The sequence below is a fragment of the Paenibacillus terrigena DSM 21567 genome, from assembly GCF_000374845.1.
Classification (GTDB): domain Bacteria; phylum Bacillota; class Bacilli; order Paenibacillales; family Paenibacillaceae; genus Paenibacillus_K; species Paenibacillus_K terrigena.
Map to the genome: position 1 here is coordinate 403,188 of NZ_KB895415.1, position 57,671 is coordinate 460,858.

Annotated in this window: 35 protein-coding genes and 1 pseudogene (2 of these 36 cut by a window edge); 4 read left to right on the plus strand and 32 right to left on the minus strand. The window is 47.2% G+C overall.

Annotation, left to right across the window (positions count from 1 at the left end; all coding sequences use genetic code 11):
- The 5 genes and pseudogenes from C558_RS0113475 to C558_RS0113505 all read right to left on the minus strand — a co-directional run.
- A protein-coding gene (locus C558_RS0113475) for a M13-type metalloendopeptidase (RefSeq protein WP_018756808.1) crosses the window boundary here: on the minus strand, window positions 1-1,744 show its 5' portion. 608 nt of this gene lie to the left of the window's left edge; 1,744 of the gene's 2,352 nt are visible here — the first part of the coding sequence; the start codon lies at window positions 1,742-1,744; the stop codon falls past the left edge of the window.
- Window positions 1,745-1,964: 220 nt separating this feature from the next.
- Window positions 1,965-2,108: pseudogene (locus C558_RS0113485) on the minus strand (MFS transporter); the annotation flags it as partial.
- A 277-nt stretch (window positions 2,109-2,385) separates the two neighbouring features.
- Window positions 2,386-3,480, minus strand: a complete 1,095-nt coding sequence (locus tag C558_RS0113495) for an undecaprenyldiphospho-muramoylpentapeptide beta-N-acetylglucosaminyltransferase (protein WP_018756810.1) — start codon at window positions 3,478-3,480, stop codon at window positions 2,386-2,388.
- Complete coding sequence (locus C558_RS0113500) at window positions 3,477-4,463, minus strand: SDR family NAD(P)-dependent oxidoreductase (protein WP_018756811.1); 987 nt, start codon at window positions 4,461-4,463, stop codon at window positions 3,477-3,479. Before C558_RS0113500 ends, C558_RS0113495 begins: the two co-directional genes overlap by 4 nt.
- A gap of 228 nt (window positions 4,464-4,691) precedes the next feature.
- On the minus strand, window positions 4,692-5,528 hold the full coding sequence (locus C558_RS0113505; protein ID WP_018756812.1) for a phytanoyl-CoA dioxygenase family protein: 837 nt from the start codon (window positions 5,526-5,528) through the stop codon (window positions 4,692-4,694).
- A gap of 110 nt (window positions 5,529-5,638) precedes the next feature.
- Here C558_RS0113505 and C558_RS0113510 point away from each other — a divergent pair, with 110 nt between their 5' ends.
- Window positions 5,639-6,535 (plus strand): helix-turn-helix domain-containing protein, encoded by an 897-nt coding sequence (locus C558_RS0113510; protein WP_211220757.1) that lies wholly within the window; start codon window positions 5,639-5,641, stop codon window positions 6,533-6,535.
- A 157-nt stretch (window positions 6,536-6,692) separates the two neighbouring features.
- Here C558_RS0113510 and C558_RS0113515 read toward each other — a convergent pair whose 3' ends face one another.
- Complete coding sequence (locus C558_RS0113515) at window positions 6,693-8,978, minus strand: glycoside hydrolase family 3 protein (RefSeq protein ID WP_018756814.1); 2,286 nt, start codon at window positions 8,976-8,978, stop codon at window positions 6,693-6,695.
- A gap of 30 nt (window positions 8,979-9,008) precedes the next feature.
- The gene (locus C558_RS0113520) at window positions 9,009-10,310 is read right to left on the minus strand and encodes an MFS transporter (RefSeq protein ID WP_018756815.1); all 1,302 of its coding nucleotides are present in this window, start codon (window positions 10,308-10,310) and stop codon (window positions 9,009-9,011) included.
- Between the two features lie 280 nt (window positions 10,311-10,590).
- Between C558_RS0113520 and C558_RS30995 the strand changes: the two genes are divergently transcribed.
- Window positions 10,591-11,829: a helix-turn-helix domain-containing protein gene (locus tag C558_RS30995; RefSeq protein ID WP_018756816.1), complete on the plus strand. Its 1,239-nt coding sequence runs from the start codon at window positions 10,591-10,593 to the stop codon at window positions 11,827-11,829.
- Between the two features lie 225 nt (window positions 11,830-12,054).
- Here the strand turns inward: C558_RS30995 and C558_RS0113530 are convergent, their stop codons facing one another.
- From C558_RS0113530 to rihC, 14 genes are all read right to left on the minus strand, one after another.
- Window positions 12,055-12,315 carry an HPr family phosphocarrier protein gene (locus C558_RS0113530; protein ID WP_018756817.1) on the minus strand — a complete coding sequence of 87 codons (261 nt, stop codon included), beginning with the start codon at window positions 12,313-12,315 and terminating at the stop codon, window positions 12,055-12,057.
- A 23-nt stretch (window positions 12,316-12,338) separates the two neighbouring features.
- A complete protein-coding gene (locus tag C558_RS0113535) occupies window positions 12,339-13,676 on the minus strand; it encodes an MFS transporter (RefSeq protein WP_018756818.1) in 1,338 nt (445 codons plus the stop codon).
- A 26-nt stretch (window positions 13,677-13,702) separates the two neighbouring features.
- Window positions 13,703-15,997, minus strand: coding sequence for a beta-glucosidase (locus C558_RS0113540; RefSeq protein ID WP_018756819.1), 2,295 nt, complete (start codon window positions 15,995-15,997; stop codon window positions 13,703-13,705).
- Between the two features lie 713 nt (window positions 15,998-16,710).
- A complete protein-coding gene (lacZ, locus tag C558_RS0113550) occupies window positions 16,711-19,779 on the minus strand; it encodes a beta-galactosidase, LacZ type (RefSeq protein ID WP_026263905.1) in 3,069 nt (1,022 codons plus the stop codon).
- Between the two features lie 328 nt (window positions 19,780-20,107).
- On the minus strand, window positions 20,108-21,436 hold the full coding sequence (locus tag C558_RS0113555) for a glycoside hydrolase family 125 protein (protein ID WP_018756822.1): 1,329 nt from the start codon (window positions 21,434-21,436) through the stop codon (window positions 20,108-20,110).
- Between the two features lie 26 nt (window positions 21,437-21,462).
- Complete coding sequence (locus C558_RS0113560) at window positions 21,463-23,760, minus strand: glycoside hydrolase family 3 N-terminal domain-containing protein (protein ID WP_018756823.1); 2,298 nt, start codon at window positions 23,758-23,760, stop codon at window positions 21,463-21,465.
- A gap of 30 nt (window positions 23,761-23,790) precedes the next feature.
- Window positions 23,791-26,238 carry a glycoside hydrolase family 38 N-terminal domain-containing protein gene (locus C558_RS0113565; protein ID WP_018756824.1) on the minus strand — a complete coding sequence of 816 codons (2,448 nt, stop codon included), beginning with the start codon at window positions 26,236-26,238 and terminating at the stop codon, window positions 23,791-23,793.
- A 33-nt stretch (window positions 26,239-26,271) separates the two neighbouring features.
- Window positions 26,272-27,156: a carbohydrate ABC transporter permease gene (locus tag C558_RS0113570; protein ID WP_018756825.1), complete on the minus strand. Its 885-nt coding sequence runs from the start codon at window positions 27,154-27,156 to the stop codon at window positions 26,272-26,274.
- 18 nt (window positions 27,157-27,174) lie between these two features.
- Window positions 27,175-28,032: an ABC transporter permease gene (locus tag C558_RS0113575; protein ID WP_051106872.1), complete on the minus strand. Its 858-nt coding sequence runs from the start codon at window positions 28,030-28,032 to the stop codon at window positions 27,175-27,177.
- A 133-nt stretch (window positions 28,033-28,165) separates the two neighbouring features.
- Window positions 28,166-29,836 (minus strand): extracellular solute-binding protein, encoded by a 1,671-nt coding sequence (locus C558_RS0113580; protein ID WP_018756827.1) that lies wholly within the window; start codon window positions 29,834-29,836, stop codon window positions 28,166-28,168.
- Window positions 29,837-29,939: 103 nt separating this feature from the next.
- Window positions 29,940-31,595, minus strand: coding sequence for a response regulator transcription factor (locus C558_RS0113585; protein ID WP_018756828.1), 1,656 nt, complete (start codon window positions 31,593-31,595; stop codon window positions 29,940-29,942).
- A 2-nt stretch (window positions 31,596-31,597) separates the two neighbouring features.
- Complete coding sequence (locus C558_RS0113590; RefSeq protein WP_018756829.1) at window positions 31,598-33,337, minus strand: sensor histidine kinase; 1,740 nt, start codon at window positions 33,335-33,337, stop codon at window positions 31,598-31,600.
- A 168-nt stretch (window positions 33,338-33,505) separates the two neighbouring features.
- A complete protein-coding gene (gene rbsK / locus C558_RS0113595) occupies window positions 33,506-34,432 on the minus strand; it encodes a ribokinase (RefSeq protein ID WP_018756830.1) in 927 nt (308 codons plus the stop codon).
- Window positions 34,433-34,461: 29 nt separating this feature from the next.
- The gene (gene rihC, locus C558_RS0113600; RefSeq protein ID WP_018756831.1) at window positions 34,462-35,385 is read right to left on the minus strand and encodes a ribonucleoside hydrolase RihC; all 924 of its coding nucleotides are present in this window, start codon (window positions 35,383-35,385) and stop codon (window positions 34,462-34,464) included.
- Between the two features lie 252 nt (window positions 35,386-35,637).
- Here rihC and C558_RS0113605 point away from each other — a divergent pair, with 252 nt between their 5' ends.
- Window positions 35,638-36,621, plus strand: a complete 984-nt coding sequence (locus tag C558_RS0113605) for a LacI family DNA-binding transcriptional regulator (RefSeq protein ID WP_026263906.1) — start codon at window positions 35,638-35,640, stop codon at window positions 36,619-36,621.
- A 100-nt stretch (window positions 36,622-36,721) separates the two neighbouring features.
- Here the strand turns inward: C558_RS0113605 and C558_RS0113610 are convergent, their stop codons facing one another.
- Both C558_RS0113610 and C558_RS0113615 read right to left on the minus strand, forming a co-directional pair.
- Entirely contained in the window at window positions 36,722-37,948 is a 1,227-nt protein-coding gene (locus tag C558_RS0113610; protein ID WP_018756833.1) for an MFS transporter, read from the minus strand.
- Between the two features lie 17 nt (window positions 37,949-37,965).
- On the minus strand, window positions 37,966-38,991 hold the full coding sequence (locus tag C558_RS0113615; protein WP_026263907.1) for an ROK family transcriptional regulator: 1,026 nt from the start codon (window positions 38,989-38,991) through the stop codon (window positions 37,966-37,968).
- A gap of 320 nt (window positions 38,992-39,311) precedes the next feature.
- Between C558_RS0113615 and C558_RS0113620 the strand changes: the two genes are divergently transcribed.
- Window positions 39,312-41,681, plus strand: a complete 2,370-nt coding sequence (locus C558_RS0113620) for a cache domain-containing protein (protein WP_018756835.1) — start codon at window positions 39,312-39,314, stop codon at window positions 41,679-41,681.
- 48 nt (window positions 41,682-41,729) lie between these two features.
- Here the strand turns inward: C558_RS0113620 and C558_RS0113625 are convergent, their stop codons facing one another.
- From C558_RS0113625 to C558_RS0113665, 9 genes are all read right to left on the minus strand, one after another.
- A complete protein-coding gene (locus tag C558_RS0113625; protein WP_018756836.1) occupies window positions 41,730-43,319 on the minus strand; it encodes an ABC transporter substrate-binding protein in 1,590 nt (529 codons plus the stop codon).
- Window positions 43,320-43,378: 59 nt separating this feature from the next.
- The gene (locus tag C558_RS0113630) at window positions 43,379-44,248 is read right to left on the minus strand and encodes a carbohydrate ABC transporter permease (protein WP_018756837.1); all 870 of its coding nucleotides are present in this window, start codon (window positions 44,246-44,248) and stop codon (window positions 43,379-43,381) included.
- A gap of 12 nt (window positions 44,249-44,260) precedes the next feature.
- Window positions 44,261-45,235, minus strand: coding sequence for an ABC transporter permease (locus C558_RS0113635; RefSeq protein ID WP_018756838.1), 975 nt, complete (start codon window positions 45,233-45,235; stop codon window positions 44,261-44,263).
- A gap of 364 nt (window positions 45,236-45,599) precedes the next feature.
- On the minus strand, window positions 45,600-46,697 hold the full coding sequence (locus tag C558_RS0113640; RefSeq protein WP_018756839.1) for a Gfo/Idh/MocA family protein: 1,098 nt from the start codon (window positions 46,695-46,697) through the stop codon (window positions 45,600-45,602).
- A 24-nt stretch (window positions 46,698-46,721) separates the two neighbouring features.
- Window positions 46,722-47,351, minus strand: coding sequence for a ThuA domain-containing protein (locus tag C558_RS0113645; RefSeq protein ID WP_026263909.1), 630 nt, complete (start codon window positions 47,349-47,351; stop codon window positions 46,722-46,724).
- A gap of 60 nt (window positions 47,352-47,411) precedes the next feature.
- Entirely contained in the window at window positions 47,412-48,572 is a 1,161-nt protein-coding gene (locus C558_RS0113650) for a Gfo/Idh/MocA family protein (RefSeq protein ID WP_018756841.1), read from the minus strand.
- Window positions 48,573-48,972: 400 nt separating this feature from the next.
- Window positions 48,973-53,661: an Ig-like domain-containing protein gene (locus tag C558_RS0113655; RefSeq protein ID WP_018756842.1), complete on the minus strand. Its 4,689-nt coding sequence runs from the start codon at window positions 53,659-53,661 to the stop codon at window positions 48,973-48,975.
- Between the two features lie 56 nt (window positions 53,662-53,717).
- Window positions 53,718-55,301 carry an S-layer homology domain-containing protein gene (locus C558_RS31000; RefSeq protein ID WP_018756843.1) on the minus strand — a complete coding sequence of 528 codons (1,584 nt, stop codon included), beginning with the start codon at window positions 55,299-55,301 and terminating at the stop codon, window positions 53,718-53,720.
- 354 nt (window positions 55,302-55,655) lie between these two features.
- Window positions 55,656-57,671, minus strand: the 3' portion of a protein-coding gene (locus C558_RS0113665) for an AraC family transcriptional regulator (RefSeq protein WP_018756844.1). It continues 354 nt past the right edge of the window; only the last 2,016 of its 2,370 coding nucleotides appear in the window; the start codon falls outside the window, past its right edge — the gene reads right to left on this strand; it ends in the stop codon at window positions 55,656-55,658.

The window sequence follows — 57,671 nt, forward strand, 5'->3', positions numbered from 1 at the left end:
TCCATGCGCTCTTATCGACAGCTTTACCGAGAGAAGCTTTCATCATCGTGCTGTATGCTTTGGTAATGGCAACCGTGTTGGAGAACAGGGAACCACCATTGTCAGCCGTCTTAATCGAGACTGGATCTAACGCTTTGCTCCATTGATCCGGGTAACCGATCTTAACAGTCATTTTCTTCAGCTTCTGAATCGCTTTGGTCTTCGTCGTCTCCGACATCCAATCTAGCGTTTGAATACGTTTCTCGTACGTCGCGATAAACTGCCCTACCATCTTCTCAACATCCTGCTTCGCTTCCTTCGTGAAATATTGCTTCACGAATTCTTGTCCAAGGTAGTCGCTCATCATAGCTTTTGTTGTACTTACTGCAATTTGCTCGTTGGTTTTCTCACCTACAACACCATAAAGATCCGCGCTGAATTGATTGCTCGCTTGGATGAAATCATCCGACAACATGCCGCCTGTCTTCATGAGGAACATGGACTTCGCGTAAGATTTCAACGTGCTAAGATTCGCCTCTGTGAGTACCTCTGCCGACTTGTTCGCAAGTCCGACATCCGTCACAATAATTTTATCGGCTTGATCCAATTGAAGATCCTTCATCATTTGCGCCATATCAACGGTTTTGAATAGGGCCAGGAACTTCTCTTTTGTGTAAGGATTGTAGAATTTGTTCACATTGCCTTGATCTTGGATATCCATCGCTGCTGCGGCCAGATCTTTCTCGAATGCGAATACAGCTTCTGCTTGTGTTTTAGCAGATTGCTCTTTCTCACCGGACAAGACCAATAGCTTCGTTAAATAGTCTATGTATACCTTCTTCGTCTTCTCATCTCCGGAGACATAACTGTTCTTGTCGAGTCCCATGCCAAGGCCAGAGAAATAGAGTGCATTAACGGAGCTGTTCTTCGCATCAGCCATCACAGCAAATGACATAAGAGGGCCCATATTGGTCGCTTTGTTGATCTCATTATTTGCCTCGAACAATTCCTTGATCGTCGTCGCTTTATCAAGGGCTGCTAGGTAAGGCGCGATCGGCTTGATGCCTTCTTGGTTACGGCTCTTCATATCGAGGGCAGATTTGTAGAAATCCGCGATTTTCTGTTCTTTGGTGCCTGCTGCATTCTGCTGCTTCACTAGTTCATCGATAATGCCTTTTACTTTCTCTTCATTCGAAGTCATGAGTTCGTTAAATACGCCATTTCCCATTTCGCCCGCAGGAATCTTCGAAGCATTCAACCATTTCTTATTAATAAATTCATAATAATCATCACGTGGATTCGTTCCATTCAACGCAAAAATGCGGTTCGCGAGAGTACGCAATTGTTCCTTCGTCACGCGGTCCGATACGCCGAGACGACCATCCGGATAACCGCTCAGGATCCCTGCTGAAGCCAGCTTGGCAATATCATTTTGTGCCCACTTCGGCACATCCGTAAATGCTGCAGCCGTGTTCCCTACACGTAAATCATTACCTTGCGGCGCAGGTAGATTCGAGAACGCGCGGCTAAGCATAATCAATGCCTCAATGCGGGATACCGATTGATCCAGGTTCAAGTTCCCTTTGGCGTCGCCTTTCAAAATATCCTCTTTCTTCACGCCCGGATTGTAATCATCCGCTGCACCGAGTAGGTAATCCACGACTTCCCCACGTGTTGCATATGGTTCTGCTTCTTGTGCAAATGCCGATACCGGCACCATCAGCAGCATGCATGTGGAGAGCAGGATCGCTAATCTCCTTTTCATTCCGTAAAACCTCCTATAATTTGGTATAACTTCAATGCTGTTACCTTCATGATGAATTGCAGGCTTGTCAACATCGTCAATGCTATTTATTCTCCAAGTATACCCAGCAATCCTCTTATGGATTTGGATATTTTGTGAAAATTAGGGCTTAATCGACTTTCATTCCATTCGTCGGGACATCGAAATACCTGGTTTTGGAAGGCAGCAAAATGCACACGCTGAGTATATACAGTGCAGATATCGCAAGCGCGGATTGCGTAATATCCAGTACGATTAAATTCAGTGCAATAAAATAAATCCAGGCACCTACATTTGAAATTCCGATTCCGAATAACAAGATCATCGGGTACTTCCATGCTTCCATCTAAGTCTTCCGTTTCATTCGAGCAACTCCTATCCTCGATAACAAAAATCCATTATTCCCCTTACCAAGCCAATCATGGTTCTATCCAAATTACTTGTCTATGCATGCTTTGTCAATATAAATAGACCGGAGCCCCTTGCCTCGCAAGGAATCCCGGTCTTTCCTCATGATAGATGAATACTCGATTAAATCATCCAACGCCCATAGGCGAACAACACAGTTGTAAGAATCGCAAAACCAACGAATAACAATTTCACTAATTTCATCATAAACTCACCTACGCTTTATGTATCGCTCGATTCCATAGCCCGGATATTTCTCGTATGCATGCCATTATTTGATTCGCGCCCTCCCCATCCTGATGTAATCGCATTGCCTTTGCATAGGTCCTGCGGTTCTGATACAGTTCCATCATGGCCTCCATGAAGGCTTGCTCGGTCATGTCGTGTTCCAGCAGTAAACTGGCATACCCCTTCTTATGAAAATATTGCGCGTTCACCACCTGTCCCTTGACACTTCCCCCATACGCATGAGGAATTAATAGCATCGGTTTATGAAGGGTCAGCAGCTCCATCATGGAATTTGATCCTGCTCGAGATACCACAATATCAGCCATCGCGATCAGGTTTGGCAGTTCGTCTCCTACGAACTCAAAAGTCCGGTAACCCTGTATCGATGCAGTCTCATCCATTTTCCCTTTGCCGCAGATATGGACGATTTGGAACGACTTCGTAAGCTCTGATAATGTACTCCGCACCATCTGGTTAATCCGTTGCGCACCTTGGCTTCCCCCCATGATGAGAACAACAGGTCGATCCGCCGTAAATCCACACAACTTTAATCCTTGTAGCGTGTTGCCTGATCGAATCTCGGGTCGAATGATCGGTCCCGTATAAAGAGCATATCGTGAGGACTTAGCCTCCGCCGTCTCTGGAAATGTCGTACACATCTGATTAGCTAGAGGAAGTGCAATGCGATTAGCAAGCCCCATGTTCAGATCCGGCTCATGAATAATGATGGGGATCCGGCACAGCTTTGCTCCAAGCACCACAGGAACAGAGACGAAGCCACCCATGGAGAAAACGACGTCTGGCTTAATCTGCCGCATCAACCGATAAGATTGGAAGACCCCCTTCACAACCCTGAACACATCCTTCACATTATCCCATGAGAAATAGCGTCTGAGTTTCCCTGTTGATATGGGATGATAGTTGACTGCTTCGCTACGTTGTACCAATTCACGCTCAATCCCTTGTTCAGAACCGATATAATGGATATTCCAGTTCTCCTCCGCACATTTAGAGATTAATACCAGATTACCTGTGACATGGCCTGCAGAGCCGCCTCCCGTAAACACTATCGTCTGGCTCATGCCAGCATTCCCCCTCGATTTAACATCTCACGAATTTCCCGTTTACTCATCATGGCATGCTCTGAATCGTAATACTTTAAGGTCACAGCTGGACGGCTTGAATAATATTCCTGCAAACCTGCAATCTCAAAGGAAGGTAAGATCACGTAATAGTGTTCATCGAGATCAATCGCATAGCGGCTCTCAAACTCAGAGATCAGAATCTCATTCAGTCGTTCTCCAGGACGTGCTCCGGTCTCGCGAATCGATATCGTCGATGTAGCTAAATCTTCAATTAATACTTGAGCGAGATCTTTAATATGGCATGAAGGCATTTTGGTAACGAAAATCTCACCCCCCCTGCTGTCGACCGTTGCTTTAAGAAGGAGCTCTATTGCATCACTAACCGTCAGGAAAAACCGCGTCATCCTAACATCGGTCAGACCCACTTCCAAACCTTGCTCAATCCGCTGTCTGAAAATCGGAACAACACTTCCCACCGAACCAAGGACATTCCCGCTTCGTACACATACGAATTGCGTGTTCCCCTCTCTTACGTTCGCATGGATCATCAGCTTCTCCCCGAGCGCTTTGGTCATGCCATAAGTATTGGAGGGGTGCGATGCCTTGTCGGTCGACACATAAACCACTTTCTTCACTAGGTTCGTGATCGCAGCTTGGATGACATTCTGCGTACCAAGCACATTCGTCTTGAAGGCCTGATCGGGCTGCTGCTCACAGATGGGTACATGCTTCAAAGCGGCTAAGTGATAGACAATATCGACTTGATGGCATGCCTGCATCAGTTCATCTTGATCACGAATATCCCCGATGATAAATGTCAAAGCTGGGTGATGCTGAAATTGCTGCTTCATTTCCACTTGAAGTGATTCATTGCGAGAGAATATTCGGATCTCCTTCGGGGATTTATCGAGTAATTTACGAACAAGCTCTTGTCCCCATGAGCCTGTCCCTCCTGTAATTAGTATCGTGTGGTTCTTCATCGTTCAGTCCTCCATATATCTTAAAATCCATCTTGGTTACTCCAATACATCGTATAACGATGCAGATGAGTAAAAAAATATCTTGTCCAATCATGCTAAGAGGATAACACAATATACATCGTAATACAAGGTACTAAGTTATACATAGTATAACTTTCCAGCATAACAGCTGTTTCACCTTCATATAAAAAAGGCCTTGCCCCTAGCGGCAAAGCCCTCACTTTGATCTTATCTTTTATACATAACCGGGAAATAGTCATTCGCGAAAGGTTGCCCATTCACAGGACGCGGTCCAAGCAATCGGATGTTACTGTGGACTTGAATGCCATCACGGTAACCCGTTCCTCCCTTCATTACATGCGCAACGACGGACAGACGGGGATCATTCGTCATGTTCGGACCTGAACCGTGGAACGTCAGTCCATGATGGAAGCTTGCTTGACCTGCTTTGAGAATACAAGGCTCTTCGACCCAGTCACGGCCTCCCGCATATTTCTGCTTCAATTGATCCATGTCTTGATTGAAGAAAGAGTTGCTATCCGGGATAAGCCCCCACTTATGGGATCCCAAGATCGTCATCATGCCGCCGTTCGTTAAATCCGTGTCTTGAAGTGCGATCCACACTGTAATCATGTCAGGCGTGTCCGAGCACTGCCAGTAGGCATAGTCTTGGTGCCAGCCAACATTACCGGACGCAGTAGTCTTGTCCCCAGTACCCGGCTTATAAATAACTTGATCATGCCAAAGACGAATTTCATTCGCTTCAAGCAAGTCAGCGCAAAGCTCTCCAATGAAAGGATCTGTAACGACCTTGTGTACCTCGTCATTAATCCACCAGCCGTTATCAAATTTCCGTAACGCATCAGGATTGTCGCTGAGATAGAGTGGATGCATCGGCTCCCCATTTCCGTCGAACTGTCCAGACCAAATCCGTTCATGCGCCTGGCGCAGACGTTCGATTTGCTCGTCGTCGATCAGCTTCGGACTGATCCAGTACCCGTCCCGATTGAACGTTTCCTTATCCTCTGCCGTAATTGTATACTGACGTTCTGCTTGTAAAGTCAATGAAATCTCCTCCTCCAATGTGATTAACCTCATATTAACCGCTCATGACATCATTTGACGTTCACAAGATTACAAAGTAGGATGAGAAACAAATGAACATACACAGAAACATGATTAAAGGAGAGGATCGCTTGCTTCGCTGGGCCTACAATATCGAAATCAATCCCCCCATCCCGTTGGTACCTGAATTCGTCATGTTCGGAAGCGATGAAATTCGTAAAGCGCTGCCGCTCTTCGAGCATGAACACCCGGGATGTTACGAATTCGTCCTTATTGAGCGTGGAAAAGCCAGTTGGGAACTGGGGGATTGCATATACGAGACGCAAGCTGGTGACGTATTCCATACACGCCCTGGAGAGAAACATCGTGGCGGCTTCGACGTGATCGAGCCTTGCAAATTCTGGTGGTTCATTGTAACCGCCCCCCATCATCAAGGCTGGCTTCGACTCTCATCGGAGGAGAGCCGGATCATCGAACAATCGCTCGCACGATTGCCAAGAGTCGTTCAGGTCGGATTGAACCCTGTTGATTCGTTGAAGAGGTTCAAGAAAGCGCTGATGGATAGCAGTCCGATGCGAAGCATCTCGGTACGCCATGCACTGGTTGATTTGATGCTGACCATGACACAGCCCGTCACCGGCACCCGGACCGTCGCAGATGATCTATTGTGTCAATTCGATCGGCTTATCGCCAAAATCAATCAAGAACCAGAATGGCGGCCTTCCGTCGAAGAGTTGGCCGCGTCCACAGGCGTCAGCGCTTCCCACTTCTACCGTACCTTTCAGGAATATACCGGTGAACCGCCCATCACGTTCATCGAACGGCTTCGGGTGAAGGCCGCTTGCCGCCTACTTACGGAAACCCAAGATTCCGTTACGGAGATTACCTATCGGTTAGGTTATCAATCCAGTCAACATTTTGCTACGGTATTCAAGCGTTGGGTCGGCGTGACCCCCACCCAGTGGCGGAAGACCCGCAGCGGCAGCCAGCCGCCACAAACCAACTAACCGTGATGACGCATGGGAATTGTCTGACGCAAATTCGCATGCTGCGTGCCAAAGAATAGAACATGAAAAAGATCGCCCTGCACCTTGCAAAACAAGGGCGAGAGCGATCTTTAATTTCACTTTGTACAACTTTTCCTCAATGACAACATCGTAGCTATTAGCAGCGTACTTTCCGGTATTTCGCCGTTCGGGCATCCTCAATGATACCGCTCCAATTCAATCCGAAGCCGAAATCATATACATTGCCTTCCGTATCTACATGGCACGTCATATCGTGCGGTACGTCTTCGAATTGTTCCTCAACCGTCTCCATGTTCGCCGGCATCTGGAACGGCAGCAAGGCGGAAGGTTCGAAAGAACCTGTCAGAACTTCCATAATCGCTTGAATCTTCACGCCAAAGTTCGTGATGATGGCATCGGCCGCCGCTTCAAACTCCGCAACGATGGTCGGATTCGACTGCATGATGGACACAATGACCGGCTTGCCTTTCATCTTCTCCTTCGTTTCGAGAATCGCGTCCAAATCGTGCGCATTGTGTGTCGTGACCGTCTTGCCTTTATACGTGCGATTCAACACATCGTTTTCCCTCGGGTCGCCGGCTATGCTGCGTTCGCGGGCAAGGTCGGCGGTATACGGACGGTATTGCAGGCTGATCGGCACATAGCCATTCCCGCCTTGGTCTGCTTCTTTCTGGCTGTAGCCGATGCCCGAGTTCGGATTTTTGATGAATACGAGTCCGAAGTCGGCCTCTTCCGGCGTATCGGTCACATCAAAGTAATCGGCTACGACGCTCAGATCGACGGGATACTCTAATTTCTCCGGCGTAGGCATGCCAACCCAGTTTTCCCCGGCAGGTAAATACCGCTTTGGAATGTAGACTTTCTTGCGCTCTTTGATCGGAAGGAGCTGTCCCTTGTTTTTCAGAAGAACGATCGATTTCAGCTGCGCTTCAAAGCCTGCGTCTACGAACTCGGCACAACCAACGATCTTTTGGCTTTCCTCAGGCTGCAGGTAAGGATTCTCGAAAAGGCCTGGACGGAAGATGTTCAGCAGCAGCCGTACCGCCGACTTCTCAAAACGAGCTCGCATAAACGCTTTCCCGTGCTCTTTTACGCCCATTTGATAGGCTTCCAGTACCGGACCCGCATCGTTGTTACCGCCGAATTGGTCAACGCCTGCCATAATCAGCTTATAGTGCCGTTCCGCAACGGAAAGATGCTCAACCCCCCACGACTTGCCGCAAAGAACAGAGCCTTTGCGATCGCTTTCATCGTTCGTAATTCCCCAATCCGTACATACAACGCCATCATAACCATATTTTTCGCGAAGTAAATCAGTAATTAAATAACGGTTGTAAGAATTGCCGACGTTCTCTCCATTTGTCTTATCCTGTTCGTACGAGATGGTATAATAAGGCATTACGGCCGATGCAAGTCCTGTCTTGCCTTCCAGTTGGAAAGCGCCTTCAAGGAACGGTTTCAAATGCTCCTCGAAGTTGTTCCCCGGATATACGGCATACTTCCCGCAGCTGAAATGCGCATCTCTTCCGCCTTCACCTGAGCCTCCACCCGGCCAATGCTTCACCATCGCATTTACGCTATCATTCCCCCAACCGTCTGTCAGTTCGTGTTCTCCTTCGGTCGTCTGGAAGCCGTCTACATAAGCCCGAGCCATATCGGTGGACAATTTCGGGTCCTCACCGAACGTGCCGTTAAAACGGTGCCAGCGCGGATCGGTGGCGATATCGATTTGCGGCGACAATGCAGTCGCCATGCCGAGTGCACGGTATTCTTTCGATGCGATTTCTCCGAATTGACGGGTGATCGCCGGATCGAAAGTAGCCGCAAGTCCGAGCGTTTCTGGCCAGAATGACACACGGGACGTCGAAGCTGCACCGGCATTGAACTCGGAACTTGCGTCGAAGCCGTGACGCGGGTCGGAGCTGTTGTTCACCGGAATACCGAAGCCGCTCCCCTCCGCGACGGCCTGCAGCCGGTTGTTCCAGCGTGCCGACGATTCAGCGTTTTCTACCATCATGATCAGGAAATGACGAAGATGGGTCTGTACCAGGAATGCAAGCTGCTCGTCCGTCAAGTCCCAGGGCTTGGCGCCGCTCTCTTCATAAGTTTTACCAGCGTACGATCCTCCGAACCACCCGCCACTTCTTGCTGGAATGTTCTGATGGGTACTATACAGCATCAATCCTGCGATTTCTTCGATGGAGAGTCTGGATGCCAAATCCTTGGCACGCTCCTCAACTGGCAGCCGCCAGTCTTCGTACGGCTTCAAGACACCGTCTTTGCTTGTGTTCTTAAAATATAAGCCGTCCTTCTCGATGATCCGAACCCCAGATGCGGTCGAATACCCCAGCGTGGGTCCATTTTCATTGCGGATATATTGAATGGTCGGCTCGTAGTGTAAAGCAGTTTCGCGGTTTGACATGAATGAATCCTACCTTTCATTTTTCAAATGTTATATCCCTTTTGACTCTAGAGCGGCACTCAGATGCTGCTTCTCCGGCCCGAATGGTTCCCCAATTTCGGGCAGCGGCCTTGTTGCAAGGATGCCGGCAAGGAGGCAAGCAGCAAGTGCGATGTAGAAGAATGTCCATCCGCCTATGCCCAGCAGCAGAGGGGCAATCGCTGGTACAATCGATTGAGGAAGCGTATTCGCAACATTCATCAGTCCGAAATCTTTGGCAGAGTCTTCTTTGCGCGGCAATATTCGGGCAACTAACGCCATATCTACTGCCGAGAAGCATCCGGTGCCAAGACCCTTAATGACGGTAGCAATGACGAAGGCCGAGTAATTCGGGATGAACGCGAATATTAAGGCACCGATCATCACGATAACACCAGAACCGTAAAGGAACGGTTTTTGCTTCTTGGCTTTGTCGGATAGCATACCTCCGAGCACGCTCGTCAAAGCCATCGCGACGAGCGAAATCATTTGGAGCATGGCAACCCCTGACGTCGCCTTGGCTTCGGAATAGCCCAAGCGGTTCACAAGCATGACCGCTAAATAGACGCTGCCGCTTGACCCCATCATCAGCAGAAACTTGGACACGATAGCCCAGGTGAATTCCGGATATTTTCTCGGACTTGGATAGATGGTACCGAGCTTCTTGACGAACGGAATATGGGCTGACTTCACTTTTTCAACCGTGTGTTTCCCATCCTTAATTAAGAATGAACTGATAATCGGTCCGATGATGCCGATGATCGACAGCAGACCCCATTTCGTCATCGATGCTGAGTCTGTCATGGATGTCATCAACATCATTCCGAGAACAACCGCGATCGGTGTGACGAGTCCAAGAATGCCTGAGATGGTACCTTGTTTCTCAACCGGTACTTGGTCGGGAATGAGTGCAGTAAAGGCTGCCATACCGAAGTTAAAGAAAAGCTGCGCGATTGCCCATGCTGCAGCCACTTGCCAAATTTCTGTCGCCATACCGATCCACAATAAACATGCGCAGCCTATGAGCGGTCCGACGATGATCCAGGTTCGTCGGCGACCAAAGGCGACATTCGTCCGGTCGCTGATCATTCCTCCAATCGGATTGCCAATCAGCGCAAAAAATGCACCGATTCCAGCCACGATTCCAAAGGTGGACGTGTAGTCATTTGGACTGATTTCGATTATTTTGAAGGTTAACAGCAGCATTGCCGGCGTAATGAGCGCGATCATCATGCATGCGTAACCTAATATAATACCGAAAGTCAATCTTCTAAACGGTGTTACCACGGGTCCGTAGTTTATTTCACGGTCCATATTCTAGCCCCCTAGTTGATGAGTAAACGTTTTCATTTCCTTCAATACCCAATTGTGAAGAATTAAAGTCACTAACCATTCGGTCTGATAGAGCTTCACCTCCTTTGAAAGATTATCGCGACGAATATTCCGTTCAGCTATTTCGCTGTCTCCTCAAATCTTCGTCTATTGACTATAACGCATGCCGAGCAACTTTTATGGTACAATCAAAGCATAACTGGTATAAATTTAATGCATTAACAGATTAGCAAAATTGGTGGAAAAGAGGCGAGGTGTTTCTATGGAACGAACGATCGGAGATGACGAATTATGGTTATGTAAGCTGCTTCACGACAACCTTCAGCTTCCTGTCCGTCTGCTGAAGACTGATCGCACCGTTGAAGCTGTATTCGATTCGAGGCATGGTGCACCAGCGCATCCGCTCGATCCGGATAGCAATACGGTACCTGCAGGCATTTTCTCGGACGATTCGCCGTACGATATCCCGTGCTTTAGCAAATGGAACGGGTTCGATCAATACGTCTGGCTGCGCTTCGGCGAATTGTCCGGCCGAGAAGGGGCAATCGTGATCGGGCCGACGGTAAGCTCGAATGTGACGGACGAGATGCTAGAAGGTTTCCTGTACGATTACCGTATATCAGGGATCTACCTCGATTCGTTGCGGGACTACTATCGGCAATTGCCCATGGGCTACCAAAAATCGATGCTTCATGCTGGAACGTTGCTGTACTATTTGTTCTACCATAGGCCGCTCGACATAACAGAAGTAATCGACTGTAGCGTTCCATACCGCCGGCCTCATGCGTTAAACGACGAGTTGGAACAGCGTCTGATGGACAAGCGGTTAAGCTTGAGCTTCCATCATCATTTGAACCCGGAGAAGATGTTGATGCAATGTATAAAGGAAGGACGCAAAGAGGAGATCGTTCGGTATTACGACCTCATTCCGAGGGAGAATGCGGGCGTCTTGTCCCGCAGAAGCCAGCTCCGCAATGAGAAAAATTTGGCCATCTGCGTCGTGACGCACGCCATGCAGGCCGCGATCAACGGTGGCTTGTACCCAGAGGTGGCCTTCACCGCCAGCGACCTCTGGATTCAGCATATCGAGGAACTCCATGACGTGGAAGAGGTCGCCAAAGCCATCCAAGAGGTGTTGTTTGATTTTGCGGAACGTGTCAGCCGTCAGCGCTTTTCCCGCTGTTCCAAGCCGATCGCGGTCTGCCAGAACTATATTTTTAACCGAATCTATGAGCCAATCAAGCTGACCGAGCTTGCGGAAGTAGCCGGCGTCCATCCGGCGTACCTGTCGAAGCTGTTCAAGCAAGAAACGGGCGTGACCGTCTCCGAATATATCCAGCGGCAGAAAGTCGAAGAAGCTAAGAAACTATTAGCTTTCTCCGACGCTTCTCCGCTTCGCGCCGCCAGCCTGCTCAATTTCCATGACCAGAGCTATTTCACGAAAGTGTTCAAGAAATATGCCGGCGTGACGCCGAAGCAATACAAGGATCGTACCGTCTAATCGAAAGAAACGATTGAAGAAAGCTTTGCAGATGCAAACAACTCCATGGGATATCGCCATTTACGGGGGTTACAGAACATGAAAAAAGATCGCCAACACCTTGCAATGCAAGCGTGAGGGCGATCTTTAATTATTTCACTTTGACGGCATGGCGGAAGGTAATTTCCCTTGAACAACAGTCAAACAATCTATTTCATTTGATTCATTCAAAATTAACAGCTTCAGTTATGCATGCTTCTCGAACAATGATTCCAGAAGTTCCGCAGCTTGCTCCTCGTCTGGACCGTCGAACGTAAGCGTAAGTACTGTACCTTTTTTCGCTTCCATGCCCATAAGTCCCAAAATGCTCTTCACGTCGGCAATGATATTGCGTTCTTCCCATATGATTCGTATTTCAGACTGGGTGGAAGAGGCGGCACCGCTCACCTGTTTGGCAAATAGAACATGAAATCCATCGGTCGGCATTTCGATTTTGATTGCTTTCATTCAGCTTCCTCCTCAGGTGGTGACTAAACTTTTTTGGCGTTATTCAAATCTTCAACGATTTGCGGATACTCTTTGTCCAGCTTATATGGAATCAGAGTGACTAGAAGAACCAAGGTTAAGATGATAGGCAAATAAACATACATGAATTGAATGGCATTGGTTGCAGCCGCACTAATTGTCTCCTGACCACCCACATAACCGCCTAGAGCTAGCAACCATCCAACAATTGCTGCCCCTATGCCGCTGCCAGCCTTTGCTCCAAAGCTGCCCGCACTATAGACAAGCCCCTCCGAACGCATACCTGTTTTCCACTCTCCGTATTCGATCGTATCTGCCAGCATGGCAAAGCTCGAGGCAGCAATTGGAACAGCTCCAATAGATTTGATGATTGAGGCGATAATTAAAATCGTTAGATTCGTTGGATCGGTCATCAGGGTTATACTTCCTAACGCTGAGATAATTAATCCGGAAATCGCCGAGTTCCGTTTGCCGAACTTTTTAATAATGGGTGCTACAAATAGTAATCCGATCAATAGTGGAACAATGCTAATTATTCCCAGTAAACCTACCAAATCTTTGTTATGCAAAATATACTGGGCATAGAAAATGCCAACTGCATTTCCAACGGCGACGGATATATTAGATACAAGAATAAATAGGGCGATCATGATCCAGTATTTATTCCGAAACAATGCTTTGAAACCCCTTTTAAAGGGGATGTCCTTCTGTACGACTGAAGGCTTCACTCGTTCCTTCGTCGAACGGAATGTGATGAGGAACAAAACTGTAGCGATTGAGCCGTATACCACAAATGTTCCAAACCATCCACTTTTGCCCCCGCCAAACGAGTCAACTAAAGGTAAAGTCATTGTCGAAACAAGTAATGTTCCAATCATCGCACAGAGCGTCCTGAAAATATTGAGAAGCGAGCGTTGATACGAATCTTGTGTAATCATCGAGTTCAGAACACCATAGGGGACATTTACTGCCGAATAAATAATATTCACTAACAAGTAGGTTGCGTATGCGTAAATCAGAGTACCAACAGATCCGAGGTTCGGAGCTGAAAATAGTAGAACACCCGAAATACCAAATGGAATAGCGAGCCAAAGCAGCCATGGACGAGCTTTCCCGTGCTTGCTTTTTGTCTTGTCGACAATCGCACCAACTCCGATATCAATGAAGGCATCGAATACGCGCGCGACCAACAGGAGCGTACCGACAGCTGCGGCTGAGTTCCCTACAATATCGGTGTAGAAGAACGTTAAGAACATTCCAGCTGCTGTCCAAATAAAGTTACTAGCCAAGTCACCAACACCGTAACCAAGTTTCTCTCCAAACTTGATTTTTTCGGTTTCCATGAAGATTTCTCCCATCTTTTACTAAACTAATTATTATTCAATTGTTGAATAAGCCCGTCCAGCATTTCTTCGGTGAACATGCCTTGACTCATCATGGCCAACATACGTAGCGGCATATAATTTAACATTTCAGTTAAAATTTCTCCCGTGCCTTCTCCCAGGTTTTCCGCAGCTTCACTACCCTCTAGCATCAACCCCATACCCTTTTGAATCTGCATAATCAATCCTTGTGCGATTGGCGCTTTTTTCGGATCGCTCATTAGATCGATCATCATCGTATTTCGGTCGACTTTGAGTTTCAAAGCAACTGTCGACTGCACATGAATTGTATCGCTTAAGAGAATATCTTCACACGAGCGTCCAATCATAATTTCAAAGTTACCGGACTCCACATACCAATCCTTGATATCTACGTTGTAATAAGCAAATGAGCGATGATCCAGTTTAAATGTAACGGTTTTCTTCTCCCCAGGCTGAAGTTCAATTTTAGTGAAGCCCTTCAATTCTTTGAATGGGCGCATCACTGTACTCTGCACATCGCGGACATAAAGCTGAACAACTTCTTTACCAGTACGTGATCCTCTATTCTGTACAGTTAAGTGTACGTTTACGGTATCCGTATCTTTGATTCCTTTGTTATCCATGACTAGATTGGAATATTCAAAGGTCGTGTAGCTTAGGCCGTGACCGAACGGAAATAGTGGCTTCACTTGTTTCGTATCGTGATAGCGATAGCCAACGAAAATTCCCTCGCGATATTCGACCCGATTGCCTTCACCTGGGAAGAACAAGAACGAAGGGGTGTCGCTTAGCTTCATTGGAAATGTCTCGGTCAACTTTCCGCTTGGATTCACTTCGCCGAATAATAAATCAGCGATGGCACCACCTGCCGCCTGACCGCCCAAATAGGCTTCGAGAATCGATTTGGCTTGATTGATCCAAGGCATTTCAATCGCAGAACCGTTCATAAGTACGACGATCACGTTGCTCTGAACAGACGCTATCTCTTCGATCAGCTGGCTCTGGTTCGCGGGCATATGAAGGTGCTTACGGTCGTAGCCTTCGGATTCGTAACGATCAGGAAGCCCTGCAAAGATGACGACTGCATCCGCTTTTCCGGCTGCTTCCTTTGCTTCTTCGATCAATACGGTGTCCAAATCATCACTTTCCAAATGGAAGCCCTGCGCGTACACAATCGAGGCAGAATCTCCTGCCAACTTTTTGATTTTTTCAATCGGTACATCTAACTGAGTCGGATTGATATGAGAGCTGCCACCACCTTGATATCTCGGCTTTTGTGCGAATGGACCCACAATTGCTAATTTCATTCCTTTGGCCAGTGGAAGCAGATCGTCTTCATTTTTTAGCAGAACCATTGTTTCACCTGCAACGGTACGTGCCAGACGGTGATGTTCGTCCTTGTCGTAAGTCGCGTTCGGTTTTTTGTTATCCACACTCATAAAGATGATGCGCAAAATTCGTTCTACAGCACGATTAAGCAATTCTTCTGACAACATGCCATTTTGGACAGCCTCTATGATCTTACGGTCGTTAGCCCCTCCGCTTGAAGGCATTTCTAACTCTTGTCCGGCTAAAAGACCATCTACCCGATCATTGTTTGCGCCCCAATCGGTAACGACGAATCCTTCATGACCCCATTCTTCCTTCAAAATATCGGTAAGCAAAAATTCATTTTCGGAAGCGAATGTGCCGTTGACTTTGTTATAAGCACTCATGACCGTCCATGGCTGAGCATTTTTTACTGGACCCTCGAAACTTGCCAAATAAATTTCACGCAGTGTACGTTGGTCAACAATCGTATCTATCCCACTACGACGATGTTCTTGGTTGTTTGCCGCAAAGTGCTTCAACGAAGTGCCTACTCCTTGGCTTTGTACACCTTGAATATGACCGGTTGCCATTTCTGAGGACAGGAAAGGATCTTCAGAGAAATATTCGAAGTTGCGGCCGCAAAGAGGAGAACGTTTGATATTGGCGCCTGGTCCTAAGAGCACAGCTACGTCCTCCGCCTGACACTCTTCACCAAGTGCTACACCTACGTCGTGGATCAACTCTCGGTCCCAAGAACTGGCCATACCGGCTGCCGAAGGAAAACAAGTTGCAGGTACGCTCTGAGATATCCCCAAATGGTCTGTTTTTTCCTGCTGCTTGCGCAGTCCGTGTGGGCCGTCAGTAACCATAATGCTAGGAATGCCAAGGCGTTCTACCCCTTTTAATCTCCAAAAATCTAAACCGGAGCACATGCCGGCTTTTTCTTCTAAAGTCATCTTTGCAATAAGAGATTGAATATCCCGTTTCATAAATAAAAGCCTCCTTGAATGTAAATATCAATACAACACCTATTATTTCATGGAGTCTGTTTCATTTGTGGTATAATTTTAAGAAAACTGGTACGTAGAGAGGATTAATAGTGGTCAATGTTCACGGACAAAGCACTAGATTTCCCGTATCATGAAACAACGAGTAGAAGAAGCAAAAAAGCTGCTTCATATGACAAATGATACAATTTCATCCATTGGATTGAGATTGAACTTCTATGATCAATCTCACTTTATTAAAAGCTGATGTACGGGCAGGATTATGGGTTGACGATTCATAGTGTTGAGGGGGAAGGAACGCGAGTGACACTGCGGTTCCCGTCGCAAGCGGGTAGTGTGTAGCGGGTAGTGGCTCTTGTGGCGACGATTGCGGCTTGGGCAGCGTGAGGCGAGGTTTGAGCGCTATCCCCGCTCCGCCTAACGAATCCTGGTATCCTTATTTCGCTCAAATCGCCCATTACGGCAGGTTAACGAATCCTACACACGCTATTCCCCGTTTTGACGGGATATTTCTCCGAAAAAAGGGGCAATAGTGATATTAGGATTCGTTAGCTTAAAAAGTTGGCTCATTTCACGCCAATAAGGCTCGTACGATTCGTTAGCCGTCAAGGCCATGCAACGAAAAGAACCTCCTTTTCTACGATCGTCGTAGGATTGGAGGTTCTTTGCTTTATGCATTCTTGCGACTCAAAGTCCTATCGATTCCCGTCCGGCTTCAGCCAGAACTCGAACTGCAGCTGCTGGTTCGAAGGTATCCGGTACTCCTCATGGACTGGCGCACCCCAGCTATCATCGCCGCCCACGCCCATTTGTCTGCCGGCAACCGTGATTACGGTGTAATGCACCGGCGGCAGCTCATAACGATGCTGGGCATGCTCAAGCTCAAAAGCTGTGTATGGCGAGATCGCACATTCTACCGGATGATGCGGATCCGCTTGAATTACGATTCCCGTACCTTCAGCATCCAGCACCCGTACGCGGCGAACGCCCATCCGATTGCCAGACTCTTGCGGGACGAGATAGGCGGAGACATTATCCTCTGCTCGGTTCTCGAAACAGCCAAGTCGTGCTCCGTGGCAGCGATCCGCGTAGTTCTCTTCAGGTCCCATCGCATACCATTGCAGTTGGTTGTACGCGGCTGGCACTTTGAAGCTAAGTGCGAAGATCGGAAGATCGGGCAGTCCCTCGATGCCTCGATAAGCCGAATGAACACGAAGGCTTCCATCCCGATATACCTTATAAGCAACGGTTGACCTTAGCTCCGTGCTGATGCTCAGTGCATAAGTGAAGGTGACGGTTACCCCGTCCTCCTGTTCCGTGAACTGCACATCCATGCATTTCGGCGCGAGACTGGCTGCATACCATGCCGCCGCATGGAAGCCCATCTCCGTCCCGCGGTCATTATCCGTTGCAGCCCGCCAGAATAACGGCTTAGGAGGCACTGCGATCATTTCGCGGCCTGCATAGTTCACGGATACGAGGCTTCCCAACTGCTTGGAGAAGATGATCGAGAAGTCTCTGCCGTGAACGCCGATGTTGACATCCCCATGAACGATGTTCAACCCTGTCGAGATGGCATTTGTTCCAGCTCCAGCTGCAACCGTGCCAGCCGCTACAACCTCTTCAATCTGGAACACGTATTGGCCGAATGCCGCCTCATGTCCTGCTTCTGCCCATAATGTGCTTTCACTTAATCGGAGTGAGGCATCGATCCAGTATTCATCCGGTGTAAGCCTACTCGATTGATTGAATTCTAGCGGGAGTCTCTGTTCCGTCAATGGCGCAACGCTCGGATGCAGAACGAGACGCTCCAGCACGCTGCCTTCTTTATACAGTGTACACTCCAGCACATAAGCGTCCGTGCTAATAAACAAATTCTCATTGATTACCGTCACGCTATCCCGATCCGGCACCAGCTTTACGTTCTGGTACAGGTATTTGACTTCCTGCATCTTTGGCGACAGGGTCCGATCCGCATAGACGATCCCGTTGCCGCAGAAGTTATAATCCGTTGGCCGGTCGCCATAATCGCCTCCATAGGAGAGATATTCGTTGCCGAAGCGATCAACCTTGATTAAGGATTGATCCATGAAGTCCCAGATGAATCCCCCCTGGTACATCGGATATTTGTTCTCAAGCTCGGTATACTTGTGCATACCCCCGAGCGAATTCCCCATCGCATGCATATATTCGCATGTGATGTACGGCTTTGTCGGATTGTCATTCAGATAAGCCTCCACATCGGTGACCTTCGCATACATCCGGCTCTCCATATCACTGGTCTCATTGAACCGCCGATCATGGAATACCCCTTCGTAATGCACGAGTCTCCCCGGATCAGATGCACGGAAGTACTCAGATACCTGATAAATAACTTCCCCGCCATACGACTCATTGCCGCAGGACCAGATCAAGATCGAAGGATGGTTCTTGTCCCGCTCGTACATGGACACCGCCCGATCCATCACGATATCCTTCCATTCCGGACGATCACCCGGAACAACCCATGATGGATCGACAGCCCCCAACTTCTGCCACGAACCATGGCTCTCCAGATTCATCTCATCGATGACATAGATACCGTATTGGTCACACAGCTCGTACCAGAGACTTTGATTCGGATAGTGTGATGTACGAACCGCATTCAGATTATTCTGCTTCAGCGTACGGATATCGAACAGCATATCTTCCTTCGTAATGGCACGGCCGCGACGGCAGTTGAACTCGTGGCGGTTCACCCCTTTGAAGACGATCCGTTTCCCATTGAGATGCATAACCTTATCGATCATCTCAAATTTGCGGAAGCCTACCTGCTGCGGTACAACCTCGACAAGATTACCTTGGCTGTCATAGAGAGAGATCAGCATGAGGTACAGCTGCGGGTGCTCGGCGCTCCATAACATCGCCTGTGCCACATGGATCGTGACAGCAGCTCCGTTTGCTGCGTCTACCCGTTCCCTCCCAACGATTTTCTTGTTCAGGTCCCACAATTCAATCTCAATATGTCCCTCCGTATCGCCTTGCAATTGAAACTGCGCATGAAGCTGACCCGATTCGTACAGCGCATCCAAGTCCGTCTTCACCGATAAATTGTGAATATGTATCGAAGGCACCGTGTACAAATAGACATCCCGGAAAATGCCGGAGAACCGCCAGAAATCCTGATCCTCCAACCAGCTGCCCGTGCTGCGCTGATAGACCTCAACAGCCAGCTTATTGACACCATCTTGCACGAGTGAGGATAGATCAAACGCCGCAGGCGTAAAGCTATCCTCGCTGTAACCGACAAATTGTCCATTCAGCCAGACATAGAACGCCGACTCGACACCTTGAAAGGAAATATACACCGGTTGCCCAGCAAAATGCGGCGGCAGCTCAAACTCCTTTACGTAACTGCCTACCGGATTCCGCTGCTGTGGCAACTGCGGAGGTCGAAGCGCCTCTATGCCATCCCATGGATACTGAGTATTCACATACTGCGGATGATCAAACCCTTGTAGCTGAATATGCCCCGGCACCTCAATAAAGGACCAGCCACTGCAGTTATGCTCCATCTGATAGAAATCTCCAGGGCGGCTATCCGGGTGTACCGAATAAGCGAACCGCCAGCGCCCGTTCAGATCATGTCGCATGGACATTCCTGAATCTCGGAGCGCTTCCTCCTTCGTGTGATAATAGCGGTGATCCGAATGGGCTGGCAGCCGATTCACTGCAAATACTTGAACATCGCTTAGCCAATCTAACGTAGGTGTAGTGCTCTTCATGAATATCTCTCCTGTTCCCTCGAAATAGTAAGCGCCTTCATTTCGATACACGAACATCGCAGACACGAAATCAGACATGTCATGCAGATCGCTTTTCACGATTCTCGTCCATTGCAATCGAAGCAATCGCCCGGATATAACAGGTGTTCTCCCCGAATCGCGCGAAATGACCTGACGTCGCTTAAATATCCCCTATTATAAACAGCAAGAAACGGCTTGTATATAATGGAAGTCAATTCCCTAGAAAAATAGCCACCTGCAAGGGTGGCTATTCTCTATCTATACTATTTATTTCATTACATTCTGCTTCACAAATTACTCGTGTTCATCATCTACGGTCTAAGATATCGAGCTGCAATGCCTTCCACACCAATTGGGCGAACTGGCTGTTCGACCATGCGAACCAATCACGGGTAAAGATCGATGGATCGTCTTTATGGAACCCTTCATGCATGAAGCCTGTGTCTGCATCGGTTGATTCCATAATCTCGATCATTTGTAAGATTTCATCCGGGTTCACGGCGGTTAATCCTTGCATCGAATAAGCAAGATGCCAGACGTAATCCGGCGGCGTATGCGGACTTCCGATGCCGCTCAGCTTGTCACCCTGATAATAGTAAGGGTTGTCCTCGCTTAAGATAAAAGCGCGTGTATTCAAATACGCAGGATCATCTGCAGCGCAATAGCCGATGTAAGGCGCTGACATCAAATTCGGCGTACCCGCGTCATCCATGAGGATGTGATTGCCGTATCCGTCTGTCTCAAAGACGTACATACGTCCATACTTCGGATGATTGATCATGCCGTAGAGCTCAATCGCATGCTGGATCTCTTCCTCCATCTGCGCCATACGTGCGACGAGATGCTCATCGCGATAGACATAACGTGCAATTTCCTGCATGTGGCGAAGTGTGACCACCGCGAACATGTTCGATGGAATGTTGAAATGGAAGTCGCAGGCATCGTCGCTTGGACGGAATCCTGACCAGATAAGGCCCACGTTATTAACCGGCATTCCTAAACCTTGTTTGCGTAACGTATCGATCATAATGCCGTTGTGCCTTTGGAAGCGATAGGCCGACAGCTCGGCGTGCTGCTGCTCAATGCGCCATACGTCGAGCATCGAGATCAGAGCATCCTTGAACGTCTCGTCGAATATGCTGGTACGGCCCGACTCCTTCCAATAATGATAGGCAAGTCGGAACGAGAAGCACATGGAATCCAGCTCGAACTTCCGCTCCCATACCCATGGCGAGCTTGTCGTCTCATCCGTTGCATTCCAATGCCAGTCATTCGCTGTCTCATTAAATGCATTCGCATAAGGATCAATCTGAATATAGAACATGTGGCGTCTGATCACGCCTTCGAGAATACGCTGCAGCTCTACATCGCCCTTCGCGAAAGGAACATAATGGATGACCTGCTCAACGGAATCGCGAAGCCACATCGCAGGGATGTCCCCTGTCAGCACGAAAGTCGTCCCGTCATCCAGCAGTTTGGTCGTCGTCTCAAGCGTGTTCGGGAAACAGTTCCGAAACAGCTTGCTTAACTTCGGACGATGCGCAAGACGCTGCTCGGCCTCTGCAAGGGCGCCTTGTATCGCCTGCGGCAGCGGAAATTTCGGCACATCAATGGTCGGTAATCGATGATCTTTCAAGTGGTCTCTCTCCCTCTCCTACCTGGTCATTTGTTAACAACGTACAGGCTTGTCTGGTGCAAATCTTCTACGTTGCCGCCTACCATAATCCGGAATTCCCCTTGTTCGACGATCCACTCCAAGTTCGGACCGACGAACTGTAATTCTTTAGCGATGATCGTAAATTGCACGGTCTTCGTTTCAGCCGGCTCCAAGTAGATTTTGCGGAAGCCTTTTAACTCCTTCGCAGGTCGTGTCACCGAACTTACCACGTCGCTCACGTACATTTGCACAACTTCTTGGCCAGCCATGCTGCCCGTATTCGTCACGTCAACCGAGACGATACATGGTTCATTCCATGCGATATGCGACTGATCAAGCCGTAGATTATCGTATTGGAAGCTCGTGTAGCTTAATCCGAATCCGAATGGATATTGTGGATTTAAATCTGTCTCCACATAACGTTTCCCTTTGGTTCGCTTCGTGTTATAGGAAATCGGCAGTTGTCCCACATGCTTAGGGATAGACAAAGTTAGTCTGCCTGAAGGGTTATAATCGCCGAATAGGACATCTGCGATGGCGTTCCCGCCTTCTTGGCCCGGATACCAGGCTTCGAGAATCGCATCGGCGTGATCGTCGACCCACGGCTCTATAATCGGCCGTCCGTTCAGGTAGACGACAACGAGCGGCTTGCCTAAGGCACGGAGCTCCTTGAGCAGATCCAGCTGAACGCCTGACAACCCTAGTTCCGCGCGGTCAAATCCTTCGCCGCAATCCATGTCGCTAAGAACGGATTGATCGGTGATGACTGCAGCACCCGTCTTCAAATCGATGGTTCCTTCCCCGAAATCTCGTGCGCTGGAGCCACCGACGACAGCGATAATCGTGTCGGCTTCCGCTGCACATTGCATTGCGGTCTGGAATCCTTCTTTCGATGGATCCTTAATGCGGCATCCAGGCGCATATTTCACTTCTACTCGCCCGGCGCATTTCTGCGAAACGCCATCTAACACGGTAACGATTTGCTGCCGCTGCTGCGGCGATGTATAATCTCCCAATTGGTTATAAATGTTGTTCGCATTCGGGCCAACAACTGCAATCTTCCCAAGCGATGCAGACAGTGGGAGTGTGTTCGCGTTATTCTTCAACAAGACGATGCCTTCACGGGCCGTTGTTCGAGCGAGCTCGATATGCTCAGCCTTGCCGATGGTATTGGCTGCATGCGTCGGATCGACATAAGGACGTTCGAATAGTCCGAGCTCGAACTTCATTCGAAGCACTCTCCGCACAGCCTCATCGATTTCCGATACGTTTAGCTTGTTGCTCTCCACAGCGCTCTGCAAATATTTGCCGAAGTTGTCCCCTGACATCTCCATATCGACACCGGCACGAATGGCAAGACATGCCGCATCTTCTTCATTTTCCGCGATCTGGTGGCCGTGATACAACATGTTGATCGCGCCGCAATCCGTGATAACGAAGCCCTCGAATCCCCATTGTTCGCGAAGAACATTAGTTAGTAGCTCTTGATTAGACGTACACGGAACACCGTCAACTTCATTGTAGGCCGTCATGATGGACCGAGCGCCTGCTTCAACCGCGCGCTGGAATGGCAGCAGATCCTTCTCCTTCAACTCTCGCGGACCCAAATGTGCAGGGGCTGCATTGCGCCCCCCTTCCGAAGCGCCATAACCGACGAAATGCTTCAGCGTTGCAATAATCGATTGATCCGAGTTCAAAGCATCCCCTTGCAATCCATGAACAGCGGCAACAGCCATTTCACTAATCAGAAAAGGATCCTCGCCGAAGGTCTCCTCCGTGCGTCCCCATCTAGGGTCTCGTACAACATCAAGCACCGGCGAATACGTTGCCGTGCCGCCTTGCGCACGCGTCTCAACTGCAACGACGCGGCACATTCGCTCGAATAATTCCACATTCCAGGTGCTGCCCATCCCGATCGGAACAGGGAAGACCGTCGATCCAATCGCCATATGGCCGTGCGAGCACTCCTCACCGAACAGAATCGGAATACCGAGTCGCGTATGCTCGATCGCATACTTTTGAATTTGATTCGTCACTTCTGCGCCTTCGCGAGGAGACAAGCCCGTCTCTAACGTAACACCCGTCCACGGATCAGCCCGTAATACACCGTATAACGAGCCGACACCGCCTTTCGCAATGGCTTCCTTGAAGGATTCCGTCAATTCAACTATATCGCCTGCACGCTCATAGGTTTGCCAGCCAAACGGCTGTACGAGCTGACCTATTTTTTCTTCGAGGTTCATTCGTTCGATCAAATCCGCTGCACGCTCGTCGATGGAATAAGAAGCATCTAAATATTTCATCGTTCACCTCTCCTTACGATCATCTCTCCTTTACCAAGTCCGCCAAGCTAGAATACCGGCGTTCATGCTGCGGCATGCATTCATGGCCGCTTCCGGCGTTTGGAGCTGCTCACCCCAAGTCACGAGATAACGGAATTCATAGAATCCGCCAAGCGTTGCTGTGAAATTCGTCTCCCAATAGTTGTTCATCGCCCAAGAATACAAATGTCCTGGATCTTGCGCCAATCTGGCATCCCCGTTCAGAAGACGGAATTGATGCTCGAGCGAGCCAAGCTGAATCAGCGGCGTATCCGGCATCGCGATCGCAACACCGCGTTGATCCGCAACATAGGCAGCCCCTTCACCTAAGCAATAATAATCCGCCAAGCTGCCCGGTAACTGATCTTTCCGAGGACGTACCAACGCGTCCATCTTATCGATCCATAATTCCTCTGTCTCGCTAGTGATTGGATTTCCGAATGGAAGCGATATATATAGATTCTCTGGATCCCATACACTATCCTTGTGCATGCGAACAGCTACATCCACGCGAGGATGATTCGCATAAGCCGTGACGAATAGCGAATAATGCGAGCAGCCTGCAACCTCGAATGTAAGCTGTACTGTGCCGTATACATCACCTTGTGTCACGATTTCGACGTTCGTCAAGACACCTACCGAAATTTCCGCATCCGGCCCTTTGCGGTTGCGGCCCATCTTCCGGCGAACTTCGTACATATCGCTAACCTTCGACGCACGGGTAATATCGTACACCGGCGTAAAGGCGTTGTGGTTGCGATCGCTGCGCAGCATGTCTTTCGATGTCCGTTTATCGATCCAAGACGTAATGCCCGCACCCCTCGTCCACTCGATGCGAACATATGGCGTATCGATATAGGTCGATGTCACCTTGAATGCTCGTCCAACGCTTGAAATATCCAGATCCATCATGCGGTCCGAACCGACGACATCGTTCTGGTAGGCGGTTCCTGGCTTGCCCGGTGCGATGGCTTGAATATGAATCGTCTTCTCCTCACCAGGCTGAAGCGTAACCGGGATGCTGACGATAACGCCGCGCGGTGCCACGCGAAGCTGAGATGTGTAGACCTCGCCCGTGTTCACGTCCCGAACTTCGAACCCATCCTTGATCACATCGTGATGCCAGCCCTCCATAATGAAATGCGAGAAATCCTCCTGAACGTACTCGAACGGATTGTGCATCTTGAACTTCATCGGCCGATCAGGTGCGAGCAGCGCGTCCCCCTTATGCTCGAGGATGTCATACAACGCACGATGCGCTGCCGTGCTGGCATTGGCTGCAAATGCTTCCTTGCGTAATCCCAATTCCTGAACGAACGGATTCCACGGCTCCGTCACTGAAGAGTGGTAGCCCCAAGTATGCTCTGCGAACAACGTCAATTGGTATTCCATGTCCTTCATCGCTTCCGCGGATACAATCTCACCGTTCGGATCCAAGCGTCTCACCTTCTGGTAGACCCGCTGTGCCTCGCGATAGACCTGCACATGCTTCGGTGTCGAGCCTACGCCGTCCGTCCACCAATCCGGCCAATCGCCGCGATGTACTGGAATATCCTCAGGATGCTTCTCGGCATGCTCCCGAACTTCCGCGAAGAAGTCGTCCAAAGTTGCAAGTTCAATGGTTATCCGATCGCCGTGTTTCTCGTTCCACTGCTGAATGAAGTCCATCACCACCGCATTCGGCGAGCTGTTGTCCGTTGGCAGTCCCGAGAACATCACCGGCGCGAAGCGGAACGCATATCCATCCTGCTCCAAACGTTCGATGTAGCGCTGAATCCGAATCTCTGCCATCTCGAATGTCATGCCTTTGCTTAAGTCGAGTTCGTCTTTGATTGTATACTTGCCGCCAAGCCCTGTAACCAAGCCTAAATCATTGCCGAACACGTAGTGCTCGCCATTCCACGTCAAGAGTCTTTCGCCGCTCGGCATCTCCCACCAGAACGGCTGCTGCTTCTTCCAGAGCGGGAACATCGAATGATGCGTATGAATGCAGGTGATCAAGTTCTGAATGCCAGCATCCAGCAGCACTTGACCATATCCCCAGCTAAATCCGGTAATATCGGCTGTCATCGCAGATGTCACAGGAGACTGAATCGACACCCCATAGTCGCGAATGCGCCCAAGCATCGATTCGAAGAGTTCTTTCCCGATCAATTCGCTCATATTGAGATACGTTCCGGATAGACCGATATCCCCACGGCGAACACCTTCTTCAAATTCCTTCTTCTCTTGCTCAGTTGCTTTCTTCAAGAAGGATTCGATCGGCCAGAACGTCTCGCATACCCACTTAAATCCTTTCCATTCCGGGCGTCTTCCTGACTCGATTTCCCGCAGAATATGAAGCGCCTGACGAATGAAGTCGACATGATATTGCTGAATTTTCTCCTGCCGTTCCGTATAGCCAACATCCGTATGCGAATGATGAATGGCGTAAATCTTCCATGGTTTAGTTGCTGTCATTTTGTAAATCTCTCCTTTTCAATGGTTAGTGATCTACTCTTTGACCCCGCCCATGACCATACCTTTGACGAAATACTTCTGCAGGAATGGATAGAAGGCAAGAATCGGTAAGGCACCTACAAAGATTTGAGCCGCTTTGACGGTTCGATCCGATACGGTAGCAAGATTCTTCAACTGCTCAGCAGACATATTCGTCAAGCTGGCCTGCACGATGACAGTCTGCAAATAACTGGATAATGGATAGTTATCCTGCGAGTTCATCAGGATCAGCCCGTCAAACCAAGCGTTCCAATGCCCCACGACAGTAAATAGTCCAATCGTTGCAATCGACGGCATGGATAATGGAACATAAATGCGCCATAACGTTTTCCAGTGGCTTGCGCCATCCACGAATGCGGCCTCTTCCAATTCCTTGGGTAATCCCCGATAGAAATTCAATAATAGAATGACATTAAATACAGGAACGGCGCCCGGGATAATCAACGCCCAGATCGAATCCAGCAAACCTGTGGAACGAATGGTCATATACCAAGGAATTAAGCCGCCGCTGAAAAGAATTGTGAACACGAAATACCACGCATATCCCGTTCTGAATTTTAGTTCCCGTCCGCTCTTAGACAGCGGATATGCGATTAAGATCGATAGAAACATACTGAGCGCTGTACCTAGTACGACCCGCTTCACCGTTACCCACAAGGAGAGCAGGAACTCCCCCTTCGATAGCACGAACTCGTAGGATTTCAACGTAAAGTCTTTGGGCCACAACTTCACAATCCCGGCACTCGCTGCAACATTCGAGCTTAAGGAGACGGCTAAGATATGGATCAGCGGGATCAGGCACATCACAGCGAGCAGAATAAGGAACGTATAGTTAAACACTCGGAACATTTTACTGCCAAGAGATTTTCCTTCTACCATGTTGACACACCTCTTATGCTAAAAAATTCGATAGTCTGCGATTTTGTATGCGAGCCAATAAGATATGGAGACGAGTGCGAATGAAATGAGCGACTTGAACAAGCCTAGCGCCGTCGCGACGCCGTATTGCGCGTCTATCAATCCGACCCGATAGATTAACGTATCCAGAATATCTCCACTCTCATAAACTAGCGGACTATACAGGTTAAATATTTGGTCAAACCCGGCGTTCAACACATTCCCTAAACTTAATGTGGCCATCAGGATAATCACGGGCAGGATCCCTGGAAGCGTGATACTCCACGTCTGCTTCCAACGGTTCGCGCCATCAATGACAGCAGCCTCATACAGGCTTGGATTAATCGTGGTGAGTGCAGCTAGATAGACAATAGTGCTAAAGCCAAATTCCTTCCAGATATCGGACAGGATAATCGTGAACGGGAACCAGTTGTTGTCCCCAAGGAAGAAAATCGGTTTGATCGAAAACAACCCTAGAAATTGGTTCACAAGCCCGTTCGAAGGCGACAAAATATCAATAAGCACACCGCCAAGGATGACCCATGATAGGAAATGCGGCAAATATATCAAAGTCTGAATCCACCGTTTCACGAGGGTTTTGCCAATCTCATTCAATAGAATAGCAACCGCGATCGGAACGATTAATCCGAATATTATTTTCAACACTGCGATAAAGACGGTGTTCCACAAGACTTGATAAAAGTCTGGCATATCGAATAAATAGTGAAAGTTCTTTAAGCCCACCCATTTGGAATGGAATAACCCTTTCGACGGAATATACTTCTGAAAAGCCATTATGGATCCGACCATCGGAATATAGCTGTAGATAAACACCAGAATGATGCCAGGCACTAACATCAAGTGGAGTGGAAGTTGCTTTTTATAGTTCTTTTTCAGCAAGATGTTCACTTCCTTATATTCAAATCACACGCTGTTACAATACAGAAGGGGTAAGTTGATCGACTCTTCCTACCCCTCTTTTAACCTTTATTTATTTTTGCGAAGCGTTCCACTCGTTCACTTCTTTAGTGATTTGCTCGCCGCCGAGCTTCTTCCAATCTTCGACGAATTTATCGAATTGATCGATCGAAGCCGCGCCATAGACAATTTTCGTAAAAATTTCGTTCTCCATCTTATCTAAGGTTGCCTTCTTCTCGCCCATCGTGTCTGTCGGCGCACCGCCGTAGCCTTCGGATACGACTTTACCCGCATCCCATAGCTTCTGGAGGACCATCATAGCTCCTTCAGGACCGCTCTGATAATTCTCACCGTAGAAATTCAAGTCCCCTTCTCTGAAGGACATGATCTTATCGTACGTAGATTTCTCTTCCGGATTTAAGGCAGATGGGTCGTTATTGCTTAAGGCTTTTGCAACATTTTGCGCACGCTTCAAATCTTTGTCCGGTGCAGACATATCAATCAATGCATATTTTGCAGTCGTAATCCCTTTGCTATCAACGCCGTATTTCAAGTAGTCCGCGGAAGGACCGTACAGCTTCTCCATGAACCAATTCGACATTTTGACGGCAACTTCAGGATGCTCGTAGCCTTTCTTGACGACGAAGTAGAAATTCGCGCCGAACGGCATTTGTACGGTTGCGTCTCCGCCGTTAACGGATGGAATCGGATACACGCCCCATTCCGCTTTGTTGTTCTTCTTCTTGTTGTCTTGCAGCGGCCATTGGGAAGCCCAGCTTGGCCCAAAGAGCACACCCACGCGATCATTGACGAGAGATTCCGCGACCTTGGAGCCGTCTTTGACGCCAAACTCTTGATCGAGTTCGCCGGCCTTGTACATTTCCGCTAATTTCGCGAGCGCTGTCTTAACCTCTGGCTGAATGCTGCCGTATACGAGATTGCCAGCGTCATCCTTCTTCCAGATTCTTGGGTAAGCACCATAAGCATTGAATAAGCCGTTCATGGAAGGATAGCCATTCACGATTTCTTTGCCCAAGGCGACCCCGAATGTATCCTGCTTGCCATTGCCGTCAGGATCCTGCGTCGTAAACGCTTTCGTCATCTTCAGCACATCATCCCAAGTCTTCGGAGCCGGCAGGTTAAGCGCCTTCAACCAATCGGTACGTACCCACAGGACGGGTGTCTGTGCACCGATCATCGGCTCCGTCTTCGGCATCGCATACTGCTTGCCATCAAAGGTAGCCGACTGCAGCGCCATCGGGTCCTGCTCGAAAATGCCCTTCACAGCAGGTGTCGCATACTGCGTATAAACATCCGTCAAATCCTCGAGCATATCCGCTTCGACCAACTGCTTCAATTGAGAGGAGTTGACCATCATGATGTCAGGGATTTCACCGGAAGCAATGGAAACATTGAGCTTCTGGAAGTATTGCGCATCGGTTCCTTTTACGATCCAATCGTATTTGAGATTAATCCCCATATCCTTGTACAAGGTTTCCCAAGCGTTGTTCGATTCCGATTGACCTTCCGGATATTTAACGTCCTGCGTAATGAATTTCGCTGCCGTCAGATCAATGGGTGGGTCATATTTGCCTAACGGATCGATCGTTACATCCTGCTTGGTCTCGTTCGGAGTGGACTCTGTTGCTGCGTCCTTCTTCGTATCTTGACCGCAAGCAGATAATAAAACAGAGATGAGTAATAGACTTGCAAGCATGAAACTAATAGATTTAACCCTTTTCATATCTTGTCCCCCGTTTTGTGTTAAGTATCGTAGCTACACTGTTATTATAAAATCCGTATGGGACAGCCAACTAGTTTCCGTTCATTACATTTGTGTCTTTTATTTACTCCTTTGGATCTCTTTTGAGTTCCCGATACTCTTGAGGTGTGAGATTTGTCGCTTTTTTGAAGAAACGATGAAAATATTGCGATGACAAAAAGCCTAGCTCCGTCGCGATTTCGTGCACCTTGAGACGATCCTGCTCAAGCATCGTTTTCGATTTTTCCAGTCTCACGTCATTGATATATGTCAATAGCCCTTGCCCTGTCAGCTTCTTATACAGCCTCGACAGATACGAAGGATTGTGCCCGACAACTTCGCCAATTTTCGTTAGCGAGACGTCACCGGATATATGGGTCGTGATATAGTTCTGAATCTTGCGAATCAACTCATGCTCCTGCACATTCATACCAACCTGCTTCTGCTCGAAAATTCTTCTTGCCGTTAGAATGAATTCTTCACAGATCTGGTGCCATGTTTCAAAGCGTTCCATCTGGGTAAATTTGCTCAAATCCCGCTTTTCCTTCGTGTCGCTGTCCGAATCCATCAGGCTGTGAGGCAGCAGAACCGAGACCAGCAAGAAATACAATTCCAGCTGAACGCCGCTTGGAAAAGGTCCCGCCATTGAAGCAACGGACAACAATTCATCGAGCGTATCGAAAAAGGGCTCTTCGTGTCCGTTCTCCATGCAAGCTTTCAAATACTCGATTTTGTGTAAGTGAACCGAGGAGAGTCTCGCCCCCTCGGATCGATCTTCGTCTTTAGCGTTTCTGTTCGGCTCGAGCAGAATAAGCTCTTTGCCAATTCCAAGTCCGCTATGAAACAGAAGGTTGAGCAGATCGAATTTCTGAGGCAGCGACGTCCACTCGACTGCATCCGTCGCGAGCGCTAGTGAAATGGGACGCTTCAGCAGCCTCAAGCATGTCTGTTGAATTTCTTCCAGCATGCCTTTTACGAATAGAATTGTTCTCGTCCATCCTTCCGTTGTCGGCTCAGCTTCTGCAGGTTGAAGGAACCAGGCCATTTTATTCTTCTCATATTTCATCGACAGAGATCTCGCCATCGGCATTAGCATTTCGTTAGCGATATTATCGAGCGCAAAATAGATTAATGCGCGATCCGTCGCACTATGAATCTCACCCCAGTCATCAATGCGCACGATCAGGAGGAGACAAGGCGTGTCATCCGACAGCTTGATTTGCAGCTCTTCGAATTTGTCGCGGATCGATGCGATCGTTGCAGGGTCACCCTGTAAGATTTCACTCATGTATTGCTGCTGAAGGTAAGGAAGGGCCAGCATCTTCTGCTGCTTGGCTTGAACGAAAAGCGAATCCATGAACCGCTCCTCCTCTAAGGAAGTGGCCGCGCGAAGGATGGATTCCTTAATTTTGGCATTCCCCTCCGTCTTCAGAATATAATCGACGCTGCCTTGGCGAATGGCTTGCTGAACATACGAAAAATCGCTATAGCCCGTTAAGAAGATGACTTTGCATTTCGGCCATTGCTTCATAATTTCCTGGTGCAACTCCAATCCGCTCATCCCGGGCATACGAATATCGGAGAGCACAATATCCACCTTCGTGCGTCCCAGCCAATCCAGCGCTTCTTGCGAGGTGGCCGCCGCATAGATCTCTAATTCTATCTCTGTCACGCAATTGCATAATTCAACCAGTCCATTCAAAATCAACGGTTCGTCATCCACGATTAATATGCGATACATCCTTACTCAACCTCTTTCGATAATGGAATTTGCATGAATACGCCTAGTCCGCCCATATCATTGCGATAGACGGTGAGTCCGGAACCTGCGCCGAACTTAATCTGAAGCCGTCGATGCACGTTAATGATTCCGGTCGTCTCGATGCCGAACGAATTGTCCATGGCAAGTTTATCCGTTAGCTGCCCCAGCTCTTCATCCGTTAACAAGCTGCCGTTGTCTTCGAAGCGAAGCTGCAGCTGCTGACCCTCTACTTGGTTCGATATGCGCAAGATGGCTCCCGATGGCTTCGATTCCAACCCATGCGTATAGGCATTCTCGATGATCGGCTGCAAAATTAAGCGCGGTACAAATAGGAAATCTGTTGGGATTTGGATCGGCTCGAACGCAACTTGGATTCGGTCGCCGAATCGCATCGATTGGATATTGATATAAGCTTCCGCATGCTTGATCTCTTGACTTAACGGCAATTCCGATTTGGCATCCCGAGTAATGAATTGAAAATAATGACCCAAATAACTGACGAACTCCTTCGCTTTGTCGATATCCTCGAATTCGATTAATTGATGCAGAATAAAAAAGCTATTGTATAAAAAATGAGGATTGATCTGGGACTGAAGCTGCTTCAGCTCGGATTGTTGGCTGCGAATTTGCTGTTCATAGACTTCTTGAATTAATGATTGCAGCTGCTTGACCATCTTATTGAACTGATCGGATAAATCTCTGAATTCATCGTTGCTTCCCTGCGAGGTGCGAATGGTCAAATCCCCTTGCTCCACCCGCCGGAAGGCGGTGACCATCTTGCGCAGCGGATTGCGAATCGTTTTGAGAATCCAATACGAGAAGAGAACAATCACGATGACCGATACGATAAATAAAATCCAGAACAGCGCGTTAAATTTGTCAAAATCGCTCATGATAAACGCTTCAGGTGTATAGATCGCAAGCGTCATCTCATAGTCCTGAGACTTCTGCAGCGATACCAAATACCGCTGTCCGTCATATTTCAAAATGTCGTTGCGACTGCTGCTCTCGATCTCACGCGACACTAACAACTGCAGCTCTTGGGTAAGCGACTGAATTTGATTATTCAAGATAACGTTGTTGCTGTCATGCAAATAGAGCAATGCGCCGCCCTGATCTACGACATTGGCCAAACTCTTGCGAATCATATTTTGATCGAGCTCAATTTCGATCATGAACGCAGGAGGACGATCCGATAAGGGCGACTCAGGAAAATAAGAATTCAATAAAATTTTGCCGTTCCACCATATTAACGGCGACAATTGATGGCGCATCTGAGACCGAATTTGGAGGAGTTGATCCATGGGAACCCCTTCGGTATAATTACCAGGCTTGATTCGTTTGTCGATGGAAGGGATATAGAAGGTAACATCCGCAATATAAGAGCTGGAATCCTTGAACAAGTTTAACTTTCGCTCCAAGCGCAAGATGGATTCCCGAAGCTCATTCTCCGACAAGGCTGGCGCCACCGTTCCCAGCGTCATGACATCCTCATCGACGATCAGGGACTGCTTATACTTATCTATTTTCCGAATCTCATCGGTCAATGAGGTCAAATAGAAATTGACATTCGTCTGCATCGACTGTAATATGTGCTCCCTCAGACTATTGGCAACCTGATGGTTCAGAAAGATGCCTAACATATACACGGGTAAGATCGCGATGAGAAACCCGATCAATAGCTTGGGATAAATGGTGAACCGTTTCCTCTGCACCTGCATGATGATTGCCTCCTCTTGTTACATGAAAAATACAATAAACATTATACCTAAGTGTTACCAAAAGTCGCTGTCCAATTTTACGCCATGACCATAAAAAGCAGGCACTCTCCAACCAGAGTACCTGCTTTTTATGGCTTACGTATGATTTCTTTTGACGATTTACATATACTAGTCACTCATTTCTGAGAGTTCATGAGCATAGGGAATGGATTGAAACGCGCCTTTGCGCTGAACCACGATCGACGAGAACTTACTTGCGAACCGAACCGCTTCGACGACATGCTCGAACTGCTTTGGATCGTTCCCTTGCAGTTTTGTGCAGAAGGAACCGATAAAGCTGTCTCCTGCAGCAGTCGTATCAATCGCCTGAACTTCCTCGGCAGGAATAGATACGTTGCCGTCCGGATGACAGATCATGCTGCCCCGTTCACCGAGTGTGACAATGACGCATCCCACGCCTTGCTGCATTAATGTCGCTGCACCTTGCACCATCGATTCGTCGCGACTTGTATCGCAGCCAGTAATCACATGCATCTCGCTTTCATTCGGGATGAGAAAATCCGTCACTTGAAGCAGTTCCGCCGGAATCTCCTTCGCTGGCGCAGGGTTAACCACCGTCACTTTCCCTTCCGCCTTTGCAATGGCAAACGCGTGCTGTATCACTTCCATCGGCACTTCGAATTGAGCCACAATAACATCGGATGACGTGATGACCTCTCTGGATTGCTCCACGTCCTGCTTGGTTATACCCATATTCGAGCCTGCGCTGACGACAATCATGTTGCTGCCACGGTTACTGAACAAAATCAGGGCTTCGCCTGTCGGCAAATTCGGATCCACAAGAACATGTTCGGTATGAATGCCTTCTTGCTGCAAGGTGGATACGAGCTGTCGGCCATTCTCATCCGACCCGATTTTCCCGATAAATTGTACAGCGGCTCCTAATCGTGCTGCAGATACCGCTTGATTGAACCCTTTTCCCCCGGGACCAACCAGTTTACCAGAAGAAAATACGGTCTCTCCTTCTGTCGGGAGAGCTTCCAGCAGCAAGCTGGAATCCATATTCATACTGCCAAGTATGCATATCTTTTTCATCTTCTCTATCACCCTCTTCGCTATGATGCTTATCGAGCCTTTGCTAGGCACTCAATCGCCCATGTCCGGAATGCCTCCACATCAATATCTAGACAAACCGTTGCATTCGGTTCTCTCTGATAACGACTCATCAAGTCTACGATCGTCGTACCTGCCGTGTAAGCACCAGCGGTTTCAACGTCAACGAAGCATTTCTGCGTTTTGAACAACTCCGGCTTCACAATATAAGCAATGGCGCATAGATCATGCATTTTGAGTCCTGTTTTCAAGCTGCCGCCGCGGTAATGCTGGAACATCGAATACAGCATCTTACCCGTCTCATTCAGATCTCGAATTTCCACGACATTATCCGGTGTTAAGGTTGCTCGGTTGGTCACATCCAATCCGACCATCGTAATATCCAGACCCGATGCGAAGACCATCTTCGCTGCTTCCGGATCTGCCAAAATGTTATATTCTGCTGTCGGACTATGGTTCCCTGCGGATGCGGATCCACCCATTAATACGACTCTCTCAATCCGGGATTTGCATTCTGGATACAAGGCCAGGAACAAGGCGATGTTCGTCAAAGGCCCAATCGGCACGAGCGTAACTTTCTCTTCGCTGTTCAGAATCGTCTCTCGAATCGCATTAACTGCGTTCTCCGGATGAATGTTCTTCTTCGGCGCCGGAAATTCATAACCGTCCATACCGGACTCTCCATGAATTTCGCTTGCATCCTCGTAAGGAATGCACAGCGGCTGCCTAGCGCCCTTAGCTACAGGAATATCTTTTCCGAAAAATTCAATAAGCTTCAAGGCGTTATTCGTCGTTCTGTCAACGGATACATTTCCTGCGACCGTTGTCAGAAGCTTAACATCGAGCGCCTCATGGTATACGGCCACGCCAATGGCTACCGCATCATCAATTCCAGGGTCCGTGTCAATAATAATAGGGATTCTCTTCACGTTCATGCTGCTCAGCATCCTCTCCATTTGATGTCATAGAACCTATTCAACATATCTTTCCCAAAAGATCTGTAAAAATATCAAATAATGTGTAACCGGTTACCTATTTCGATTCCATGTTAATTCAATACGAAAGCGATGTCAACACGTGATCTTTGTTGTATAATAGCTGCATTGACAATAATTTTATGTAACCAGTACCATAGATGCACATATCATGCGTAATCGATTACATATTACCTAAGGAGTTGAGGAATAATCGCAACGATTCGAGATGTCTCTAAACTCGCTGGAGTTTCCGTGGCGACGGTTTCTCGCGTCCTGAATCAGAAAGGTTACGTCCACGAAGATACCGTGCAGAAAGTCCATAAAGCGATTGAAATGTTAAAATATGTCCCCAATGATGTCGCGCGCAGTTTATCCAAAAAATCAACCAAAACCATCGCGCTGTTCGTCCCGGATATCACGAACCCCTTCTTCAATGAACTAGCGCTTGCCGTGGAGAAGGTCTCGCAAATGTATGGATATACGACGATTCTGTGTAATACCAACGAATCATCCAAGATCGAACGCCAATACATCCAGACCCTGAAGCAAAAATATATCGACGGGTTTCTTATGGCCTCCAATACGCTGTCTGAAGACGAAATCGAACAATTGCAAGTCCCTATGGTCGCGGTGGACCGGGTTAGTTCGCCTTCTGTTCCTACCGTCTCTTCGAAAAATCGGGAAGGGGCTCACTTAGCTGTGCAGGCCCTATTGAAGCAGGGATGTACCAAAATTGCGCATATACGCGGCCCTAAAGGGATCTGGATTGCGGAGGAACGCTGCCAAGGCTATCTGGATCTGGTAGAAGATCTGCCATGGTTCACGCCGAAGCTGGTCGTGAACGGGAACTTCCAGCTGAAGGCAGCCATCGAAGCTGTGAATAAACTGTTCGATGCGCATCCAGACATTGACGGGATATTCGCGGGCAATGACATGATGGCAATTGGCGCGCTGCGTGCGCTGCAGGAGCGTGGCATCCGCGTGCCGGACCAAGTACAGGTCATTGGGTATGACGGCATTCCGCTGACGGAAATGGTCTATCCGGAGCTGTCGACCGTATCGCAGCCGATCTATGAGATGGGGATGCTCGCCGCTCGTATTCTGATCAAGAAAATCGAGCAGCAGCCTTTGGACGAGGTGAATCACAAGCTGGAGGTTGAGCTGATTCAGCGCGGAACGACGCGTCAGCGCTAGGATCAAAGTGATGGAATAACGAGATAAAGATTAATAATAAGACAAAGCAGCCTTGGTTCGATACGGGTATCGGACCAAGGCTGCTTTGCGATCAAAATGTTCAGTTGTTTATCGAATATTTACTGACATCCGCCTTCGCACGAACCGCACGCTGCTTCATGATCCGATTGACTTGTTCAGAGCCAAACAGCATGCATACGACATAAATAGCGACGAATATCGGGAGGATCGCAACCGTCGTCTGCGAAGCGATCAAGCCGAGCGTCGGCGGCAGCAGCGTCGTACCCGTATAGGCTACAGCCATCTGATAACCCATCAGCTTCTGCGTATGTTCTTTGCCGAATCGTTCCGGGGTGGCGTGTAGCATGCAAGGATAGATCGGCGCAAAGCCTAAACCCACCAGCATAAAGCCGATCAGCGAGAAGAAGGGAGGTAACGGCAGAATAAGCAGTAATACGCCAGCCAGCGCCGTTAGCAATCCACTGCGGATCAAGACGCGATGGCTCACTTTTAACGTCACGAATCCCGTGATCAACCGCCCGATCGTAATGCCGCCGTAATACATGGATACCCATTGCGCCGCCACGGCAGCGGACACATCCTTGACGTTCACCAGGAAGCTGCTGCCCCATAAGCCTACGCTAGCTTCCGCACCGCAATAGAAGAGGAAGGTCATTAAGGTGAGCTTTACACCCTTCAACCGCATCGTAGGAATGCTCGCGCTTACCTCCAGCTCAGGCGACAGCAACTCTTCACTCGCCGCATGGGTATGAACTTTCTCCATTCGTTTCCATAGCGGCAGCGTCACGAATAGCAAAATAACGAGCGCAAATTGAATGCTCGCAACGGTCAAATATCCGCTCCGCCATAAATCGTCTTGACGAATAAATCCAGACATAATGATCGGACCCATGGTCGCTCCTACGCCCCAGAAGCAATGCAGCCAGCTCATATGATGCGCTTGATAATGCAGCGCGACATACTGATTAAGCGCCGCATCGACGGAACCCGCCCCGAGTCCGAGCGGTAAGGCGAGTATCATTAACCAACCAATCGAAGGCGCAAAGTAAAATCCGAGTAAAGCGCCCGCCGTCAGCAAGCAGCTTATTAACGTGATCTTGCCCGTTCCAAGCCGCTTCAAGAGCATACCGCTCGCTAGGCTTGAGACAATCGTCCCTGCGGCAATAATAATCGAGATCACGCCCGCCATACCGAACGCGGCCCCGTACTCGGCTTGCATGACCGGCCAAGCAGCGCCAAGCAATGAATCCGGTAACCCTAAGCTGATAAAAGATAAATAAATGATAATCAAAAATAACGTTGCCACCAAATCTCGCCCCTTATTTATTCGTGTCTAGATAACTTGATGCTCGGCTCGAGCGTCGCTAGCGTCCGTGCTACCATTCCCTCCAAATAATCAGCTGTAAAATCTTCCGATACGATCACCTCTGGCACTGCGCTTACAGGCAGTTCAGAACTACACCGTTCAGCGATTCTGCTTCCACTTGCCTGATTCACGATGCTGCCGTATAGCACGACACGATCGGGGTTAATGACCGCGCAAATGGAGACGATTAATTGAACGATTGCCTGTTCCACTTGCTCCGAAGAAGAGACGAAGGCGTGCTCCCCCCAAGGGATATTGAGCGGGATATTCGCGACTTCGCCAGCAAAGTTCCTTCTCCCCTTGAACAGCTGTCCGTTGATGAAGATCCCTGCGCCTGGCGGGAACCGATCCGGGAAGTAGAGATAGGCGACAGCTTCATCGGAATGAATTTGTGCACGTTCACAATAACCAACCACAGCAGCATTGACGTCATTCTCCATAATGACAGGCATGTTATATCGTTCCTTGAAGTGCTCTACCATCGAGACACCTAATAAGGCTTTATAGTCAGAAATGACGATTCTCCCTTTCCATTCCGCCCCAGGCAGCCCGATCCCCAGCGCACGAATCGCAGGGTAAGATGCGATCAATGTATCGATGATACGTTCGAAGCATGCCACATCCACTTGCGCGACGCCTTCTGCTCTTTCATGAATGATCGTACCGAGAAGATTCACAACGGTGCTGCGCATCAGAATCTGCCCTCCCGTCTCATATGGAAACAGCGTCAGAATATAGGCATAATCGCCGTTATATTTGTATCGCTGCGCAGGTCTCCCCCCGCCCGAAGCGCACAGTTCTGACTCCAGTACTTCCGATGTTTGCAATAATTGCTGCAAGACCGTTCCTACCGTAACTGCGCTAAGGCCCGTGATGCTGGCAATCTGCTGTTTGGTTGCTTCCCGTTCGGCTTTTAGCGCTTTGCGGACGAGATTCATATTCACTTCTTTGATCACCATGGCATTTCCACCTATGCTTCTCATCGTCACACCTCATTTCGAAAACACTTTATAAAAGTATTTTAATAAGTGTCTCCAATGTATGGGATTCTGCAAAAATTGTCAAGCGGAAAACGCAGAACACCAACAGACGCCGAATCTCTTCGGCGCCCAAATCATCTCTGGATTTTCACTTTGTATCATCCAATTGCCTCACTGTGCACCGAAATGCTGTATAACCTGAGGATACAAGGTTCTCCAAAATTTGAAATATCTCTAATAATTGTTCACGTTTTGAAATTTTGTTGAGATTCTGTGACGAGTATAATACGATAGACTTCACTAAGACTTAAAGGATGGTCATTATGAAATTCATAATTTCCAAGAATAAATTAAGCATCTACAAAAAATTGCTAATTTCTTTCATCGGCAGCATAATTCTTGTTCTCTCTTCCCTACTCTTCTACAATTACACTTCATCAACGACGAACATGGTGAAAGATATGAACGTGAATATTTTGTCCAAAATCAGCTATAGCACCGTGCACATGGACAATTTAGCCAAAAACTTCATCCAATCCTTATCGCTGAACAACCAGATCATTTCCTTCGCCAACAATAATCATGAAGATATTCTTACGATCAGCAGCGCGATCCGAACGCTCGGTGCGCTAACCATTCCGAATACATACATTCATTCCGCTTATGTCTACAACCGCAAAATCGATACATTCATCGCTACGCCTAACGACACGTTCTACAATAGCTCGGAATTCTTCGACCAAGATCTTATTACGCTCTTAAATCGTGCAGCCGAAGGTCAAAAAGTGCAAAATCTCTACCCCATCCCAAGACAAATTGCAAATGCGGATGGCAGTCACACCAGCTATACGAATGTTTATACCTATATTTTGTTCGATGCCATTGGTGAAGATAACTTTACGAATGCCATCATTCTTAATGTAGATGCCGACTGGTTAAGGCTTACGATTTCGGCACTCGATAAGAAGATGAGCAGCAAAGACAGCAATATTATGATTCTGGATGACAACGGCAATGTGGTAAGCGACCCGTCGCCGAACAAGTTCATGGACAACATGTTAGATCAGAGCTTCATACACAAGATCCTTGATTCCACAGAATCTTCTGGCAGCCTGATTGATCAAGTTCAGAATAATAAGGTACTGGTTTCCTATGTATCTTCAGATACTTTAAAATGGAAATTTCTTAGCATTACGCCGTATGATACCGTTTTTTCGAGCGTGAATCGAAACACGTTTATTACCATCGTCTTCTGCCTAATCGTCATGCTGCTCGGGGTCATTTTTGCCATTCTGGCCTCAAGGAAGCTGTATCAGCCGATCGGAAGGCTAACGTATCGGATCAAGCAGAAATGGAACCCACAGGACAATCCCGACAAAATATCGGATGAGTTCGGCTTCCTTAGTAACGCTTTTGAAGGAATGATGGATCACGCGAAATTACTCGAGACCCTGAAGAGAGAAAGCACGCCGCTCTTAAAAACGAATTATTTAAAAAACGTGATTACCGGGCACATTACCCCATCGCTTGAAGCCTTTAACGCCAAAGAACCCGAGTTTCACATCGATGTGAACTTTGATCATAAGCTGTTTTTGTTCCTATTAAAAATCGATCATTTTCAAGCGTTTACGTCCAAATTCAATGAAAAAGACCGGGCATTGTATATGTACGGGATCGCGAATATCGCGAGGGAAGCCGCTTCCAAGCATTATCACGTCGAAGTCATTGAGACGGGAGCCGATCAAATCACCGTCTTGGCTGACCTGACATCGACGCCGGATGGGAATGAAATCGTATATGAACAATTTCAGCGTATCGCTGCCGATATTCAGCGACATACCGAACATTTCTTCAAGATTTACTTATCTATTACCTTGGGCTATGTGATCGAATCTGCGGATCAGATCAAACAAATCTATGACGATACCGTGATGCTGTCCATGTACCGCATGACATTGGGGCATGGCAGCATCATCACGCCGGATGTTCTGCAAGAGCTCCACCAAAGTGCGCTAGTCCTTCCAGCCGCCAAGAGCAAACAGCTCATCGACGCACTCAAATTAGGAAACGGAGATGCGGCGAAAGAAGCCTATCGCGACATCATTAGAACTGCAGAGCACGCTTCCTACGATCACATGATTTCAACGATTATTTATTTAAGCTTCACCATCTATCAATCGCTACACCACATTGTCGACGGCGCTCAATCGAAGCTCAACTCCATTTCCCTCGGGTTCCTCAATCATGTCACGGCGCTAGAGACGCTGGCGGAGATCGAGACGACATTCTTCGAATTGTTCGATGAAATTATCATGCTGAAGAATGGGGCGAAGGACAAGAAAAAGAACGAAATCGTCAATACCGCGATTCAGATCATTCACGAGTCTTACCGGGATAAGAACCTGTCGCTGACGAGCTGCGCAGAATCACTAAACCTCTCATCCGTATATCTTGGCAAATTGTTTCGCAGCACGACAGGCAAATCAGTAGCTGAATATATTGTGACCGTACGCATGGAACAAATGAAATATTACTTGGAAGAGACGAACTTGCAGATCAATGAAATCCTCGATAATTGCGGGATCGAGAAATCGAACTACTTCTATACAACCTTCAAAAAATACTTCGGCGTGTCTCTAACGGAATACAGGCTGAAAATCGTAAAAACAAACCAGAATCACCACTCGATATAACAAAACAAAGGCGTTCACTCTTAGAAGTGAACGCCTTACTCGTGTAGCTTACTTGTTCGCGGCTCTCCATTCGTCCAGCTGTTTTTGTTTCTCCGCGATGATCTTATCTGCGCCAGCGTCTTTGAGTCTATTCAGAAACACCGGCAAATTCTTTTCTGGATCAATGGATCCGGTCGCAATTGCATAATATAATTCGTCGATTGCCGCATCGACATTCGCTTTCTCTGACTTCACTGGCGTAAAGTCGAAGACAAAGCCCATTGCATTGGACGCTGGTGCATTTTTATTCAAATCGATCCATAGCTTGTTCCCTTTGTCATCGACTTCGGCACCTTGCGCATCCGCCTCGGTATAATACGTCTGACTCATGTTGCCGAATTCCCAAGGCGAAGATATTTTGAACCCGCTGTCCGCTATCGTTTCGATACGGTTGTCAGCGACTTTTTTATAATGCTTGCCTTCAACGCCCCAGTTGATCAGGTTATAGATTTGTTTGTCCGTGTTCAGCAAATTGATGAACATCATGGCTCTCTCTTTATTCGGCGAAGATGCCGAGATGGCCGTGATCGAAGCGGCTGCTTTATCCGTTGTCAAGAGCGGCTTGATGAACATATGATCATAGGATTGCACATCTTTGTTAGAGTTCGAAAATCTGCCTGGCGCGCTCATACCAGCTTGCTCGAATGCCGTTGTATCAATGTCGATCTGACCGATTTGTGCCGCAACCTTGCCTGCTTTCAGATCGGCCTGGTCATCTTTTAACGTTGGAGCCTCTTTTCTGACATAACCTTTCATGTACCAATCTCTCATCATGGTTACGTATTCTTTGAATTCCGGCGTTTCGTACTGGTTAACTACCTTCATCTCGGTATCGTTCAAATAGATCGAGCCTGGCGTCTTCGAATCGCCAAGCGCTTCCAGATGGAACATCGGCGTCGCCGTCAGGAATGGATCAATCGCCTTGCTATATCCCCATGGGATAAGTGTCGGCTCGCCTTTCTTGATCGTTTCGAGCATCGGCGTCAGGTCGGACAGCTTCGTGACGGACTTCCAATCAAATTTATACTTGTCGGCAACCGATTTCTGAATCAGATAGCCGTACCCAGCCGTTGACTGCTGGAAGTTAGGCACACCGTAAGTGGCCCCCTTGACCTTCACGGCCTTCCAGAACGTTTCTGGAACGCTGCTCTTCGTGTCAGGCGCATATTTCTCGATTAATTCATCGAGTGGAGCAAACGCGCCTTTCGCAACGCCTTGATAAAAGTTATTGGTCCATGTTGAAGTGAAAGCAATGTCGTATGGTTCGCCGGAAGATATAATGACGTTCATTTTCTCGTCATAGCTTCCCCAGTCGATCAGCTTCAGCTTGATCGTCGCGTTAATTTTGGGCTGAACCAGTTTGTTGAGTTCATCTTCCACGGACTGCAAATCCTTTTGAGGCGTGTTCGGGAAATAATACGTGAGCTCAACGGGTGTAAGTGCTGACTCCTTTGGCTGATCCGTCGTCTTATCTTCGTTCTTCGTCGGTGTTGGCTCTGGTGTGGTGGTCGCATCTTTCCCGCAGCCTGCGAGCACGATCGTGAATGCAAAACATAACAATACCAATTTACTTGCCCATGTCTTCGTTTTGTTTACCATTGTTTGACCTCCATTTGTTATATATCGCAATACGGGCAGTAGCCCGGTAAAGCCTCTAATTATGCTTTCACTGCACCTAATGTCAATCCTTTCACGAAATACTTCTGCAAGAAAGGATAGGTTAGCGCGATCGGTGCGACAGCCAAAACGCAGGTGGCCATCCTTGCCGTCTCATCAGGCAGCGAGGTAGCAAGTTTCTGCGTAAGCGCATTGCCCTGCAAATAAGCGATGTTGTTCATGATCGATTGCAGAAGGAACTGAAGCGGATACAGCTTGCCGTCCTCGATCAGCAGCGAAGCCGTGAACCAATCGTTCCAGTAAAATACGGCAACGAACAGTCCGATGGTTGCGAGCACCGGCGTCGACAACGGAACGACCAACCGGAGAAATGTATTAAACTCGCCTGAACCGTCAATCCTTGCAGACTCGACAATCGAATCCGGTATCGTTCTGAAAAAGTTCCTCATAATCAATACATTGACCGAGGATACAAGGTAAGGAACGATAAGAACAAGAAGCGTATCCTTTAAATGGAGATATTTCGAAAATAACATGTACCACGGCACTAATCCGCCATTAAATAACAAGCAGAACACGACGATGAAAGAAATGATATTTTTGTACTTCACTTCATTTCTGGACAACCCGTAAGCCAGCATGGACGATATCACCAAATGCATCAGGGTTCCCAGCAGCGTTACGATGATGGTAACGCCATAGGCTTGAATGATCGGCGAGTTCCCCGAGAAGATGAACGCATACGCGTCCAGACTGATTTTTTCGGGAATTAAGTGATACCCGGATTGAAAAATACTTTGCTCATCAGATAGCGATATGGTTAGCACGACGAACAACGGAAGTAAGCAAAGGATCGAATACACTAAAAAACCTGTATGAATTACAGCACGAGATATGTTGCCCTGTTTCATCTCATCATCCTCCTAGAACAAAGCACTGTCGCGATCGTATTTTCGAATGAGCCAATTGGAAACGAGGACCAGTATGAACCCTACGACGGATTGATAAAGGCCTATAGCAGAAGACATCCCGAAATCGTTCATTTGCTTGAGCGCCCGGAAGACATAGGTGTCGATGACATTGGTCGCACTGAACAGAACGCCTGACTCCCTCGGCAGATTATAGAACATGCCCCAGTCGCCGAATGCGGCATAGAAAATTTTACCTGCTTGCAGGAGCACTAAGGTGATCGTAATCGGCATCAGCATCGGAACGGTGATCTTAAGGGCCTGCTGTAACTTATTCGCCCCATCCATCTTGGCCGCTTCATAATACTCCGGGGAAATGCTTGTAATTCCGGCCGCAAATATGACCGCATAGTAACCGACATTCTTCCAAATATAAGCGGCAGGCATTATAAACCGCCAGTAAAATGGTTCTGAATACCACTGCACGGGCTCGACCCCGAAGGCCTGAAGCAGCTGATTGATGATGCCTTTATCGATGCTTAAGAACGAATACAGCAAATATTCGGCGACGACCCAGGATAACAAATAGGGTAGCAGAATAACGCTCTTGTAAAATCCGGCAAAAAACCGATTGCTGATCTCATTAATCATGATAGCCATCGCCAGCGCTAGTCCAAGACCGGTTACCATGAAGATTACGTTATAGACGATCGTATTGAGTGTAATTTGCCACACCGCATCCGACCGGAACAGAAATTCGAAATTCGAAAATCCGACCCATTTGCTGCCCCAGATGCCTTTGAACGGGTTAAATTCCTGAAATGCGATCACGACGCCAATCATCGGCAAATAATAGACGATCAATATAAATAGCAGCCCGGGAAGCATCATCAAATAGATTGTCTTGTTCTTCACCAGTTCCTTGATGAAGGGTGGAATACGAATCTTCTTTTTGGTTTTCTGTTTCGATTGTAGAATCAAATCTTGCATCGGCCTTCTCCTCGTTTCTTCAGCATGTTAAATTTTGGTACCCCCATCATAAGTCGGATCTAACACACCTGAAACAACAAAAAATGAAAAAACAACAATCATTGGAAAAATTACCTCTTCAATTATTGATAAATCTCTAAAAAATGATGTTTTTTGTAAAGAGAAATAGAAAAACCAGCCTAAATTAGGCTGGTTAGAGTGTTGAGAGAGTGGGCAAATAGGACTATATGTTTTCGTTATTCAAGATTGCTCTGGCGATAATGGCTAGGTCTTCAATACCAACGATAACGTCTTTATTGACATCCGCTCTCGGATTCCATCCTGGCTGACCTTCGCTTACTGTCAAAGATTTGAACAGCACTTCTTACTCGAACACAAAATACGGCGGCAGCGGCAACGGCCGCTCACAGCTGCTCTTCATCTCGTAGTGCGTTCCTTGTGCCGATGCGTCATGGAAGCCGTGCATCGCCTCAAGGATATGATAGGCCAGCTCGCCGTTGGCGCGATGCAGGTCTAACTGGCCTGTCAGTATCGCGTGCGCCATCGCTGCTACGCCTAACCCGCGGCTGTTCCCCGTATATTCGTGGGTTGGCGGAATCTGCTCCCAATCCGTTCCCGCTCTGCGGATCTGGATTGGCCCGCCGAACGAATTCGGATCAGGCACCCGCAGCGAGCCTTGGCTTCCGTAAATTTCGATAGGCGGCAGGTCCGTGCCGCCCTGAATGTCAAAGCTCGTAACAAGCGTCGCTATGGCGCCGCTATGGAAATCCAGCACGCCAGCGATATGCGTCGGCGTCTCGACCTGGATTTTCTGGCCGTATTTTTTCGCGCTTGTAATCGTACGTTCCGGATGACTAATCCCAGCTGAGCCAGTCACTCTGCGAATCGGCCCGAGCAATGCGACGAGCGCCGTCAAATAATACGGCCCCATATCGAACATTGGCCCCCCGCCCTGCTGATAGTAAAACTCCGGATCGGGATGCCAATTTTCATGGCCGCGGCTCATCATGAACGCTGTTGCCGCAACCGGCGTGCCGATCCATCCGTCATGGATCAGCTTCAAGCAGGTCTGGATGCCTCCCCCAAGGAACGTATCCGGCGCACTGCCGACCAGCAACCCTTTGCTGCGTGCGACGTCCAGCATGCGTTGTCCTTCTTCACGCGTAACTGCAAGCGGCTTCTCCACATACACATGCTTGCCCGCCTCAAGCGCCTGCTGGCAGACTGCGGCATGCGCAGCCGGAATCGTTAGGTTAATGACGAGATCGATGTCCTCATCCTGTAACAGCTGCTCGACTGTACAGGCTTTGGCGATGTTATACTGCTCCGCTCTGGCCTGCGCGCGGCTCAGATCGAGATCCGAGCAAGCAACAAGTTCCATGTGTTTGAATTTCGGGATATTTTCCATATAAATCGAACTAATATTGCCACAGCCAATGATGCCAACTTTAATTGTTTTCATCTCGCTCCTCCTCATATTCTGCCGCTACCTTGCGGCCCACAATAAGCCACGACGCATTAACTCGAGCGTTTGCGGCATTCGGACAATATTTGCTTGATGACCGAGTGAATTGTAATAGACTTTCCCCGCACCGTATGTTTTCGTCCAGACGACCGGCATTTCCACATCCCCGAAGTCCGTTACGGCATGCACTTGGATGGCCGGGTCGACGTGCATGTAATACTTTTCAGATACGACAGTGAAATCCTCGATACCTTGCGTGAGCGGGGAGCTGTGATCCTTCATGCGTACAGTGTATGTTACCCCGTCATTGCCTGGATGTGCGACCCACTGGCCGCCGACCATATACTGATACTCGACCTCGTTGCGGAAGGAGTCCCCCATCCCGCCATGACAGCCGGCGATCCCAGTTCCGCCTTCCTTTACCGCGGCCAGCAGCGGATCGAGCTGCTCCTTCTCAATCGCACCCATCGTCCAGACCGGTACGATCAGATCGACGCTTGCTAACCGCTCCGCGTCTCTAAAAGCATCCAATGTGTTCGAGATTTCAACCTGGAAACCTTCTTCTCGAAGCATGCCTCCGAATATCCCTGCAACTTCCTCCGGCTGGTGGCCGTCCCAACCGCCCCATACGATTAACGCTTGTTTGTTCATAACAATCGATTGCTCCTCTCTCATCTGTACGCTTTGATCGATACCGTATTGCAATCCGCACTATACTTCATTAATACTCACCCATCGCCGCTGCGCGATCGACTGCTCGACCGCTTCAAGCACCTGCTGACATTTGACGCCATCCACGAAGTTCGGGATCGGCTGGCGATCTTCCTCGAGCGCGCGCATCAGCTCCACGACCTCGTGGATAAACGTATGTTCATAACCGATCGTATGACCGGCAGGCCACCAAGCATCCATATAGGCATGGGACGGATCGGTTGCAAGCACGCGGCGGAAGCCTTGTACATCCTCATCGTCGCTCGTAAAATAGACCTGCAATTCATTCATCCGTTCAAAGTCGAACTTCACGCTGCCCTTGCTGCCGTTGATCTCAAAAGAATTCGTACAGCGGTGTCCCGGCGCGAAGCGTGTCGCTTCGAAGCTGCCGAGCGCCCCACAAGCGAATCTCGCCATGAACAGCGTCGCATCATCGACGGTGACAGGACCGCGCGGAGCGTCTGCGCTACCTTTGGCGCTGAGACCGGTCATCGAAGTCGGCAGTGGACGTTCCTTCACGAACGTCTCGCTCATGCCGATCACTTCCTGCATGTCGCCGATCAGGAAGTGCGCGAGATCGATGAGATGCGCGCCGAGGTCCCCGTGCGATCCGGAGCCTGCGATTTCCTTCTGCAAGCGCCAGACGAGCGGAAAGTTCGGATCGACGATCCAATCCTGCAGGAACCAGGCACGGAAGTGATAGATCTCGCCGAGACGGCCTTCTTCCACCAGCTTCTTCGCCAGCTGCACCGCGGGCGCAAACCGATAGTTGAAGCCGACCATGTGCTTCACTCCAGCCGCCTCAGCTGCTTCAAGCATTTCCCTCGTATCGGCAAGGGTGAGCGCAAGCGGCTTCTCGCAGAAGAGATGCTTGCCGGCCGCAGCCGCAGCCAGCGCAATTTCCTTATGCGTATCGCTCGGCGCATTGATATCGACGATGTCGATCTCCGGATGCGAGACCAGCTCGCGCCAGTCGGTGACGTACCCTTCCCAGCCGAACTGTGCTGCCGCGGCGCTGACACCGCTTTCATCTCGGCCGCAAATGAGCTTCATTTGCGGCGCAGCAACCTGCGGGAAGAACATCGGCAAATCCCGGTAAGCATGACTGTGCGCCTTTCCCATAAATTTATAACCGACCATCCCTACACGATAAGATTTCATCATCATGACCTCCTTGGTGGGCCCTGCCCTGCCATTCGATTATTTTTGATGTATGATTTTGGTAACATTATATTTCACTAGACTCACTTTGTCTATCGAATAAACAAAGTTAGAATGATAATATTTTTTTGTCATAAATTCAGACACAGAACAAAACAGGCTTTCCGATCGTGAGCCTGTTTTGTTCTAGCTATAATGTTGATAGTTGTTGTGTTAATCCGATTCCAGCCGATAATAAGCAGTTCCAAAGTCATTTCGGCATGTCACCGCGCAGCTATAGGAAGCAAGAACGCTGATGACACTGCCAAGAGCCTATCCGAAAACAGCCCCGTTTCCTTTAGGAAAAGAGGCTGTTTCGCTATTCCTTACACTTTCATACTAGATTTGCAATTAGCAATCTTTAGTTGCTTTTCTCATAAGCATATACTTCAACACCAATGTTCTCTCCAATCAGATTTGGCATTCCGCTTGTTAACCAAGTCTCGATTTTAGTGCCTTGCTTCTGATAGGATATCGTAACCACATTTTTGTGTGGCGCGATCATGACTACGGATACCTTAGCATTAACGCCAGTTCCTTCCGTAAATTGAACGGCCAGATACTTACCCGTTAGATCATTACCTTTGTCTCCACCAATCGTAATATCACGGATATAACCAGCTCCACCTGCTGTTTCGTTGCCAATCGCAAGCGTATATCCGATTTTTACCGTGTACTTAGGGATCTCCATCTTTAACACATCACTCACAACATTACCGTTTTTGACCACAATATATATGTCTTTGGCCGTCGCTTTCTTTAAGCCGTCTGCATTAATTAACACTAGCCCTTTTTTAGATGGAGTACCGGGCTTACTCGTATCCATGACTGGCATTTTAGCTCCGCTCTCAACGACTTGATAATAATATTGTCCGTCTTTGCTTGTGCCAAAAGAAACAGAAGCTGTCGTCTCGGTTAATCGATTCGCGGTACCTGCCGTTAGTATTGGTTTAGGATTATTATTATCCTGCACTTCTACGACTTGCAAAATATCACCTGCATACCCTTCTGCTGTGCCAACTGCAATAATGGTACCTTCTTGTGCATATAAGGAAGTATCCAATTGTGCAAAAATCAGAGGCAGCTCTCTAGGGCCGTTTAGATCCTGTGCATGAACAGTAGTTGCCAATTCTGGTGCTACCCCAACAAGCGTAGTAACATGGCCTAACTTATCGATTGATTGAATGCCATCTACCGTTACATTTACGCTAACTGATCCTTTTAGACCTACAAGCTGACCTTTAACTGTAAATGTACCTGGCGTTTTATACAATGAAGGATTCACTGTATCCCAGTTCACTTTAGCGATCTGAGTAGTGCCATCATTAAAAGTAACTGTAACCTCCGCAGGTAAATTTGGTGCATGATCAACCGTTGTTGATACATTCTCCTCAATACCTTCTATGGAAGTAATCTCATAACCCTTATTCATATAAATGGTATAGTCTTTACTTCCTGCTGAAGAAATTTCGGATACTATCAACGTATTTTGCCCTTTGACTAATTTATCCGGTGAAATAGATGCACTATCACCTACAAATGGAATTTCTTCACCATTCATCTGTAATTTAATCTCTGTGCCATCAAGTACGATATGAGGTTTCTTGATTGTAATAGGCTGTGCAGCGTCAGTTATAGCAGCATAATACGTATAATAATTAGGATTAAAGTTGCCGTTTAATACCGCATTGCCTAGTCCAAGATCAGCCGCATAATCTACAAATTTGGGATTGGATATGATCTCAATATCATCCAGGTACACAGTTGCATTAATTCCTCCAAATCCAACTCCACCTGATTTAAACTGACCATCGTTAACAGATATCAAGTTTTGTCCATCCAATACAAAACCAACTTTGCCATCAAAGGTTTGAATCTGCAGATCATGCCACGTATTCGCATTAAATCCTTCTGGTACCTTTGCTTTACCTAATGATGCATCTCCACCGGAAGTATGTTTTGCTATTTCAAAATATGGTGTCCCAGCTGCAAAACCTGTCGTTCCATTTTTATTTCTTCTATAAACGACTTGATACGATTCTGGTGCTTTATTAGGGGCTAGTCCTTTATTGTTTGCCATGACATAAATTGTAAAGTTATCATATTGGCCACTAAGAACATCTGTTGTACCCCATCCTTCAAATTTCCATCTCATATTGACCAGATAATTATTCCAAGGGGCATTCAATTCATAGAAGTCATTGCCGTCTCTAATCTCATCCTTTAAAACTTGATTTCCGGTATCTCCGGTCTCATATACCACACTTGTTACAGATGGCATACCACCTATTTTGGTAAATGGAGGTACAGTTCCATCTTCAAAATCTAGCATAAGCTGATGCTTATTAACCTCTGATCCGTCATATGCCGGAGGTGCTGGTATATTGGATGGAGGGATTGGCAATGTTGCTGGATTCCCGCCAGACACATAAAGCTCATCATAGAAGGCTTGTCCTCTGCCATTATCAGAACCAAACGAGATGTCCTTAAAGCCAGTTGCAGGTAAAGTTTTAACGGGTTGATCATCAATATATAGCTTGACATCTGTTCCTGATGTATAGTCAAACTTCAACTCATGCCAGCCAAATGTTCTAGGAATGTTCGTCGATTCCTTTTGATTCCCAATTTGGATGATATAATTGCCTTTCGTATCCGAATCCAGCCCCAAACCAACCACGTTGTCCCCATCATCAACTCGTGCAATGGATGTTACTCTAGCCGAATTTTGTTGCCCTGAATCGTACGCTGCCAAATTATAATTCTGTCTGTCAAACATCTTTACCGTAACGACTTTGTTCAGCATTTCAGGGAAAATCTTGAATACCCGCGTTTTGTCTAACAGCTCCAAACTTTGTTTGCCATTAATAGGTCTTTCAGACATAAATTCTGTTGAAATTTTGGCTTGACCGTTTTGAATGGACCACACGGTATCATCCAGTCCATGTTCAAAATTCTCTTTAAAATAAATATCTGCTGGTTCTGTAATCAGATCTCTGTCCGTCAAGTATTGTTTAGGGTAATCCGAAGTGACTCCGATCTTGTCATACTCCATCTTGGAGTCGTCAAATTCCTTAATATGATTTGCAAGTTTCCCATAGTTAACATTCGTATTATCAAACGTGATGACGTCGCCATATTGAAGAATCGTGTTCACTTCAATATTAAAATTCATAGGATTTGTTGCTTTTACATTACTTAACGCTAAGCCTGAGGCTCCCATATCCAAATTCATATCATTAGGCCCATAATCAGCCATCGTAGGATTTGCCCCTGTGTTATCAATAAGAACTTGGTTTAAGTAGTTAGGTTTGTAATTGGGACCCTTATACAAATAACATGCAAAGAAAGCTCCATCATCTCCGCCATCTTGTTGGGCATCATGCAAATATACATATTCAATTTTATTATTGTGGGTATACATATCCGTCATAATATTGAAATCTTTATCACCATTCGGGGAAGCTACATTCGGATTGCGACTATTTCCTGCCGTTAAGAAAATTCCTCTTCTTGGTGAATTATAGACCTCGACATGAGAAACCGTATTATAGCTTGACTGTTGAATGGTAATACCTGAGGCCTGACCAATCAGTTCACCAATATCATGAACAATGCTATTGGTTATTGTATTATTTCTGCTGTAACCATCTCCGTTTTTATCTCCAGCCACACCAGGGTAGCCGCCATCAACGTTGATACCGCCATGGCCTGTGTATTCAATAAGATTATCCTTTATGGTTGCATTTTCATTAGCTAGATAAAGTTCGATACCAAACATACCTGAGTTTTTAATATGTGTTTTCGATATCGTAATATTTTTAGTATTCGTAAGTGTAATCACGCCATATTGGAACTCTATTCTTTCAGTCTGCTCGGCATAAGATGGTTGTGTACTTCCTTTAGCTTCCGGAGGATAGAAACCTAGACCAGCTCCTGCATCTCCCCAGTTCCAACCATAGGCATACCAATCTGTTGTATTTGTATCCTTTAATTGCAAGCCGCTGAATTCAATATTGGATACCATATGAGTTCGATCGGAACCTTCGACACGGATCACTTCTTTGACCGTAGGAATGATAAATTCGTTATCATTTATGTTTCCTTCAGAATAATAGTACAAGTCACCCGTCTTTTTATTGAAATAGTATTCACCTGGAACATCCAAGAAGCCTAAATTTCCTTGTACAAAATATCTTGCATCTGTACCTGTATTATATTTAGGTCTATACATTTCTGGCTTTCCTGGAACCGTTTTGTACACAAGTTGACGACTTGCCGTGTTAATAGAAGAAACCGGTATCGTATCCGTCATCCAATCCCAGTATCCGCCATCCCACATATAAACCGAGGCATCCAAGTCTCCACGCTGCTCAGCATTGACCATACCGTTGATGGACTCTTGATCAAGATCACCATCTTTATAAATCAAATCACCTATTCCACCGCCTGCACTTTTCATGTAAGGCGTCAGCGCAGCTGGGAAATCGTTGTACTTTTTTAAATTCTGAGTACGTGCCAACGTAGCGCGTCTATCATTTACATAAAGTGTATCAAAAGTAACATCCGTACCCACGTGCGTTTTGTATACTTTACCTGCAGCCACAGCTGGCAAGTCTGCATCAGCACCGGTTCTTTCAACGGGTTGCCATGGTGTGTCAACAACCTTACCGCCGATCATTTCAGCACTAGCCAATTCATCTAAGTTTCGATAGACGACATGATAACCATTCGTACCCGAGTCTTGTTCATTGAAAGTAATCGTTTTATCAAGATAATATTTACCTTTTGCAATAAAGACGTAAATATCACCTGTCATGTTCTTATTAATCGCTCGAACGGCATCTCTTGCAGCTTGCACCGTTGCAAATGGCTTATCATATGAACCATCATTTGCATCATTTCCATTTGGTGAAACGAAGAATTGCGCTTGTATTCTGTTAAGAGAATGTACTGCTCCATCTGCTGCTTGAACACTATTCGTAGGGACCAATAATGAAGTAGAAATCATACAACATGCAATCATGATACTAAAGATTTTTTTCTTAGCCATATCAATATACCTACCCCTTCTCATTAATTTTGCAATGTTTACGATGTTAAAAGGGCTTACCTATTATAGATCCTATACAATATTACGGCTGCCTCAGCTCTTGTTGTCTTGCCATTCGGATTGATTCCGCTTTCATTTCCTGTGATGATTCCATCTTTAATTAAGGATGCTGCGCTATTTCGTGCATAATTTGCGATCTTGTCCGCGTCACTAAATTTCTGAAGATCCTCGTTACTTCCTTCTAAACACGGTTTACCCGCGATTTGAAGCGCTTTATCTACCATGACCATCATATCTTGTCTGCTGATTTGCGCACTTGGTTCAAATGTATTGTTGCCTAAACCAGATGTTATACCTAGTGCTTTGGCTATAGCGACTTCGTTAAAGTAATGAGCATTTTCCGCGATATCAGCAAAGTTTCCATTGATATCAGCTTTCAAGCCTAAAGTATTTACTAGCAGCTTCAAGAAGTCGGCTCTCGTAATATTCTTTTGAGGAGAAAAGGATGTTTCACTAGTTCCTCTTATAATGTCTTTTGAAGCGAGTACAGATATCTGTTTTTCTGCCCATTTATGTTTTGCGGTGTCTTCAAAGGTTTTCTTCACGAAACCTATGGCATATGTTCCATTAGCCTCACCATCTACAGTAACTTTTCCAGTTTCTTTGTTATATCTGCCATTTGAAACGGTGATCAAGTTACCATCCTTAGCTACTCTATATACAACGATATGTTCATAATCTGCCATTTCTTTTCCTACAGGCTTATAATCAATAGCGATCTTTATATCAGCTTCTACTGGCTTGCCTTCTTGTAAAAGTGATACATGAACACCTGCTCTGCTGCCTATCGTTTCGCTAGCTATTGATGTAAGGCTGCTCTTATCCATTGGGCTTATGACGAAATCTACTTTACTATTGATATTCTTTGCTAAGGATTTCATCGTGTCATGTGTTAATACAATGTCACCGAAGCCAGTACTTACTGTGACATCGATCTTGTCAGACTTGGCTACGATCTTTCCTACAGGGATCGTGATCATATTTTGCTTCGCGTTACCTGTAGTTCCTATTTGGATTACGATTTGCTTCACGCCACGTTCATCTGTTGGAGCACTATTCATCGCTGAATCTACATGCTCATCTTTCATTTCAACATTTACATTTCCATCCTTGTCCGGCTTTACATGATCATAAGATATACAACCATCTTTGACGGTAGGCTCTTGGCTCGGATTTGGAACTGGCGTTGGCGTTGGATTTGGTTCTGGTTTTGGTTCTGGTTTTGGTTCTGGTTTTGGATCATCCTTTCCATTCAAAGTTGCTGATGAAACCAATGTACCATCCAATCCATTCACATATACAATATGTTCTTCTACCTTTTCCACAGCTCCTGTCGTAATCGAACCCGCAAGGATACCATTCGCATTTGCATGCACCTGTCCCATCGCTTTAAGGGTTTCGTTTACTTTATCAACCACTCTGACCATATAATCTTTATTCGCTTCATATCCTTTACCCTCTATCGCAACAACGCCTTTATGATAAGTTGCTTTTAGATTAGAAGAAGCTGCTAAACAATTTACAGGTAATATTGCTATACATAGTATGACTGCAAGTAATACGGAGATTCGTTTACGCATACTCTATCCTCCCGATGTCTTGTCTAACGAACGATTCATTTTGTTACTTGTCGCATTAACCATTTACAGAGAGTTAGCGCTTACATCATTTCAGAATTTATTCCTATTCATGAATCCCCCCTTCGTTAAAATGCAGCTAATTTACTGCATTGTAGCCAAGCGGATCTCAAACCAGCAATCTCAAAATCTATTGCTTTTGATGTTTTTTGCTGTTTTTGCAATATTAAATGTAGTGCTGTCACTCACATTTTTAATACAATCTCTAATTCCTTTTGTTTTGTTCCATATTCATACAAAAAAGAGGCTTCGCGGATTCTATCTTTACGATGAATCGCTAAGCCTCTTTTTTAGCTGTTAATCACGATCGTCTTCCTGTCCAAGCTGCAATTTGTACTCACTAAGGGACATACCAAAATGTTTTTTGAATCGCGTGTAAAAATAATTATTCTTTTCAAGACCAACCTTCTCGATTATGGTCGACAAGGACATATTGGTGTTGCGCATATATTCGTCCAGCTTTTGCATGCGGAAGTCAAAAATGTATTGCGCAATCGACTGCCCGTGTGCTGCTTTGAACAAATGACCGATATAGTTCGGTGATAGGCGCAATTTTTCGGCAATGGAACTGAGGCAAAGTTCGGTGTTGGAATATTCCTGTTCCACCATTCCGATAATGCGCTGCATCAGAAAATCGTTACTACTTGATGTGTTTTTGATCGCTGTTACCTCATTACTGAGCTTTTGTAAAAACGCATTCATCAAACGATCAATATCTTCACCGACTTCTGCATGTTGTATATCTTGTAAAAACGCTTGCAGCGTTAGATCCTGATTGTCCTTTATGGCAGGCATTTTACTGAGCACACCAGAATAGATTCTGTAAATTAAATGTACAATGCTGAACAAAACCTCGTTGTACGTATATTGATACAGCTGTTGACTAATAGATTGATAAATCGCACGGGCTTCTTCATAGTCACCCTCCAGCACTCTCTCGATCACCTGCTCCTCTTTTTTGACTGAAACCTGGAATTCATCGGTATTGATCTCATCGATCATATAAGGCGTGATGATGCTGCCATGTCCATATCGCATTTTCAAAAGAATAGAACCCTTCATATTGTTATACATGCTCGGCAAATGCTCAAGCCCCTGGAACATCGTGCTGTATGCCATCGACAGCGAAATATGAAGATACTTTTGCGTATTCCATTGTATTTCCCGTAAAATACGTTCCACCTCATCCTGCAGCACCTTGTATTGCGATACATTGTCACAGTCCAAAAGCATCACAAATTTATCGGAATCGCAGCTAAATATTTCGCAATTACCGTAATTCTCAGTAATCTCAGTGGCGATGTTCACGATGGCATAGCGCAATGCCCAACGTTCCTTCTGACTATTTCGGGACATAAACTGGCTGTAATTGTCAATTTTAAACAGGCACATGCACAGCTGGTTGGCGACGATATAGTCCAGATGTAAGTCTTGCAGTTTACCCTGCACTGTTTCCATCGAGTATGTTGTACTCTCGCTTAACAGAGCATTTAGAAAATCTTGTTTGGCAGCATATCCTGTTTCACGCATGATTTTATCGAGCTGCGAATTTTGCTCCTTCATGGATTCGAATACAGACAGAATCACTTGAAACTCTTCCGTTTGGGATACAAGCGGATCGCTTCGATCGGGTGCCTCCCCGTTGATCATTTTCGTGATGGCTTGAATCGGGCTGTTCAACCTTCGTGCTAGAAACAGACAGATCACCGCACAAAAAATGAATACGGCTACGACGATACCTAACGATACGATCGATGCGGTAATGACATCTTCAAAAATTTTCTTGACGGGAGTAACGCCCATAATGTACCAGTTGTTTGCATTACTTTTGCTGCTCGAAACAAGGTAACGGGTCCCATCCATTTTTTGCACCCGATTGTTGCTGCCATCCAGTTCCTGTGCTTTCTGGGCTAATGTGCGCACTTCACTCATGTCATGACCGAACTCCGGTGAGAGTGCCATACTTAATATAGAACCGTTAGCGTCCACCACTAAAAAAGACGTTTCCTGTACAGGATCATGTCCGTTGATTGCTTGGATGGAATCCGTAAGCGCTTTCGTTCGAATGTTGACAACAATGGCATTTTTCAGACCAGCTGCAGTGGCGCCCTGTTCAAATAATATATAGGAGCATATATTTGCCGATTGTGTTGCTTCATCTACAGATGTCACAATGGGGCGACCACGATACTTCGCTACAAAATCTTTGTCGGTTAACAACTTGGCAATCGCCTGATCTGAAAATGCGGATGCTGATCGGCGTTCACCGCTCCTTGAGGAGTAAAACAAGTCCAAACCCGCATTGTAAAGATA

Excerpts from the sequence above, each read along its gene's own strand:
- C558_RS0113495 (WP_018756810.1), bottom strand. The coding sequence starts at position 3,480 with ATGAGCCAGACGATAGTGTTTACGGGAGGCGGCTCTGCAGGCCATGTC.
- C558_RS0113500 (WP_018756811.1), bottom strand. The coding sequence starts at position 4,463 with ATGAAGAACCACACGATACTAATTACAGGAGGGACAGGCTCATGGGGA.
- C558_RS0113510 (WP_211220757.1), top strand. The coding sequence starts at position 5,639 with ATGATTAAAGGAGAGGATCGCTTGCTTCGCTGGGCCTACAATATCGAA.
- C558_RS0113515 (WP_018756814.1), bottom strand. The coding sequence starts at position 8,978 with ATGTCAAACCGCGAAACTGCTTTACACTACGAGCCGACCATTCAATAT.
- C558_RS0113520 (WP_018756815.1), bottom strand. The coding sequence starts at position 10,310 with ATGGACCGTGAAATAAACTACGGACCCGTGGTAACACCGTTTAGAAGA.
- C558_RS30995 (WP_018756816.1), top strand. The coding sequence starts at position 10,591 with ATGGAACGAACGATCGGAGATGACGAATTATGGTTATGTAAGCTGCTT.
- C558_RS0113530 (WP_018756817.1), bottom strand. The coding sequence starts at position 12,315 with ATGAAAGCAATCAAAATCGAAATGCCGACCGATGGATTTCATGTTCTA.
- C558_RS0113535 (WP_018756818.1), bottom strand. The coding sequence starts at position 13,676 with ATGGAAACCGAAAAAATCAAGTTTGGAGAGAAACTTGGTTACGGTGTT.
- C558_RS0113540 (WP_018756819.1), bottom strand. The coding sequence starts at position 15,997 with ATGAAACGGGATATTCAATCTCTTATTGCAAAGATGACTTTAGAAGAA.
- lacZ (WP_026263905.1), bottom strand. The coding sequence starts at position 19,779 with ATGAAGAGCACTACACCTACGTTAGATTGGCTAAGCGATGTTCAAGTA.
- C558_RS0113560 (WP_018756823.1), bottom strand. The coding sequence starts at position 23,760 with ATGAAATATTTAGATGCTTCTTATTCCATCGACGAGCGTGCAGCGGAT.
- C558_RS0113565 (WP_018756824.1), bottom strand. The coding sequence starts at position 26,238 with ATGACAGCAACTAAACCATGGAAGATTTACGCCATTCATCATTCGCAT.
- C558_RS0113570 (WP_018756825.1), bottom strand. The coding sequence starts at position 27,156 with ATGGTAGAAGGAAAATCTCTTGGCAGTAAAATGTTCCGAGTGTTTAAC.
- C558_RS0113575 (WP_051106872.1), bottom strand. The coding sequence starts at position 28,032 with ATGTTAGTGCCTGGCATCATTCTGGTGTTTATCTACAGCTATATTCCG.
- C558_RS0113580 (WP_018756827.1), bottom strand. The coding sequence starts at position 29,836 with ATGAAAAGGGTTAAATCTATTAGTTTCATGCTTGCAAGTCTATTACTC.
- C558_RS0113585 (WP_018756828.1), bottom strand. The coding sequence starts at position 31,595 with ATGTATCGCATATTAATCGTGGATGACGAACCGTTGATTTTGAATGGA.
- C558_RS0113590 (WP_018756829.1), bottom strand. The coding sequence starts at position 33,337 with ATGCAGGTGCAGAGGAAACGGTTCACCATTTATCCCAAGCTATTGATC.
- rbsK (WP_018756830.1), bottom strand. The coding sequence starts at position 34,432 with ATGAAAAAGATATGCATACTTGGCAGTATGAATATGGATTCCAGCTTG.
- rihC (WP_018756831.1), bottom strand. The coding sequence starts at position 35,385 with ATGAACGTGAAGAGAATCCCTATTATTATTGACACGGACCCTGGAATT.
- C558_RS0113615 (WP_026263907.1), bottom strand. The coding sequence starts at position 38,991 with ATGAGAAGCATAGGTGGAAATGCCATGGTGATCAAAGAAGTGAATATG.
- C558_RS0113620 (WP_018756835.1), top strand. The coding sequence starts at position 39,312 with ATGAAATTCATAATTTCCAAGAATAAATTAAGCATCTACAAAAAATTG.
- C558_RS0113625 (WP_018756836.1), bottom strand. The coding sequence starts at position 43,319 with ATGGTAAACAAAACGAAGACATGGGCAAGTAAATTGGTATTGTTATGT.
- C558_RS0113630 (WP_018756837.1), bottom strand. The coding sequence starts at position 44,248 with ATGAAACAGGGCAACATATCTCGTGCTGTAATTCATACAGGTTTTTTA.
- C558_RS0113635 (WP_018756838.1), bottom strand. The coding sequence starts at position 45,235 with ATGCAAGATTTGATTCTACAATCGAAACAGAAAACCAAAAAGAAGATT.
- C558_RS0113640 (WP_018756839.1), bottom strand. The coding sequence starts at position 46,697 with ATGAAAACAATTAAAGTTGGCATCATTGGCTGTGGCAATATTAGTTCG.
- C558_RS0113645 (WP_026263909.1), bottom strand. The coding sequence starts at position 47,351 with ATGAACAAACAAGCGTTAATCGTATGGGGCGGTTGGGACGGCCACCAG.
- C558_RS0113650 (WP_018756841.1), bottom strand. The coding sequence starts at position 48,572 with ATGAAATCTTATCGTGTAGGGATGGTCGGTTATAAATTTATGGGAAAG.
- C558_RS0113655 (WP_018756842.1), bottom strand. The coding sequence starts at position 53,661 with ATGGCTAAGAAAAAAATCTTTAGTATCATGATTGCATGTTGTATGATT.
- C558_RS31000 (WP_018756843.1), bottom strand. The coding sequence starts at position 55,301 with ATGCGTAAACGAATCTCCGTATTACTTGCAGTCATACTATGTATAGCA.